At 71.5% G+C, this 55,290-nt stretch carries 55 protein-coding genes (1 of these 55 cut by a window edge); 19 read left to right on the forward strand and 36 right to left on the reverse strand.

Features of this window, described 5'->3' with window-relative positions; translation table 11 throughout:
* The first annotated feature begins 279 nt into the window (after window positions 1-279).
* Entirely contained in the window at window positions 280-603 is a 324-nt protein-coding gene (gene fdxA / locus QFW80_RS03035) for a ferredoxin FdxA (RefSeq protein ID WP_280599660.1), read from the forward strand.
* A 102-nt stretch (window positions 604-705) separates the two neighbouring features.
* Here the strand turns inward: fdxA and QFW80_RS03040 are convergent, their stop codons facing one another.
* Both QFW80_RS03040 and dapA read right to left on the reverse strand, forming a co-directional pair.
* Window positions 706-1,224: a hypothetical protein gene (locus tag QFW80_RS03040; protein ID WP_280599662.1), complete on the reverse strand. Its 519-nt coding sequence runs from the start codon at window positions 1,222-1,224 to the stop codon at window positions 706-708.
* Window positions 1,225-1,250: 26 nt separating this feature from the next.
* Window positions 1,251-2,156: a 4-hydroxy-tetrahydrodipicolinate synthase gene (dapA, locus tag QFW80_RS03045; RefSeq protein ID WP_280599663.1), complete on the reverse strand. Its 906-nt coding sequence runs from the start codon at window positions 2,154-2,156 to the stop codon at window positions 1,251-1,253.
* A gap of 63 nt (window positions 2,157-2,219) precedes the next feature.
* Here dapA and QFW80_RS03050 point away from each other — a divergent pair, with 63 nt between their 5' ends.
* The 4 genes from QFW80_RS03050 (at window position 2,220) to QFW80_RS03065 (ending at window position 6,950) form a co-directional block, all read left to right on the forward strand.
* Window positions 2,220-2,900: a glycine cleavage system transcriptional repressor gene (locus tag QFW80_RS03050; protein ID WP_425603488.1), complete on the forward strand. Its 681-nt coding sequence runs from the start codon at window positions 2,220-2,222 to the stop codon at window positions 2,898-2,900.
* 1 nt (window position 2,901) lies between these two features.
* On the forward strand, window positions 2,902-3,384 hold the full coding sequence (locus QFW80_RS03055) for a peroxiredoxin (RefSeq protein ID WP_280599666.1): 483 nt from the start codon (window positions 2,902-2,904) through the stop codon (window positions 3,382-3,384).
* A gap of 100 nt (window positions 3,385-3,484) precedes the next feature.
* Window positions 3,485-4,885 carry a PhoH family protein gene (locus QFW80_RS03060; protein ID WP_280599936.1) on the forward strand — a complete coding sequence of 467 codons (1,401 nt, stop codon included), beginning with the start codon at window positions 3,485-3,487 and terminating at the stop codon, window positions 4,883-4,885.
* Window positions 4,886-5,066: 181 nt separating this feature from the next.
* Entirely contained in the window at window positions 5,067-6,950 is a 1,884-nt protein-coding gene (locus QFW80_RS03065) for an ABC transporter ATP-binding protein (protein ID WP_425603489.1), read from the forward strand.
* 52 nt (window positions 6,951-7,002) lie between these two features.
* On the opposite strand, the gene QFW80_RS03070 is transcribed toward QFW80_RS03065, so the two are convergent.
* Window positions 7,003-7,548 (reverse strand): DUF488 domain-containing protein, encoded by a 546-nt coding sequence (locus QFW80_RS03070; RefSeq protein WP_280599668.1) that lies wholly within the window; start codon window positions 7,546-7,548, stop codon window positions 7,003-7,005.
* A 98-nt stretch (window positions 7,549-7,646) separates the two neighbouring features.
* On the opposite strand from QFW80_RS03070, the gene QFW80_RS03075 reads away from it, so the two are divergent.
* Window positions 7,647-8,441, forward strand: a complete 795-nt coding sequence (locus QFW80_RS03075) for a ferredoxin--NADP reductase (RefSeq protein ID WP_280599670.1) — start codon at window positions 7,647-7,649, stop codon at window positions 8,439-8,441.
* Between the two features lie 26 nt (window positions 8,442-8,467).
* Here the strand turns inward: QFW80_RS03075 and QFW80_RS03080 are convergent, their stop codons facing one another.
* A complete protein-coding gene (locus QFW80_RS03080) occupies window positions 8,468-9,532 on the reverse strand; it encodes a GDSL-type esterase/lipase family protein (RefSeq protein WP_280599671.1) in 1,065 nt (354 codons plus the stop codon).
* Between the two features lie 123 nt (window positions 9,533-9,655).
* On the opposite strand from QFW80_RS03080, the gene QFW80_RS03085 reads away from it, so the two are divergent.
* Window positions 9,656-10,078: a universal stress protein gene (locus QFW80_RS03085; protein WP_280599673.1), complete on the forward strand. Its 423-nt coding sequence runs from the start codon at window positions 9,656-9,658 to the stop codon at window positions 10,076-10,078.
* Window positions 10,079-10,642: 564 nt separating this feature from the next.
* On the opposite strand, the gene QFW80_RS03090 is transcribed toward QFW80_RS03085, so the two are convergent.
* Window positions 10,643-11,125, reverse strand: a complete 483-nt coding sequence (locus QFW80_RS03090) for a glutathione peroxidase (RefSeq protein WP_280599674.1) — start codon at window positions 11,123-11,125, stop codon at window positions 10,643-10,645.
* On the reverse strand, window positions 11,122-13,152 hold the full coding sequence (locus tag QFW80_RS03095) for an amidohydrolase family protein (protein WP_280599676.1): 2,031 nt from the start codon (window positions 13,150-13,152) through the stop codon (window positions 11,122-11,124). The genes QFW80_RS03090 and QFW80_RS03095 overlap by 4 nt, the downstream gene beginning before the upstream one ends.
* A gap of 181 nt (window positions 13,153-13,333) precedes the next feature.
* Between QFW80_RS03095 and QFW80_RS03100 the strand changes: the two genes are divergently transcribed.
* A complete protein-coding gene (locus QFW80_RS03100) occupies window positions 13,334-15,574 on the forward strand; it encodes a M3 family metallopeptidase (protein WP_280599677.1) in 2,241 nt (746 codons plus the stop codon).
* A 308-nt stretch (window positions 15,575-15,882) separates the two neighbouring features.
* A complete protein-coding gene (locus QFW80_RS03105) occupies window positions 15,883-16,725 on the forward strand; it encodes an NAD-dependent protein deacetylase (protein ID WP_280599679.1) in 843 nt (280 codons plus the stop codon).
* A 24-nt stretch (window positions 16,726-16,749) separates the two neighbouring features.
* Here QFW80_RS03105 and cfa read toward each other — a convergent pair whose 3' ends face one another.
* The 5 genes from cfa to QFW80_RS03130 all read right to left on the reverse strand — a co-directional run bounded on the left by cfa (window position 16,750) and on the right by QFW80_RS03130 (window position 20,614).
* Window positions 16,750-17,868, reverse strand: coding sequence for a cyclopropane fatty acyl phospholipid synthase (gene cfa, locus QFW80_RS03110; RefSeq protein WP_280599681.1), 1,119 nt, complete (start codon window positions 17,866-17,868; stop codon window positions 16,750-16,752).
* 48 nt (window positions 17,869-17,916) lie between these two features.
* Window positions 17,917-18,762: a DUF3298 and DUF4163 domain-containing protein gene (locus QFW80_RS03115; protein WP_280599683.1), complete on the reverse strand. Its 846-nt coding sequence runs from the start codon at window positions 18,760-18,762 to the stop codon at window positions 17,917-17,919.
* Between the two features lie 310 nt (window positions 18,763-19,072).
* Entirely contained in the window at window positions 19,073-19,285 is a 213-nt protein-coding gene (locus tag QFW80_RS03120) for a cold-shock protein (RefSeq protein ID WP_280576659.1), read from the reverse strand.
* A 245-nt stretch (window positions 19,286-19,530) separates the two neighbouring features.
* Window positions 19,531-20,259 (reverse strand): pseudouridine synthase, encoded by a 729-nt coding sequence (locus QFW80_RS03125; protein ID WP_280599684.1) that lies wholly within the window; start codon window positions 20,257-20,259, stop codon window positions 19,531-19,533.
* Between the two features lie 73 nt (window positions 20,260-20,332).
* Complete coding sequence (locus QFW80_RS03130; protein ID WP_280599685.1) at window positions 20,333-20,614, reverse strand: GNAT family N-acetyltransferase; 282 nt, start codon at window positions 20,612-20,614, stop codon at window positions 20,333-20,335.
* 198 nt (window positions 20,615-20,812) lie between these two features.
* Between QFW80_RS03130 and QFW80_RS03135 the strand changes: the two genes are divergently transcribed.
* A complete protein-coding gene (locus tag QFW80_RS03135) occupies window positions 20,813-20,995 on the forward strand; it encodes a hypothetical protein (protein WP_280599687.1) in 183 nt (60 codons plus the stop codon).
* 39 nt (window positions 20,996-21,034) lie between these two features.
* On the opposite strand, the gene QFW80_RS03140 is transcribed toward QFW80_RS03135, so the two are convergent.
* Complete coding sequence (locus QFW80_RS03140; RefSeq protein WP_280599938.1) at window positions 21,035-21,640, reverse strand: rhomboid family intramembrane serine protease; 606 nt, start codon at window positions 21,638-21,640, stop codon at window positions 21,035-21,037.
* Between the two features lie 27 nt (window positions 21,641-21,667).
* On the reverse strand, window positions 21,668-23,299 hold the full coding sequence (locus tag QFW80_RS03145) for a POT-type proton-dependent oligopeptide transporter (RefSeq protein WP_280599689.1): 1,632 nt from the start codon (window positions 23,297-23,299) through the stop codon (window positions 21,668-21,670).
* Window positions 23,300-23,430: 131 nt separating this feature from the next.
* On the opposite strand from QFW80_RS03145, the gene QFW80_RS03150 reads away from it, so the two are divergent.
* Window positions 23,431-25,194, forward strand: coding sequence for a M14 family zinc carboxypeptidase (locus tag QFW80_RS03150; protein WP_425603494.1), 1,764 nt, complete (start codon window positions 23,431-23,433; stop codon window positions 25,192-25,194).
* An 89-nt stretch (window positions 25,195-25,283) separates the two neighbouring features.
* The gene (locus tag QFW80_RS03155) at window positions 25,284-26,009 is read left to right on the forward strand and encodes a COG3650 family protein (RefSeq protein WP_280599692.1); all 726 of its coding nucleotides are present in this window, start codon (window positions 25,284-25,286) and stop codon (window positions 26,007-26,009) included.
* 465 nt (window positions 26,010-26,474) lie between these two features.
* On the opposite strand, the gene QFW80_RS03160 is transcribed toward QFW80_RS03155, so the two are convergent.
* The gene (locus QFW80_RS03160) at window positions 26,475-28,076 is read right to left on the reverse strand and encodes a protein adenylyltransferase SelO (RefSeq protein WP_280599694.1); all 1,602 of its coding nucleotides are present in this window, start codon (window positions 28,074-28,076) and stop codon (window positions 26,475-26,477) included.
* Window positions 28,077-28,308: 232 nt separating this feature from the next.
* On the opposite strand from QFW80_RS03160, the gene QFW80_RS03165 reads away from it, so the two are divergent.
* Entirely contained in the window at window positions 28,309-30,240 is a 1,932-nt protein-coding gene (locus QFW80_RS03165) for a DEAD/DEAH box helicase (RefSeq protein WP_280599696.1), read from the forward strand.
* 328 nt (window positions 30,241-30,568) lie between these two features.
* Window positions 30,569-31,327 carry a glutamine amidotransferase-related protein gene (locus QFW80_RS03170; protein ID WP_280599697.1) on the forward strand — a complete coding sequence of 253 codons (759 nt, stop codon included), beginning with the start codon at window positions 30,569-30,571 and terminating at the stop codon, window positions 31,325-31,327.
* 84 nt (window positions 31,328-31,411) lie between these two features.
* Here QFW80_RS03170 and QFW80_RS03175 read toward each other — a convergent pair whose 3' ends face one another.
* Complete coding sequence (locus QFW80_RS03175; RefSeq protein WP_280599698.1) at window positions 31,412-31,831, reverse strand: hypothetical protein; 420 nt, start codon at window positions 31,829-31,831, stop codon at window positions 31,412-31,414.
* Window positions 31,832-31,943: 112 nt separating this feature from the next.
* Here QFW80_RS03175 and QFW80_RS03180 point away from each other — a divergent pair, with 112 nt between their 5' ends.
* The gene (locus QFW80_RS03180; protein WP_280599699.1) at window positions 31,944-32,777 is read left to right on the forward strand and encodes a helix-turn-helix domain-containing protein; all 834 of its coding nucleotides are present in this window, start codon (window positions 31,944-31,946) and stop codon (window positions 32,775-32,777) included.
* Between the two features lie 131 nt (window positions 32,778-32,908).
* On the opposite strand, the gene QFW80_RS03185 is transcribed toward QFW80_RS03180, so the two are convergent.
* The 10 genes from QFW80_RS03185 to QFW80_RS03230 all read right to left on the reverse strand — a co-directional run bounded on the left by QFW80_RS03185 (window position 32,909) and on the right by QFW80_RS03230 (window position 43,362).
* A complete protein-coding gene (locus QFW80_RS03185) occupies window positions 32,909-33,319 on the reverse strand; it encodes a hypothetical protein (protein WP_280599701.1) in 411 nt (136 codons plus the stop codon).
* On the reverse strand, window positions 33,316-34,098 hold the full coding sequence (locus QFW80_RS03190) for a sulfurtransferase (RefSeq protein ID WP_280599703.1): 783 nt from the start codon (window positions 34,096-34,098) through the stop codon (window positions 33,316-33,318). Before QFW80_RS03190 ends, QFW80_RS03185 begins: the two co-directional genes overlap by 4 nt.
* Window positions 34,099-34,126: 28 nt before the next feature.
* Window positions 34,127-35,677, reverse strand: a complete 1,551-nt coding sequence (locus QFW80_RS03195) for a leucyl aminopeptidase (RefSeq protein WP_280599705.1) — start codon at window positions 35,675-35,677, stop codon at window positions 34,127-34,129.
* A gap of 107 nt (window positions 35,678-35,784) precedes the next feature.
* Window positions 35,785-37,044 (reverse strand): APC family permease, encoded by a 1,260-nt coding sequence (locus tag QFW80_RS03200; RefSeq protein WP_280599707.1) that lies wholly within the window; start codon window positions 37,042-37,044, stop codon window positions 35,785-35,787.
* Between the two features lie 55 nt (window positions 37,045-37,099).
* A complete protein-coding gene (locus QFW80_RS03205; protein ID WP_280599709.1) occupies window positions 37,100-37,465 on the reverse strand; it encodes a DUF6164 family protein in 366 nt (121 codons plus the stop codon).
* A gap of 155 nt (window positions 37,466-37,620) precedes the next feature.
* Complete coding sequence (locus QFW80_RS03210; RefSeq protein WP_280599940.1) at window positions 37,621-38,244, reverse strand: HD domain-containing protein; 624 nt, start codon at window positions 38,242-38,244, stop codon at window positions 37,621-37,623.
* A complete protein-coding gene (locus QFW80_RS03215; RefSeq protein WP_280599711.1) occupies window positions 38,241-38,702 on the reverse strand; it encodes a DMT family transporter in 462 nt (153 codons plus the stop codon). The genes QFW80_RS03210 and QFW80_RS03215 overlap by 4 nt, the downstream gene beginning before the upstream one ends.
* A gap of 418 nt (window positions 38,703-39,120) precedes the next feature.
* Entirely contained in the window at window positions 39,121-40,422 is a 1,302-nt protein-coding gene (locus QFW80_RS03220; protein WP_280599712.1) for an MFS transporter, read from the reverse strand.
* A gap of 34 nt (window positions 40,423-40,456) precedes the next feature.
* A complete protein-coding gene (locus tag QFW80_RS03225; protein WP_280599714.1) occupies window positions 40,457-42,487 on the reverse strand; it encodes a S9 family peptidase in 2,031 nt (676 codons plus the stop codon).
* 80 nt (window positions 42,488-42,567) lie between these two features.
* The gene (locus QFW80_RS03230; protein ID WP_280599716.1) at window positions 42,568-43,362 is read right to left on the reverse strand and encodes a fused MFS/spermidine synthase; all 795 of its coding nucleotides are present in this window, start codon (window positions 43,360-43,362) and stop codon (window positions 42,568-42,570) included.
* Window positions 43,363-43,589: 227 nt separating this feature from the next.
* Here QFW80_RS03230 and QFW80_RS03235 point away from each other — a divergent pair, with 227 nt between their 5' ends.
* Window positions 43,590-44,690, forward strand: coding sequence for a transglutaminase (locus QFW80_RS03235; RefSeq protein WP_280599717.1), 1,101 nt, complete (start codon window positions 43,590-43,592; stop codon window positions 44,688-44,690).
* A 1-nt stretch (window position 44,691) separates the two neighbouring features.
* Here the strand turns inward: QFW80_RS03235 and QFW80_RS03240 are convergent, their stop codons facing one another.
* From QFW80_RS03240 to rlmE, 4 genes are all read right to left on the reverse strand, one after another.
* The gene (locus tag QFW80_RS03240) at window positions 44,692-44,958 is read right to left on the reverse strand and encodes a DksA/TraR family C4-type zinc finger protein (RefSeq protein WP_280599718.1); all 267 of its coding nucleotides are present in this window, start codon (window positions 44,956-44,958) and stop codon (window positions 44,692-44,694) included.
* A gap of 51 nt (window positions 44,959-45,009) precedes the next feature.
* On the reverse strand, window positions 45,010-45,906 hold the full coding sequence (folP, locus tag QFW80_RS03245) for a dihydropteroate synthase (protein ID WP_280599719.1): 897 nt from the start codon (window positions 45,904-45,906) through the stop codon (window positions 45,010-45,012).
* 167 nt (window positions 45,907-46,073) lie between these two features.
* Window positions 46,074-47,987 carry an ATP-dependent zinc metalloprotease FtsH gene (gene ftsH, locus QFW80_RS03250; RefSeq protein ID WP_280599721.1) on the reverse strand — a complete coding sequence of 638 codons (1,914 nt, stop codon included), beginning with the start codon at window positions 47,985-47,987 and terminating at the stop codon, window positions 46,074-46,076.
* Between the two features lie 30 nt (window positions 47,988-48,017).
* Window positions 48,018-48,665, reverse strand: coding sequence for a 23S rRNA (uridine(2552)-2'-O)-methyltransferase RlmE (gene rlmE / locus QFW80_RS03255; RefSeq protein WP_280599942.1), 648 nt, complete (start codon window positions 48,663-48,665; stop codon window positions 48,018-48,020).
* Between the two features lie 141 nt (window positions 48,666-48,806).
* Between rlmE and yhbY the strand changes: the two genes are divergently transcribed.
* Together yhbY and QFW80_RS03265 are read left to right on the forward strand one after the other, a co-directional pair.
* The gene (gene yhbY, locus QFW80_RS03260) at window positions 48,807-49,112 is read left to right on the forward strand and encodes a ribosome assembly RNA-binding protein YhbY (protein ID WP_280599722.1); all 306 of its coding nucleotides are present in this window, start codon (window positions 48,807-48,809) and stop codon (window positions 49,110-49,112) included.
* Window positions 49,113-49,125: 13 nt separating this feature from the next.
* Window positions 49,126-49,500 (forward strand): Mth938-like domain-containing protein, encoded by a 375-nt coding sequence (locus QFW80_RS03265; RefSeq protein WP_280599723.1) that lies wholly within the window; start codon window positions 49,126-49,128, stop codon window positions 49,498-49,500.
* Window positions 49,501-49,717: 217 nt separating this feature from the next.
* Here QFW80_RS03265 and QFW80_RS03270 read toward each other — a convergent pair whose 3' ends face one another.
* Genes QFW80_RS03270 through surE form a run of 4 tightly spaced genes read right to left on the reverse strand, consistent with a single transcriptional unit; the run spans window position 49,718 to window position 52,667 of the window.
* Window positions 49,718-50,491 (reverse strand): peptidoglycan DD-metalloendopeptidase family protein, encoded by a 774-nt coding sequence (locus QFW80_RS03270; protein ID WP_280599943.1) that lies wholly within the window; start codon window positions 50,489-50,491, stop codon window positions 49,718-49,720.
* A 50-nt stretch (window positions 50,492-50,541) separates the two neighbouring features.
* Entirely contained in the window at window positions 50,542-51,195 is a 654-nt protein-coding gene (locus QFW80_RS03275) for an exopolysaccharide biosynthesis protein (RefSeq protein WP_280599725.1), read from the reverse strand.
* 3 nt (window positions 51,196-51,198) lie between these two features.
* Window positions 51,199-51,882, reverse strand: a complete 684-nt coding sequence (locus QFW80_RS03280) for a protein-L-isoaspartate(D-aspartate) O-methyltransferase (RefSeq protein ID WP_280599945.1) — start codon at window positions 51,880-51,882, stop codon at window positions 51,199-51,201.
* Window positions 51,883-51,884: 2 nt separating this feature from the next.
* Window positions 51,885-52,667, reverse strand: a complete 783-nt coding sequence (surE, locus tag QFW80_RS03285) for a 5'/3'-nucleotidase SurE (RefSeq protein ID WP_280599726.1) — start codon at window positions 52,665-52,667, stop codon at window positions 51,885-51,887.
* A gap of 104 nt (window positions 52,668-52,771) precedes the next feature.
* Between surE and QFW80_RS03290 the strand changes: the two genes are divergently transcribed.
* Complete coding sequence (locus QFW80_RS03290) at window positions 52,772-53,335, forward strand: Smr/MutS family protein (RefSeq protein WP_280599727.1); 564 nt, start codon at window positions 52,772-52,774, stop codon at window positions 53,333-53,335.
* A 4-nt stretch (window positions 53,336-53,339) separates the two neighbouring features.
* Here the strand turns inward: QFW80_RS03290 and QFW80_RS03295 are convergent, their stop codons facing one another.
* The 3 genes from QFW80_RS03295 to ispF all read right to left on the reverse strand — a co-directional run.
* Window positions 53,340-53,570 carry a hypothetical protein gene (locus QFW80_RS03295; protein ID WP_280599729.1) on the reverse strand — a complete coding sequence of 77 codons (231 nt, stop codon included), beginning with the start codon at window positions 53,568-53,570 and terminating at the stop codon, window positions 53,340-53,342.
* Between the two features lie 92 nt (window positions 53,571-53,662).
* The gene (gene truD / locus QFW80_RS03300; protein WP_280599731.1) at window positions 53,663-54,724 is read right to left on the reverse strand and encodes a tRNA pseudouridine(13) synthase TruD; all 1,062 of its coding nucleotides are present in this window, start codon (window positions 54,722-54,724) and stop codon (window positions 53,663-53,665) included.
* Window positions 54,725-54,925: 201 nt separating this feature from the next.
* Window positions 54,926-55,290: the 3' portion of a 2-C-methyl-D-erythritol 2,4-cyclodiphosphate synthase gene (gene ispF / locus QFW80_RS03305; RefSeq protein WP_280599733.1), read on the reverse strand. It continues 121 nt past the right edge of the window; only the last 365 of its 486 coding nucleotides appear in the window; the start codon falls outside the window, past its right edge — the gene reads right to left on this strand; its stop codon occupies window positions 54,926-54,928.

Below are 55,290 nucleotides of genomic sequence, written 5' to 3' on the forward strand. Positions count from 1 at the left end.
CCCGCCGCCTGCGGCCAGCCCCTTCCGGTCTCCATGCGCTCTGTGGCGCCGGTCGCGCTGCCGTCCGCAGCCCGCAGCGCAGGAACAGGCGCGACACCTTCCAGCAACCGCTCCCGGCAGGCGACTCGCCATGAGTCGAAGCGCTCACGCACCAGACAACGCGGGACCGGTCACGCACGCCGCACGGCTTCCGCCCACGGTCGATGCGCCCCCATCCCTGCGCATCCGGCGCGCGTGCTCTAGAATTCCAGGCCCGACCGTTTCCCGCACCGGACCCGCATGCCCTTCGTCGTCACCGAGAACTGCATCAAGTGCAAGTACACCGACTGCGTCGAGGTGTGCCCGGTCGACTGCTTCCACGAAGGCCCGAACTTCCTGGTGATCGACCCGGACGAGTGCATCGACTGCACCCTGTGCGAGCCCGAATGCCCGATCAACGCGATCTATCCCGAGGACGACGTTCCCGCGGGCCAGGAGCAGTACGTGGCGCTCAATGCGGAACTGTCGAAGGACTGGCCGGTGATCACCGCGCGCAAGGAGCCGCTGCCCGACGCCAAGGAGTGGGAAGGCAAGCCGGACAAGCTGAAGCTGCTCGAGCGCTGACCCGCCGGCGCCCGAGGCGTCCGCGCGCACGTCGCGGCGCGGACGCCTGTCAACAGAAGGGCGCCTTGCCGCGCCTTTCTGCGTTTCGCGCGTGCTCCCGGCTCAGCCGCCCGCGAGCGCAGCGCGGAGCGCGGCGATCAGGCGCTGCGGCGGCTCGCCGGCCGCCGGCAGGCCGCGCGGATCGACCGCGGCCACGTACGCGCCGGTGTCGGTGCGGGTCACCCGGATCAGGAACTTGGCATCGCCGTAGTCCACGTCGTAGGTGCCGAGCAGCTGGGCACGGTTGACCACGGTCAGGCCCTCGGTGGCGGCCAGCACCTCGCCCACCCGGACGAACACCGCATCCACTTCGCCGGCGACCGCGAAGCCGTTGGGCTGCGCGCTGCCGGCGGCAGGCATGGCCGAACGCGTCACCGAACCGGTGGCGAACTCGGGCAACTGCATCGCGCCGGAGGTGTCCGGGCGGTCCAGGTCCGGCGGCACTTCCAGCGGCCGCGATTCGGGGCTGGCGGTGTAGAGCTCGCTGCCCTTGCGGAACCACTTGCAGCCACTGGTACCGACCACGGCGGCGGCCACGAGGCAGATCGCGAGCACGCGGATCAGGGGACGGGAATGACGCATGGGTGGCTTCTCCTGCGAAAAAGGGGTCAGGCCGCGAGCGGATCGCGGAGGCTGCGTTCGAGAGTGTCGACCAGCGCGGCGATGCGCGCGGCATCGGCCTGGTGGCGCTCGGACAGTGGGGTCAGCGGCAGGCGCAGCCCGCGACCGATGCCCAGCCGGTCCAGTACCGCCTTGACCGGGATGGGGTTGGATTCGAGCACGACGAAATCGAACAGCGGCTGCAGTCGCGCGTTCCATGCCAGCGCGTCGTCGCGCTGGCCGGCAAGCGCGAGGTCGCACAGCCGGCGCATCGCGGACGGCACCAGGTTCGACACCACCGACACCACGCCATCGGCGCCGTCGAGCATCGCCTGCGCCGCCGTGGCATCGTCGCCGGAGAGCACCGCGAACCCGTCGCCGCGCAGCGCCTGCCACGCGCGGAGGCGCTGCGGATCGGACACCGCTTCCTTGATGCCGGCGATGCGCGGATGCGTCGCCAGCTCCGCGACCGCATCGGGCGTCAGGTCGCAGCCGGTGCGCTGCGGCACGTTGTACATCACCACCGGCAGGTCGCCCTCGTCGGCGACGGCGCGATAGTGCGCGAGCATGCCGGCTGCGGTCGGCCGCACGTAGGGCGGCACCACCACCAGCGCCGCATCGGCGCCGAGCGCGGCGGCGCGGCGCGTGGCCTCGATCGTGCGCGCGGTGCCCGAATGCCCGGTGCCCGCGAGCACCGGCACCCGGCCGCCCACGCATTCCACCGCGGTGCGCAGCAACGCATCGTGCTCGGACGCGTAGAGCGACGCGGCTTCACCGGTGGACCCGGCCACCACCAGGGCCTGCGTGCCGGCGGCGATCTGGGCCTGCAGCAGGCGCCGCCACGCGTCCAGATCGAGTTCGCCCGTCACCGTGAACGGCGTCGCCAGCGCGGTGATGCTGCCGGTAAGTCGCAAGGGGGACGGTCTCGTGCGAATGTCCCGCGCGAAGGCGCAGGACGGTGGATTCGGGGTGCCGGCATGTTACTTGCGGCCCGGAAGCAGGGGCAAGTATGCTGGCCGCGGCGTCCGACCCCGTTCGGGCCGCCGTTCAGACCGAAGCACGCAAGATCCTGCCCCGCCGCGGACGCCGCCTTGACCGAAACAGACACCGCATCCCGGCCCTCGCCGAACGAGAACTACCTGCTGATCAACGCCTACACGACGCATCCGGCATCGCCGCTGCTCGCCGTGTCCAGGCGCATCGCCGACAGCGGCTGCAACCTCGTCGACACGCGCCTGTCCACCGTCGGCCGCGATGTCTCGGTGACCGCGCTGGCGGCCGGCTCCTGGGATTCGGTGGCCAAGCTCGAGGCCATGCTGACGCGGCTCGAGCGCGAAGAGGACTTCAAGCTGGTCTGGTACCGCACCGGGCCCAAGCCGGTGCAGTCGAACCTGCTGCCCTACGTGGTCGAGGTGGTGGCCGCGGACAAGCCGGGCATCCTGTTCCAGCTGGCGGATTTCTTCGACCGCCAGGGCATCACGATCGAGAGCCTGCACTGCTCGCGCTACCGCGCGATGCAGACTGGTGCAGACATGTTCTCGGCCCAGGTGACGATCGGCGTGCCGGCGAACATGCACATCGCGGCATTGCGCGACGACTTCCTCGAGTTCTGCGACCACCTGAACCTCGACGCGATCATGGATCCGATGAAGTTCTGACATGGTGCAGGTCGGCAAGCCGCTCCCGAAATCGACGCTGCGCCTGCCGCTGGCGCTGTCCGGCGGCGGCAGCGCCACCCTCGCCGGCTACGCCGGACGCTGGCTGGTGCTGTACTTCTACCCGAAGGACTCCACGCCCGGCTGCACGACCGAGGGGCTCGAGTTCAACGCGCTGCTGCCGGAGTTCTCGCGCCTGGGCGCGGACGTGCTCGGGGTGTCGCGCGATTCGGTGAAGTCGCACGACAACTTCTGCGCGAAGCAGGGCTTCGCATTCGCGCTGGTGAGCGACGCCGACGAAGCGCTGTGCAGGGCGTTCGACGTGATCCACGAGAAGAACATGTACGGGCGCACCGTCCTGGGCGTGGTGCGCAGCACCTTCCTCATCGCGCCCGACCACCGCCTCGCCGCCGAATGGCGCAAGGTCAAGGTCGCCGGGCATGCCCGGACCGTGCTCGACACACTGAAGGCCGCGCAGGCCACGTGACCCATCCGTTCCCCACCCCGCATCGCCGCCCTGCCCCGCAGGCCGCGGCGGCGCGCCGCTGCCCGCGACCCAACGCCAACCGGAGTCGAACGTCCCGATGATGACCCAAGGCAAGCGCCTGTACGTGCTGGACACGAACGTGCTGATGCACGACCCCACCGCGCTGTTCAAGTTCGAGGAACACGACGTGTTCCTGCCCATGCAGGTGATCGAGGAACTGGACAACGGCAAGAAGGGCACGTCGGAGGCCAGCCGCAACGCGCGCCAGGTCAGCCGCTTCATCAACGAGCTGATCGAGGAACAGGGCACCGACAAGATCGCCACCGGACTGGTGCTCAACCGGCCCAACGCGCTGCAGCTGCGCGGTGCGGCCAGCATCGGCAAGCTGCGCTTCCAGACCACGGTGCCGACGGAGGACAGGACCTCGTTCGGCGCGGTCGCGCCGGACAACCGCATCCTCGGCGCGATCCTGCAGCTGCGACGCGACGAGCCGGACTTCCCGGTGGTGTTCGTGTCCAAGGACATCAACCTGCGGATCAAGGCCGCGATCGCCGGCATCGTCAGCGAGGACTACGAGAACGACCGCGCGCTGGACGACTTCAGCCTGCTCTACACCGGCGCCAATGCGCTGCCGGAGGACTTCTGGCAGCGCTACGGCAAGGACCTCAAGTCCTGGACCGACAAGGGCCGCACGTTCTACGAGGTGGCGATCGGCACCGACGACGACTGGTATCCCAACCAGTACCTGTACCTGCCCGGCGACGACGAGGCCGAGTTCCGGGTCGCGCGGGTGGACGGCGGCAAGGCGGTGCTGCAGATCGTCGACGACTACCGCGGCAGCCAGCACGCGGTGTGGGGCATCACCGCGCGCAACCGCGAGCAGAACTTCGCGCTCAACGCGCTGATGGACCCGGAGATCGACTTCGTCACCCTGCTCGGCACCGCCGGCACCGGCAAGACCCTGCTGGCGCTGGCCGCCGGCCTGGCGCAGACGATGGACCAGCAGCGCTACCGCGAGATCATCATGACCCGCGCAACCGTCAGCGTGGGCGAGGACATCGGCTTCCTCCCGGGCACGGAAGAGGAAAAGATGACGCCGTGGATGGGCGCGCTCACCGACAATCTGGAGGTGCTCACGCACAACCAGGAAGGCGGCAGCTGGGGACGGGCGGCGACCAACGACCTGCTGGCGAGCCGGATCAAGATCCGCTCGCTCAACTTCATGCGCGGGCGCACCTTCCTCAGCCGCTGGCTGATCCTGGACGAGGCGCAGAACCTCACCCCCAAGCAGATGAAGACCCTGATCACCCGCGCCGGTCCCGGCACCAAGATCGTGTGCCTGGGCAACGTGGAGCAGATTGACACGCCCTACCTCACCGAGACCACGTCGGGCCTGACCTACGCGGTGGACCGGTTCAAGAACTGGGCGCACAGCGCGCACGTGACCCTGCGCCGCGGCGAGCGCTCGCGCCTGGCGGACTACGCCTCCGAGGTGTTGTAACACCCACTCGTAGCCCGTAGAAGCGCAGCGCATCCGGGACACCGCGCCATCATCCGATGGCGTCCCCGGGCATCGGGGTGGTCGTGGCTCCCCCGGATGCGCTTCGCTTATCCGGGCTACGGGAACGTCAATCCCGCGGCGCCCTCACGACACGTCCGCGGGCGCCATGCACAATGCGGCCATGAGCCAGCGCGCCGCGGATGCCGCCCCCAAACCCAGCCGCGCCGACAGCCGGCCAAGCCTGCGCGAGCGCTTCGACGCGCTGCGCAACATCCCGCCCTTCCTGCGCCAGATCTGGGCCACCAGCCGCGCGCTGACGCTGACCAGCATCGGCCTGCGCGTGGTCCGCGCGCTGCTGCCGGTCATGATGCTCTACGTCGGCAAGCTGATCATCGACGAGGCGATCCGCCTGGTCGGGCTGGGGCTGGCGTTCGAATCGATCGGCGAGGCCTGGCGCGGCGGCCAGCTCGACCACCTGCTGTGGCTGCTGGCGATCGAATTCGCATTGGCGATCGTGTCCGACCTGCTCGGCCGGATCGTCAGCTACGCCGATTCGCTGCTGTCGGAACTGTTCACCAACGCCACCAGCATCCGCCTGATGGAGCATGCGGCCACCCTCGACCTGGAGGATTTCGAAGACCCGGACCTGCAGGACAAGCTCGACCGCGCCCGCCGCCAGACCATGGGCCGCATGAACCTGATGGGCCAGCTGTTCGGCCAGGTCCAGGATTCGATCACGGTGGTCAGCTTCGCCATCGGCTTGCTGGTGTACGCGCCGTGGCTGATCGCGCTGCTGGCGGTGGCGCTGATTCCTGCGTTCGTCGGCGAATCGCACTTCAACGCTCTGGGCTACTCGCTGAATTTCCAGTGGACGCCCGAACGCCGTCAGCTCGAGTACGTGCGCCAGACCGGCGCCAGCGTCGAGACCGCGAAGGAAGTGAAGATCTTCAACCTCCACCACTTCCTGGTGGACCGGTACCGCACGCTGGCGCAGAAGTTCTTCCTCGCCAACCGCGCGCTGGCGCGGCGACGCGCGGTCTGGGGCACGCTGCTGGCGGCGCTCGGCACCCTGGGGTACTACATCGCCTACGGCTACATCGCCTGGCGCACGGTGCGCGGCGATTTCACCATCGGCGACCTGACCTTTCTCGCCGGCAGCTTCCGCCGCCTGCGCCAGCTGCTCGAAGGACTGCTGATCGGCTTCTCGCAGGTGGCCGGCCAGGCGCTGTACCTGGACGACCTGTTCTCGTTCTTCGAGGTCGAGCCGGAGATCAGGTCGCCGCCGGATGCGCGTGCATTCCCGCGTCCGATCCGGCAGGGCTTCGTGTTCGAGGACGTGGGCTTCCGGTATCCCGGCGCGGACCGCTGGGCGATCCGGCACATGGATTTCGAACTGCGCGCCGGCGAGGTGCTGGCGCTGGTGGGCGAGAACGGGGCCGGCAAGACCACCCTGGTCAAGCTGCTGGCGCGACTGTACGACCCGGACGAGGGGCGCATCCTGCTCGACGGCCACGACCTGCGCGAGTACGACATCGACCAGCTGCGCGCCAACATCGGCGTCATCTTCCAGGATTTCGTGCGCTACCACCTCACCGCCGGGGAGAACATCGGCGTCGGGCAGATCGACCGCATGCACGACCGCGTCCGGATCGAGGACGCCGCGCGCCGGGCCATGGCCGACGAGGTGATCGCCGGTCTGCCGGACGGCTACGAGCAGCTGATCGGGCGCCGCTTCAAGACCGGCGTCGACCTGTCCGGCGGACAGTGGCAGAAGATCGCGATCGCGCGCGCCTACATGCGCGACGCCCAGGTGATGATCCTGGACGAGCCCACCGCCGCGCTGGACGCGCGCAGCGAGTTCGAGGTGTTCCAGCGCTTCAAGGAACTGTCGGACGAGCGCACCGCGGTGCTGATCTCGCACCGCTTCTCCAGCGTGCGCATGGCCGACCGGATCCTGGTGCTGGCCGACGGCCGGGTCGAGGCCAGCGGCACCCATGCCGAACTGATGGCGCAGGGCGGGCGCTACGCCGAACTGTTCGAGCTGCAGGCGGCGGGCTACCGCTGAAACGGAGGCGCGAGGCCCGGCCGGCGGTGCGCGTCGACGGATTGCACCGGGCTCACAGGTCGAGCCGTCCCTGCGCGTCGGCCGGCGCGCCGTAGTCCAGCCGGCCGTCGACCAGGCGGGCCGCCCCCGTCCACGGATGCTCGCGGGTATCGCCCGGCGCCATCAGGTGCAGCACGGTCCAGCCACGGGCCTTGGCGTCGTCGGCGATCAGGCTGCGGTGGCAGGTCCACCACGTGGCCTCGGCGCACATCACCGCCGTCGGCGTGGCGCGCGCGAGCGCGAACAGCCGCTCGCGCGCGGCCGCGTAAGGGGGCGTGTCCATGTAGTCGGCGTAGCCGCGGAAGCTGGCATTGCGCCACGCGGTATGCGGCGAGTCCGGTCGCGCCCGGCGGCGGCCGCCGAGGTCGGGCATGGGGACGAAGTCGATGCCAGCCTCCGGGAGGCTGGCGGCCAGCGCGTCCGCACCGAACTGCGGATGGCGGCGCGAGCCCGGGTGGCGGCGCACGTCGGCCACGCAGCGCACGCCACCCGCGTGCAGCATGTCGATGAAGACGTCCAGCGGGCGGGTCGAATGGCCGATGGTCCAGAGGGTGTACATGGCGGCATCGTGCCAGCGCGGACGTGGACAGAATGTCCGGGCGATGAGAATCGTTCGCAGCTGTACAATGTCGGGCTGGCTCCCACCCTCCTGATCCCATGTCTTCCGCCTTCGGCACCGAGACGGTGCTGGACGTCCGCCACTGGACCGACAGCTACTTCAGCTTCACCACCACCCGCGACGACGGCTTCCGGTTCGAGAACGGGCAGTTCGTGATGATCGGCCTGGAAGTGGATGGCCGCCCGCTGCTGCGTGCGTATTCGATCGCGAGCGCGAACTGGGAGGAACAGCTGGAGTTCTTCAGCATCAAGGTGCCCGACGGCCCGCTGACCTCGCGCCTGCAGCACATCGCGCCCGGCGACACCCTGCTGGTCGGGCGCAAGCCTACCGGCACCCTGCTGGTGCACGACCTGCATCCCGGCCGCACCCTGTACCTGCTGGGCACCGGCACGGGCCTGGCGCCGTGGCTGTCGGTGGTCAAGGACCCGGAGACCTATGAGCGCTTCGAGCGCGTGGTGATCGCCCACGGCGTGCGCGGCGCCGGCGACCTGGCCTACCGCGACTACATCCTCAACGAGCTGCCGCGCCACGAGTTCCTCGGCGAGCAGATCGCGGGCAAGCTGCTGTACTACCCCGCCGTGAGCCGCGAGCCGTTCGCATGGGACGGACGCGACCACCGCGGCCGCCTCACCGAGCTGCTCGACAGCGGACGCATGGCCGCCGACCTCGGCCTGGAGCCGCTGGACCCGGCGCGCGACCGGGCGATGATCTGCGGCAGCCCGCAGATGCTGGCGGACTTCCGCGCGATCCTCGACCGGCGCGGCTTCGTGGCCGCGCCGCGGATCGGCACGCCGGGCGACTACGTGTTCGAGCGCGCCTTCGTCGAGAAGTGACCGGGTGGCCCGTCCGCGCGCCCGCGTCAGTCCTCCGCGGGCGAGGCGCGGCGCCCGATGAGCGCCGCGAGTTCGGATTCGCTCACCGGCGCGATGCCGGCATCGAATTCCCGGTCCAGCAGCGCCACCAGCGCCTGCGCCCACAGCAGGTTCCAGGCCGCGCCCGCGTGGCCGTCGGCCAGGACCGCGTTGGTCGGCGCGTCGCCCTGCGCGTTGCGCACCCGCAGCGCCTTGCCGATGCGCACGTCGCGATACGCAGGCTGGCCGGACGCGGTGCGGGTTCCCCAGTGCGCGGCGAACCAGGCGCGGTCGTCGAAGAAGGCGATCCGCCGGTCCGCCTGCGCCATCGCGCGCAGGGCGTCGTCGTAGCGGTCGAGCGCGGCGGCGATGTTCGCCAGCTGCCGCGGCGTCCACGCCGTCTCCAGTTGCCCGGCGACGTTGCTGTTGTCGAAGATGCCGACCAGCACGATGCGCGTGGCCGGATGGCTGCGATGGATCGCGGCGACCGCCTCGCGCACCGCCGCGACGCAACCCTGGATTCCGGCCGACACCTCCGCGTCGTCGCGGTCGGCCGCCAGCCGCTGCAGGTGCTCGGCCTGGCCGAAGCTGTTGACGCCGATCCGCACCACCACGTAGCCGCCGCGCCAGCGCCCCGGCGCCTGGTCCATCAGGTCGATCAGGCCGGGCACCTGGCGTTCGCCGCCCATCAGGCTCTCGCAGCGCGCCCCGGACATGGCGAAGTTGTATTCGAAATCCTCCTTGGCCGGCCGCACCGGCAGCCCGGCCCACTCCGCCGCGCGCCCGAGCGTGCCCGGCAGCCCGTGCCGGTCCCACGCACCCAGGTCCAGGGCCTGGCCGCGCAGGCGGTGCAGCGCCTCGGTCCATTGCCAGGTGGTGGCGTGGAAGTCGCCGCCACGCTTGCCGTCGTCGCCACTGAAATGCATGCGGTCGTGGTAGGCATGGCTGTCCGAATCGCCGACCACCGCGAGGCGCGCGGGGGCGGCCTGTGCGGAGACGGCGGCCAGGCCCGACAGCAGGGTCACGAGCAGGAGAGCCGGCAGGCGGGCGGTGCGGCGGGTTCGATCATCCATGGGCTCATCAACGCAAGTCCGGGCGCGGCGGGGACACCTGCCGGCGCACGCGCACCATCCTTCGCCGGCCGACGACGCGACCGGGGGTAGAATCGCGACCGAATCCGCACGAGCACAGACAGCATGAAGATCCTGGTCCCGGTCGACGGCAGCGACATCAGCACCCGCGCGCTCAAGCACGCGATCGCGCTGTGCAAGGCCTTCGGCGCCGCCGGCCGGCTGGTGGTGGTGGCGGTGGACGATTCGCTGTTCCCGGGCGCCGAGCGCAAGATGGGCAGCGAAGCGGCCCGCGCCCACCATGCCGAGAACTACGCCCGCATGCTGGCGCCGGCGAAGAAGCTGCTCGAGCGCGGCAAGGCCGATGCCACGTTCGCCGAGGTGGAGGGCGACGTCGCCGAGGGCATCCTCGAGGCGGCGTCGAAGCACAAGGCGGACATGATCGTGATGGGATCGCGCGGCGCCGGCGCGATCAAGGGCGCCCTGCTCGGCTCGGTGTCGATGAAGGTGCTGACCGATACCCAGGTGCCGGTGACGATCGTCCATTGAGGCAGTGCGGGCGCGCCCGCGTGTCGGGCATGGCCCGCCCGGATGGGGCCGGAGAACGCATCGGGTGCTTGCCGCATCGATCGTTGCGACGTCGAGTGCGTCGATCCGGTCCCGGGTGCGCTGCGCTTACCCGGGCTACGGAGCGGGATGGGCTCTTCGCGTCGGTGTGGCCCGGAGAAGGCCGAAGGCCGCATCCGGGATGTCCGTGCCGATCGTGTTGCGGCCGGATAGGGTCGATCTGGTCCCGGGTGCGCTGCGCTTACCCGGGCTACGGAGCGAGACGCGCTCTTCGCGAAGGTGTAGCCCGGATAAGGCCGAAGGCCGCATCCGGGATGTCCGTGCCGATCGTGTTTCGGCCGGATAGGGTCGATCTGGTCCCGGGTGCACTGCGCTGACCCGGGCGACGGAGCGGGGCGCGCTCCTCGCGAAGGTGTAGCCCGGATAAGGCCGAAGGCCGCATCCGGGATGTCCGTGCCGATCGTGTTGCGGCCGGACGGAGTCGATCTGGTTCCGGGTGCGCTGCGCTGACCCGGGCGATGGAGCAAGGCCCGCCGACGTGTTCGCTCAGCCCAGCGCGGACTCGATGTCTCCGCGCAAGGCGTCGGGAGCGGCGGTCGGCGCGTGTCGCGACAGCGCGCGTCCGTCGCGGCCGACGAGGAACTTGGTGAAGTTCCACTTGATCGCGTCGATGCCGAGCAGGCCGCCCTGCTCGCGCTTGAGCCAGGCCCACAGCGGATGCGCGTTCGCGCCGTTGACCTCGACCTTGGCGAACATCGGGAAGTCCACCGCGTACTCGAGCGAGCAGAACGCCCGGATCTGCGCTTCGTCGCCCGGCTCCTGGTGGCCGAACTGGTCGCAGGGGAAGCCCATCACCACCAGGCCGCGCTCGCGATAGTCCTGCCACAGCCGCTGCAATCCGGCGTATTGCGGGGTGAAGCCGCACTGCGAGGCGACATTGACGATCAGCAGTACCTTGCCGGCGTATTCCGACAGTACCACCGGCCGGCCATCGATGCCGGTGGCCGTGAAGTCGTAGGCCGTGCTCACCGCCCCGCCCCGCCGGCCCCGGCGCGGATGGCCGCTGCGAAGGGGCGGATCCCCAGTTCGGTGAGGATCTCCTCCGGGTAATAGGCCACCCCGCCCTTGATCACCGCCGCGACCTTGCGGATGTCGGCGATATCGGTCGTCGGGTCGCCGTCCACCAGCACCAGGTCGGCGGCCTTGCCGGGCGCGATGCTGCCCAGCGATTCGAGCACGCCGGAATACTTCGCCCCGTTCCAGGTCGCCACCTGCAGCGCCTCCGCCGGCGTGAGTCCCGCGCGCACGTACAGCGCCAGTTCGTGCTGCAGGGTGAACCCGGGTACCTCGTCGGTACCGGCCACGACCGGTACCCCCGCGCGGTACGCGCGGCCGACGAAGTCCACCATCTTGTCGAACGAGGCGCGGTAGCGCGCGCCGGTGGCGTCGTCGGGAATCTCCATCTCCGCAGCGCGCCGGCCACGCTGCACGTCGGGCGGCAGGTGGTCCTCGATCCCGGCGAAGATCGGCGAGATCTCGCCGTTGCGCTGGTGCAGGAACTCGAACGTGGCCAGCGTGGGATCGATCACCACCTGCTTCGCCGCCAGCGTGGCGATGAAGTCCTGCACCGGCTTCGAATCGAGGTCGAGGCCGGCCACCTCGCGCGCCGGCAGGTAGAACCGCTCCAGGGTGCGGGTATCGGTGTCGGGCTTCACCAGGAAGTTCAGCAGCAGCTGGTTGATGTGGTTGACCTCGTCGAAGCCCGCGTCCACCACGTCCTGCGCGCGCAGGAACACCGGCACGTGGCCGCTGACCCGCAGGCCCTTCCCGTGCGCATACGCCACCGTCTCGGGCAGAAAGTCCTTCGGGAACGAGTTGTAGATCTTCAGCTGCGGATAGTCGTGGGCGGCGTACCAGTCGATCGCCTTCTTCGCTCCCGCCAGTTCGCTGACCACGAAGCCGTTGCGCGCCGACTGCTCGCTCTCGCCCTCCAGGAATCCCGCCGGCACGATCCGCGGCATCAGCAGCGTGCCCGCGCGCTCCTCGCCCATCACCTGCTGCAGGGTGGCGTTGTCGTTGCCCATGTCGCGCAGCGACGTCACGCCCGCGGCCAGCTGCAGTCCGCCGCTCCAGCGATCGACATGGGCGTGCATGTCGAACAGTCCCGGCAGCAGCACACGGCCGCCGGCGTCGATCACCTGGTCGGCCGGCGCGGTGTCCTCACCCGCGGCCACGACCGATTCGATGCGGCCCTCGCGCACGCGCACGTCGGATGCGGCGCCAAGGCGCGCATGCTCGCTGTCGAACACCCGCGCATTGCGCACCAGGGTGCTGCCCGGCAGCGGATGCGCCAGCCGCTGCTGCAGCGACACCAGGGCTTCGGCCTCGGCGGCCTTCTGCACCTGCTCCAGCGCATCGGCGTTGGACTCCCACCCAGCCTCCACCATCTGCAGGAAGCCGGGGAAGATGAAGGCGAACAGGCGCGGGCGCGCCTCGTCGGTGGCCCAGGCGAACATCGGCGTGAACCCGATGCCCGTGATCGCCATCAGCTGCACCGTGCGCTCGCCATCGGGCCCACGCACCTGGGCCTGGGTGACCTTGCGCGCCGAGAGCGTGCCGCTGGGAATGAGCGGCAGGCGACCGTCCGGTCTCGCCGACAGCGCGGCCAGCGACACCGAGGCCACCGCCGGCGTCCCGCCCAGCGGCGAGTACTGCGCCCCCGGCGATACCTCCTGCTCGCCGCGGTCGGAGGTCGACTGCCAGCGGGCCGTGGTCCCGTCCAGCTCGAAGCGCTCGTCCACCGCCGCGCCGAAGGTGGACGCGCCGGTGACCCGGTAGGTGCGGAAGGTGCCGTCGTCGTTGAGCGTGAACTCTTCCTTCAGCTCGGGTCCGCGGCCGTTGTCCTTGAACACGAACTCGACCCGGGTCACGCCGTCGTCGCCTTCGACCACGGTCTGCTGTCCGGCCTGCTTGCCGCCGTCCACCAGCACCACGTAGCGCAGCGTCTGCGCCGCCTCCGCCGCGCCCGCCGCGCCCAGCAGCAGGCCCAGGGCCAACCAAGAGGTCCGCAACATCGTTTCCCCAGTGCCGGCCGCGCGGCATGACGACCGGGGTGCCCGGCCTGCGGCCGAGTCTAGCCCGGCGCCCGGCCCGCCCGGCCATGTGCCAATCGTCATGGCGTCCGCCCTGCCCCCATGGGCTACCCTAGATTTTTCCGGTTCCACGAGGATGTCCCGAATGAAGCACCCGCTCGCCGCCGCCCTGGCCATCGCCCTGACCGCCGCGGTTTCGACCCCCGCGACCGCCCAGACCGCCAACGCAGGAGACGGCCCAGTGAACAGCGCGACCCCCGCCACGGACGCCCAGGCCGGCAACCCGCTGTTCGTCGACAGCCCGCTGCCGCTGGAGTACCCGCAGTTCGACAAGCTGAAGGACGAACACTTCGCCCCGGCCTTCGACGCCGGCATGGCGCGCAACCTGGAGGAGATCCGGAAGATCGCCAGCGAGAAGACCGCGCCGACCTTCGAGAACACGATCCTGGCGCTCGAGCAATCCGGCAAGCTGCTCGACAACGCCCGCCGCATCTTCGGCAACCTCAACGGCACCGACACCAACGACACCCGCAAGCAGATCAACAACACCTACGCGCCGAAGTTCGCCGCGCACCGCGACGCGATCATGCTCGACCCGCAGCTGTTCGCGCGGGTGGAGGCGGTCTACAACCAGCGCAACGGCCTCGGCCTCGACGCCGAGGGCGTGCGCCTGGTCGAGGAGTACTACGACGGCTTCGTCCGCTCCGGCGCCAAGCTCGGCGACGCGGACAAGGCCCGGCTGAAGGACATCAACGCCCGTCTGGCCGAACTGGGCACCGAGTTCTCCAACAACGTGCTCGACGAGGTGAACGATTCGGCGGTGCTGGTCGACGACCGCGCCGAACTCGCCGGCCTCTCCGAGTCGCAGATCGCGACCGCCGCCAAGGCCGCGGCGGACAAGGGCCACGAAGGCAAGTACCTGCTGACCCTGCTCAACACCACCGGCCAGCCGATCCTGCCGCAGCTCGACAACCGCGCCCTGCGCCAGCGCGTGCATGAAGCGTCCGTCGCCCGCGGCAGCCGCGGCAACGAGTGGGACAACACCGGCATCGTCGCCGAGGTGCTCAAGCTGCGCGGCGAACGCGCGAAGCTGCTGGGCTACGCCACCCCCGCCGAGTTCGTGCTCGCCGACGAGACCGCAGCCACCGTCGAAGCCGTCAACCAGATGCTCGGCCGCCTGGCGCCCGCGGCGGTCGCCAACGCGCGCCGCGAGGGCGAGGCGCTGCAGGCGATGATCGACCGCGAGCAGGCGGCCAAGGGCGAGCCGACGTTCCAGCTCGAGCCTTGGGACTGGGCCTACTACACCGAGAAGGTGCGCAAGGCCGAGTACGACTTCGACGACAACCAGCTCAAGCCCTACTTCGAGATGAAGAACGTGCTGGAGAACGGCGTGTTCTTCGCCGCCACCCAGCTGTACGGCATCACGTTCAAGGAACGCACCGACCTGCCGAAGTACCACCCGGACACCTGGACCTACGACGTGTTCGACAAGGACGGCGAGCAGCTGTCGATCTTCATCTTCGACCCCTACGCGCGTCCGTCCAAGCGCGGCGGCGCGTGGATGAACTCCTATGTGGGCGAGTCCGAGCTCGAAGGCACGCTGCCGGTCGTGGCCAACCACCAGAACATCCCCAAGCCGCCGGCCGGCGAGCCGACGCTGCTGACCTGGGACGAGGTCACCACCATGTTCCACGAGTTCGGGCACGCGCTGCACGGCATGTTCTCGGACGTGAAGTACCCGTACTTCTTCATGAACGTGCCGCGCGACTTCGTCGAGTTCCCGTCCCAGGTCAACGAGATGTGGGCCGACTGGCCGTCGATCCTGGCCAACTACGCCAAGCACCACGAGACCGGCGAGCCGCTGCCGCAGGCCCTGCTGGACAAGAAGATGGCCTCGGCCACCTTCAACGAGGGCTTCGCCACCACCGAGTACCTCGGCGCGGCGATGCTCGACCAGTACCTGCACCAGCTGCCGCAGGACCAGCTGCCCTCGGCCGACGAGATCATGGCGACCGAGGCCGAGGCGCTGACGTCGGTGGGCCTGGGCTACGCCCCGGTTCCGCCGCGCTACCGCACGCCGTACTTCAGCCACATCATGGGCGGCTACGCGGCGGCCTACTACGCCTACATCTGGTCGGAAGTGCTCGACGCGAACACGGTCGAGTGGATCAAGGCCAACGGCGGCCTCAAGCCCGAGAACGGCGAGCGCCTGCGCTCGACCCTGCTCTCGCGCGGCGGGGCCAAGGACGCCAAGCAGCTGTTCGTCGATTTCACCGGCCACGAGCCGCGGATCGAGCCCCTGCTGAAGAAGCGCGGGCTGGTGTCCGAAGTGAGCGACGACACGGCGCCGCCCGCGCCGGAGTCGACGACGCCTCCGACGAACTGATCTTCGCCACGTCCCGCCTGAAGCGCCTCCGGATACTGTCCGGCGGCGTTTTGCTTGACGCGTCCGGCAAGCCGTCGGTCGGTTGGCGCCCACCGGGCTGTCGGGGCTCCGGCACCGCGCCGAGCGCGGCCGGCAGGGACCGCTCTTCCCTCGGTCAGGGCATCGTGCCCTGACCGAGGGAAGAGCGATGACCGGGCGAGAGGGCGCGGCGACCGGTCGGAGGCGCTCTCCGCGCGTAACGTCCGCCGCAACACATCGTGCGATCTCCGTCTGCGCCCAGTCACCTCGCACGGGTTAGCATCCCCGGAATGTCAGCGCTCCCCCACACCGCGAGCGACCTCGAACCGGCCGGCGTGCTGCGCGACTGGCTGGCCCGGCACCGGCGCGTGTTCGTGCTCACCGGAGCGGGCTGCAGCACCGCCTCCGGCATTCCCGACTACCGCGACCGCAACGGCGAGTGGAAGCGCACGCCGCCGATCACGCTGCAGGCCCTGACCGGCAGCGACGCCGCCTACCGCCGCTACTGGGCGCGCAGCAGCGTCGGCTGGCCGCGGTTCCTCGCCGCGCGGCCGAATCCCGCGCACGCGGCGCTGGCCGAACTCGAATCACGCGGCCCCGTGCACCAGGTGCTGACCCAGAACGTCGACGGCCTGCACCAGCGCGCTGGCAGCCGCCGCGTGATCGACCTGCACGGGCGCCTGGACGCCGTCGTCTGCCTGGGCTGCGGCGCGCGCAGCGGGCGCGAGGCGATCCAGGCCGACATCGAGGCCGCCAATCCCGGATGGATCGCCGGCCCCGCCGGCACCGCCCCGGACGGCGACGCCGACCTCGACGACGCCGCGGCCGAAGGCTTCCGCCCGCCCTGGTGCGAGCAGTGCGGCGGCCTGCTCAAGCCCGACGTCGTGTTCTTCGGCGAGAACGTCCCGCGCGCGCGCGTGGCCGACGCCCGGCAGGCGCTCGAGGCCGCGGACGCGATGCTGGTGGCCGGCTCCTCGCTGATGGTCTTCTCGGGCCTGCGCTTCGTGCGCATGGCGGCCGCGGCCGGCCTGCCGGTCGCGATCCTCAACCGCGGCCGCACCCGCGGCGACGAGTTCGCCACGCTGCGCCTGGACGCCGACATCGCCACCACCCTGCGCGGCGCGCTGGCGTAGCCGCACGCCTCCGTCGCCTGCTCCTCAGCGCGGCGCCACGTAGCCGCCCGGAACCCCGCCAGGCGAGAGGACGAGCTGCCAGAGCTGGATCAGCCGCGTGCGGAAGCACGCCATCGACGCGGCCAGGTAGTAGCGCCACATGCGCCGGAAGCGCTCGTCGTAGCGCGCGTCCAGCCGCGGCCAGGCGACCTCGACGTTCGCGCGCCAGGCCTGCAGGGTGCGGTCGTAGTCGGCGCCAAAGTTGTGCCAGTCCTCGAGCACGAAGCGGCCTTCGAGGACCGTGGCCAGCTGCGCCGCGGACGGCAGCATCGAGTTGGGGAAGATGTACTTCGCGATCCACGGATCGGTGTGCCTTCGGCTGCGATTGCCGCCGATGGTGTGCAGCAGGAACAGGCCGTCCGGGTCCAGCCAGCGCCGGGCGAGGTCGAAGTAGCGGGCGTAATTGCGCACGCCCACGTGTTCGAACATCCCGATCGAGACGATCCGGTCGAAGCGGCCGTCGAACCCGCGGTAGTCCTGCACGCGGATCTCGATCGGCCAGCCGGCGCACAGCGCGGACGCGTAGGCCGCCTGTTCGCGCGAGATGGTCAGGCCAACGCCCGACACGCCGTAGCGCTCGGCCGCGAACCGGAGCATCTCGCCCCAGCCGCACCCGATGTCGAGCAGGCGCATGCCGGGCCGCAGCCCGAGCTTGCGGCAGCACAGGTCGAGCTTGGCCTCCTGCGCGGCATCCAGGTCCGGTGCGTCGCGCCAGTAGCCGCAGCTGTAGACCAGGCGCCGGCCGAGCATCGCGGCGTAGAGGTCGTTGCCGAGATCGTAATGTCGCTCGCCCACCGCGCGTCCGCGGCGTCCGCGCTGCAGGTTGAACAGGCGCGCGAGCAGCGCGATGCGCACGTCGGCCAGTCCCAGCACGCGCCGTTCGAGCCCGGCGGCGAGCACGCGCTGCAGGAAACCGTCGAGCGAGTCCGCCTCCCAGCCGCCGTCCATGTACGATTCGCCCAGCGCCAGCGAACCGCCCGACAGCAACCGCGCCGGCACCCGCGGATCATGGATGCGCAGGTCCCAGGGGCGTTCGCCGTCCAGGCGCACGTCCGCCTCGGCCAGCAGGGACTGCAGACGGTTCCGGAACCGATCCTCGCGCATGCTCCCGCCTTCGGGGCGGGACGGCGCCCGGCCCCAGCGGGAGCGAGTCTACTGCGGCGCGGAGGCCTCGGAAAACAGCGGGCGGTACGTCTCGTCGACATGCGGCAGCAGCACGGCCGCCGGCACCTCCACCGTCTGCACGCCATCGGAGTACGGCCCGACCTGGTAGGGCGGGAACACGAAGCGCAGCGCCACCAGGCGCCCGTCGGTGCCGGTGACCGGTTCGAACTCGGAGAAGCTGTCGGCCTCGGGCGTGGCGCCTTCGTCGATCATGCGCCCCGCCGAGCGCACCACCCGCTCGCGCTCGGCAGGATCGAGGTCGTCGGCATCCACCCGCTGCGACAGCGCCGCATGCAGCTGCTCGCGCACGTAGCGCGCGATCGCGCGCCAGGCCTCGGGGTCGCGGACCAGCGCGTCGGCGGTGAGCAGCCTATCCTGCTGCGGCAGCCAGACGAAACGCGCGATCAGCGGCGCGCCGTGGGCGCCGCCGGTGAAGCTGCTGCCGTCGGCGGCCACCGCGAAGATCTCCGGCGTGTCGGCGATGACCTTGTATTCGAGGGCCAGGTCGTAGAGCGTGCCCGCCGTCGCGTCGGCCTCGAGGCCGGCGACCGCCTCCATCAGATCCTCGCGCGCGGCGTCGGAATAGGCCTTCAGTTCGGCGGCCAGGCCAGGGTAGCGGTTGACCTCCGGCGGGTAGGTGATGCCGACGATGTAGCGCGGGTCGGTCTCCACCACGTCTGCGAGTTCCACAGGCTCGCGCGGCGGTTCGGCGAGCGGCACTTCGCCCTGGGGCGTGGGCGTCGCGGCGGCCGGCGCGCGTGGCGCCTCGTCGCGACAGGCCACCAGCGCGAGCGCCAGCAGCGGCAGGACAAACGGGCGAGACAGCCGGATCATTCCTCACGTCCCCTGTGAACGGTGTCGGGTGGAAGGCGCGCAAGCATACGCGCGGTCTAACGTTTTTGTAACAAGCTCCCGGTGCACGTGGAGTCAAGGCCGCGCATACGCCGCTCCCGCGTTTGCGCGCGGCGGTGGATGGGCGACGGACATGCGCCGCTTCAAGGGGCGTCGGCGGGGACGCGCCCGCCCAGCGGGCGGTTCGGCACTTCGCCGGGCGACGTCGCGATGCACGCCACGGGCCGCACAAAAGAACGAGCCCCGGGTGTCGCCACCCGGGGCTCGTCTTTGTCGCGAATGGCGGCGTCGCTTACAGCGGCTGCACTTCGTCGGCCTGCAGGCCCTTCTGGCCCTGCACGACCTTGAACGAGACCTTCTGGCCTTCCTGCAGCGACTTGAAGCCGGTGCCTTGGATCGAGCGGAAGTGGACGAACAGGTCCTGGCCGCTTTCCGGGGTGATGAAGCCGAAGCCCTTGGCGTCGTTGAACCACTTGACGGTGCCGGTCTGACGATCTCCAGTCATGGAGCTACTCCTTGGAACAAAACAGTGGATGGATACCAGGCTCCACCCGGGATGCCTGGACTGTCATCGAGCAAGGGGTAACGCGAACGATGGAGCGGATCGCCTGGAGCGGCCGCCGGGGGGGACGGCTGGTGACTCTTGTGATCTACCGCATCGGAGCCACGATGTACCGTGATCCCGGCCTTGAACAGTGCGCGAACGATAGCGCACTTTCCGGGGGCTGTGTAAACCCCCTGGGGTACGCCCTACCAGGCCTCGCGGCCCGGGACCAGGGCGGCCAGCTCGGGGTCGGTGAGGTTGCGCCACTGGCCCGGCTTGAGGTGCCCCAGCTGGACCGGGCCGATCCGCACCCGCCGCAGCTGCTTCACCCGCAGCCCGAAGTGGGCCGCCATCAGCCGGATCTGCCGGTTCAGGCCCTGCACCAGCACGATCCGGAAGCCGAAGCGCCCGACCTTGCCGGTCCGGCACGGCAGGGTCATCTGGCCGTGCACCGGCACCCCCCGGCTCATCCCGCGCAGGAATTCAGCCGTCACCGGATGGTTCACCGCCACCAGGTACTCCTTTTCCAGCTTGTTCTCGGCGCGCAGGATCGCGTTGACGATGTCCCCGTTGCTGGTCAGCAGGATCAGGCCCTCGGACTCCTTGTCCAGGCGTCCGATCGGGAAGATCCGCTGTTCGTGGCCGACGAAATCGACGATGTTGCCCTTGACCGCCGACTCGGTGGTGCAGGTCACCCCCACCGGCTTGTTGAGCGCGATGTACACGTGCCGGCGCCTGCCCTTCGCGGCGGTGCGCGTGCGCAGCGGCTGGCCGTCGAGCAGGACCGCATCGCCCTCGCCCACCTCGGCGCCGATGCGCGCGCGCACGCCATTCACGCTCACCCGGCCCTCGCCGATCATGCGGTCGGCTTCGCGCCGGGAGCAGTGGCCGGTGTCGGCGATGTAGCGGTTCAGGCGCATGCGGCTGCGGGGCATCGACGGGGCGCGCAGTCTGGCAGATCGCGCCTGCGGCGCGCATCCGCAGCCACCGCGCCACCGGGTCGGGCTCTCAGCCGGTCGCCAGCAGGTCGGCGAACTCCGGGTGGCGTTCGCTCCATTCCGCGGCATAGCTGCAGCGCGGCTCCACCCGCAGCCCTGCCGCGCGCGCATGCTCGAACGCCGCGCGGACGAGCTGGCCCGCCAGACCGCGCCCACGCAGTTCCGGCGGCACGCCGGTATGCACGATCACCAGGCGCCCTCCGGCCAGCTGGTAGTCCAGTACCGCCCGCCCTTCCGGGAACACGGCCTCGAAACGCTGGCCTTCGTGGTGGCGGATGTCGATGGGGTCCATGGGGCCTCCTGCGGTGGCGATGCGTCGGGGACCTGCATTGTGGGCGATGCGTCCGGCCGCGTCGGTCACCCCGGCGCGCAGGCGGCCCACGGGTGACGCTGGAGGGCGTCGGTTATTTGACGCCGGTCACGCTTCGCTCTGGCACGGAACATGCTTCCCAGTCCCGTGTACGACCAGCTTCATGAACAGGGGAGTCCCATGATCGACAGCGCAACCCAGCAGCAGGCCATCGTGCGCCTGTTCGACCTCGTCCGCACCGGCGACGTCGACAACCTCGAATTCTCGCAGCTCGACTCGCTCGTCTACGGCGCGCTCGAGCAGACCTACCAGGTCACCGAGCGCGAGAGCAGCCAGCGCATCGTCCGCACCACCGCGCTGTGACCGCCGCTTCGCGGTGGGGCCGCGGCCCCGCCGCACCGCTCAGCCGAACGAGGGGCTGAGCAGGCGCGAGACGAAGGTGGACGCCACCCGCGGCTCCATCAGCACCGTGAACAGCACGCCGTAGGCCGCGCCCCACAGGTGGGCGCTGTGGTTGACGTTGTCGCCGCCGCGCCGGTCCATCCAGATCGAATAGCCGATGTACAGCGCGGCATAGACGATCGCCGGCACCGGCAGGAAGAACACGAAGATCAGGCTCCACGGGGCGAACAGGATGAAGCTGAAAAGCACCGCCGAGACCGCGCCGGACGCGCCCAGGCTGCGGTAGCCGGCGTCCCTCTGGTGCCGGAAGTAGGTCGGCATGATCGCCATCACGATCGCCGACAGGTAGAACGCGGCGAAGCCCAGGTGTCCGATGCGGTCGACGAACACCGGCTCGATCGAACGCCCGAAGAAGAACAGCGTGATCATGTTGAACAGCAGGTGCTGGGCATCGGCGTGGATGAAGCCGTGGGTGACCAGCCGGTCGTACTGGCGGTGGCGGTCGATCGCCGGCGGCCACAGGATCAGCCGGTCCAGCAGGCGACGGTCGTTGAACGCGCGCCAGGACACGAACACGGTGATGGCGATCAGGGCGAAGGTGACGATGGATTGCATGCGGGCTGCCGGCTGGCCTCAGGTCGCGACGCGGTAATTGTCCTGCATCGGGTAGCGCCGCGCATACAGCGCGAATGCCAGCGCCGCGACGAACGCGAAGGCGGCGAAGAAGAACATCAGGAAGGCCGGTTCGCTCAGGCCGGTCTGCGCGATCATCGCCCGGAAGCCCTCGTTGCGCACGCCGGCGTTGGTCAGCAGCACCCACAGGCTGCCGAAGGTGCTGGTGAGGTACCAGAACGCCATGATCACGCCCTTCATGGCGTGCGGCGCCTGGCTGTAGGCGAACTCCAGCGCGGTGGCCGACACCAGCACCTCGCCGAAGGTCAGCAGCAGGTAGGGCAGCGACTGCCACGCCAGCGAGACCTCCGCGCCGCCGTCGATCCACAGCTGCAGCACGCCGGCCACGATCCACGACACGCCCGAGATGGCGATGCCCCAGCCCATCCGCCGCAGCGCGGTGACCACGAAGCCCATCCTGCGCAGCAGCGGATACAGCACGATGTTGTTGAACGGGATCAGCAGCATCACCAGCAGCGGGTTGAGGGCCTGCATCTGCGCCGGCTCCTTCACCAGCCAGCTCGGCCACCACCACTGCTCGTGCGGCACCACCATCGCGTTGCCCTGGATGATCCAGGTCGAGGCCTTCTGGTCGAACAGCGACCAGAATGGGGTCACCAGCGCGAACACGATCAGGATCCGCAGCACCGCGCGCACGCCGTCCACCGCTGCATCCGGGTGTCGCCCGCGCGCGCGCTCGAGCTGCAGCGACGCGCCCCAGCCGCCGAACGCGATCAGCACGCCCAGCGCCAGGCAGGCGGTGATGACGAAGCCGAACGAGTCCGGCCACCAGGGCCCCGCCACGCCGATGGCCTTCAGCGCCCACAGCGCCAGCATCAGTCCCGCCACCGCGATCCCGCCCCAGGCCACCAGGGTGCCGGCGTTGCCCTGCCCGGTGCGGCGCTCGCGCAGCGCGGTGCGCACCACGTTGAGGAACGAATGCGGATCGTTGCCCGACGGCGGCACGTTGACGTACTGCCTGCGACCCATCCAGAAGATCACCGTGGCGATGAACATCAGCACCCCGGGCACGCCGAACGCCACCGCCGGGCCGAAGTTGCGCAGCAGCAACGGCGCGAACAGCGAGGCGAAGAACGAGCCGAAGTTGATGATCCAGTAGAACGCGTCGAAGACCAGCTTCGCCTTGTCCTTGTTGGTCTGGTCGAACTGGTCGCCGCAGAAGCTCACCACCAGCGGCTTGATGCCGCCCGAGCCCAGCGCGATCAGGAACAGTCCGGTGTAGAAGCCGGTGCGGTGGCCCTCGAACAGCGCCAGGCAGGCGTGGCCCGCGCAGTAGATCAGCGAGAACCACAGCACCGTGTTGTACTTGCCGAAGAACCGGTCCGACAGCCAGCCGCCGAGCAGCGGGAAGAAGTACACCCCGATCACGAAGGTGTGGAAGACATCCTTCGCCATCGCCTCGCGCTCGCTGCCCTCGGGCAGGTACCCCAGCAGCACCGAGCTGATCAGGAACGGCACCAGGATGTTGCGCATCCCGTAGAAGCTGAAGCGCTCGCAGGCCTCGTTGCCGATGATGTACTTGATCTGGCGCGGCATCGGCCGCTGCGGGGCGGGCGTGGCGGGTGTGCTCATGCGGGAAGACCGTTCGGGCGCGGAGCGGGCAGGCTACCCGATCCCGGCAGGCCCGTCCTCCCGGACCATCGCCACATGCGCGGCGGCCGTCCGCTGGCATCATGCCCGCTCGCCGAATCTCCGGAATGCCGATGAAGCCCCTGCTGCTCGCCACCGCCCTCGCCACGCTGGCCACGCCGCTCGCCGCGCCGGCGCAGGCGCCTCTGACCACCGTCGCCGAGCGCAGCGGTTTCGCCCAAACCGGCCGCTACGACGAGACGATCGCCCTGTGCGCCGCCTTCGCGCGCGAGTATCCCGATGCGGTGCGCTGCATCGATTTCGGCAGCACGCCGGAGGGCCGGCCGATGAAGGCGCTGGTGGCCTCGCGCAGCGGTGCGCTGACGCCTGGCGACGCGCACGCGCGCGGGCTGCCGGTGGTGTTGATGCAGGGCGGCATCCACGCCGGCGAGATCGACGGCAAGGACGCCGGGTTCCTGGCCCTGCGCCAGACGCTCGACGGCGATGCCGCCGGCGACGCCCTGGAGCGGCTGGTGTGGGTGTTCGTGCCGGTGTTCAACGTCGACGGCCACGAGCGCTTCGGCGCCTGGAACCGCCCCAACCAGCGCGGCCCCGCGCAGATGGGCTGGCGCACCACGGCGCAGAACTACAACCTCAACCGCGACTACGCCAAGGCCGATTCGCCGGAGATGCGGGCGATGCTGCGCCTGGTCGAGGACTGGGACCCGATCGCCACCATCGACCTGCACGCCACCAACGGCGCCCAGTTCGAGCACGACATCTCGATCCAGGTCGAACCGCTGCACGGCGGCGACGAGACCCTGCGCGAGGCCGGGCTGTCGCTGCGCGAGCGCACCATCGCCGACCTCGCCGCGCAGGGCTCGCTGCCGCTGCCGTTCTATCCGTCCTTCACGGACTTCCAGGACCCCGCCTCGGGTTTCGAGGACGGCGTCTCGCCGCCGCGTTTCTCCACCGGCTACTTCCCGCTGCGCAACCGGCTGGCGATGCTGGTCGAGACCCACTCCTGGAAGCCGTACCCGGTGCGGGTGCGGATCACCCGCAACACCATCGTCTCGGTGCTCGGGCAGATCGCGCGCGACGGCCGCGACTGGATGGCGCTGGCGCGCGCGGCCGATGCGCGCGACCTGGCCGGCACCCCGGTACCGCTGGACTACCGCGCCACCGACCGCACCCGCACGATCGACTTCCGCGGCTACGCCTACACGCGCACTCCTTCGGAGATCTCCGGCGCCCCGATGACCCGCTACGACGACTCCACGCCGCAGGTGTGGAAGGTGCCGCTGCGCGACGAGATCGTGCCGCGCACGGTGGTCGACGCGCCGCGCGGCGGCTACCTGGTGCCGGCCGCGTTCGCCGCGCGGGTGGGCGAGAGCCTGCGCGCGCACGGGATCGTGCACAGCGTGCTGGCGGCACCCTGGCGCGCGAACGGCACCGAGGCCTTCCGCGCCACCGCCACCACGCTCGCCGCCGGCTCGGTGGAAGGCCACCAGCGCCTGTCCGTCGAGGGCGGTTGGTCGCGCGAGGAGCGCGAGGTGCCGGCCGGCTCGCTGTTCGTGCCCATCGCGCAGCCGAAGGCGCGGCTGGTGATGGCCCTGCTCGAGCCGCAGGCGCCCGACTCCCTGCTGCAGTGGGGCGTGTTCAACAACGCCTTCGAGCGCAAGGAATACATGGAAGCCTACGTCGCCGAAGCCGTGGCGCGCGAGATGCTGGCCGCGGACCCCGCCCTGCGCGCCGACTTCGAACGCCGGCTGCGCGAGGACGCCGGGTTCGCCGCCAGCCCCGCCGCCCGCCTCGAATTCTTCCATCGCCGGCACCCGTCCTGGGACGAGCGGCTGGACCTGTATCCGGTCCTGCGCACCGCGCACCGGCCCGACTGAGGCCGCGGCCACGACGCGGCGCGGACCCGGTTTGCGCCGCCGCCGCGCATGGCCGACAGTGGCGGCCCGGCCCCTCGCGGAGACCCGCCATGCGCCTGACTGCGTTCCGCCCCCCGTCCTCGTGCGTGCTCGCCCTGCTCCTGCTGCTGGCCGCAGGTTGCCGGCCTGCGCCCACGCCCGAGCCTCCCGCCGCGGCGCCACCCGCCACGCCATCGGCGCCGGCCGCCGTAACGACGCCGCCCCTGCCCGACACCGCCTCGGCGCGCTTCCGCTGCGGCGACACGCTGGTCTCGGCACGCTTCGACAACACCGCCGGACAGGTCACCCTGTCGACCGGACTGCGCCAGGTGCAGCTGCCGCAGGCGATGGCGGCCTCCGGCGCCCGCTACGCCGACGCCACCGGCAACGAGTTCTGGAACAAGGGCGACGAGGCGACGCTGACGCTGGACGGCGCGGCGTCCACCTGCCGGAGCACCGAGGAGGTCTCGCCGTGGGACGAGGCCCGTGAGCGCGGCGTCCGCTTCCGCGGGCTGGGCACGGAGCCGTTCTGGTCGCTCGAGGTCGATGGCGGCGAACGGCCGTCGATCAGCCTGGCGCTGGACATGGGCGAGCGCACGCTGGTGGTGGCCGAGGCCGGCCCGCTCGCGTCGGGCGAGGGTTTCGCCGGTCGGGCCGAGGACGGCAGCCAGGTGGTGCTGCGCATCGTCCGCGGCGACTGCAGCGACGGCATGAGCGACCAGGTCTATCCGGCCTCGGTCGAACTGGGTGTGGGGGACCAGGTGTATCGCGGCTGCGGCGCCTTTCTGCAGGAGTGAGCGGCGCCGGAGCGCGGCCCCGGCCGGATGCGCAGATCGGCGCGGCGGCAACGCGCGGCACCCGACGGACCGGTCCCGCCCGCCACGGGCGTGAACCGTAAGCCGGGATGCCCCTGTGCGGCCGCTACGCGGCGCAGTAAGCTTGCGCCGCCAACCACCGGGAGACCGCCATGGCCAAGAACCTGGACAAGCGCAAGGAAGACAAGAAGAAGCCGGAAAAGTCGCTGAAGGAAAAGCGAGCGGCGAAGAAGGAAAAGAAGGCCGGCAAGTAGCCGGCCTTCTTTTTGCGGGCGGTCCCGGAGTCGGAAGCGCACGCTGCCCGGCGCGCCGACAGCCGCGCGCACCGGTTCCGGCGCCGGTTTGCGGCCATGCAGTGCGGGGACGCTGCCGGCCCTGTCGCCATCCGACGCGCGGGGCGCGGGTGATCGGGGTCGGAGCGGCGCATCGCCCGCGCGCGCGGGTCGCTCAGGAACTGCAGGACAGCATCGAGCACCCCGCCCGCGTGCGCGCCCACTCCGGGCGCTTCGCGGCGAACGCTTCGCGGCCCGGCTGGTCGTCGCAGGGCCGGCGCACGACGTCCAGCAGCTCCGCGACACCCGCATCGTCGCCCGCCTCCGCGCGGTCGATCGCCTGCTGGGCGAGGTAGTTGCGCAGCACGTATCGCGGATTCGCCGCTGCCATGCGGGCACGGCGGCCGGCGGCGTCGAGCGGGTCTCGCGACAGCCGCTGCGCATAGGCCTGCAGCCAGGCCTCCAGCGCCGGCGCGTGCGCCTCGCGCAGCGCCGTATCGTAGAACGCGTCGGCCAGCACGTCGGCGGAGGGATGCGCCGGATCGACATCGGCCAGCGCGCGGAAGCCCAGCGTCATGTCGACCCGCGCGGCCTGCATCAGGGACTGCAGCCGCTGCATGAGCTCCACGTCGCTGTCCTCGCACCCCACCAGCCCCAGCTTGCGCGCGATCGTGTCGCGTTCGGCCTGCACGTAGGCGTCGGCGTAGCGGTCCAGACCCGCCTGCAGCGGCGCGGCATCGTCGAACAGCGGCGAGAGCGCCTGCGCCAGCCGCGCCAGGTTCCAGTGCGCCACCCGCGGCTGCCAGCCGAAGCGGTAGCGCCGGCCCTGCGCATCGGTGGTGTTGGGCGTCCAGTCCGGATCGTAGTCGTCGATCCACCCGTAGGGCCCGTAGTCGATGGTCAGGCCCAGGATCGACATGTTGTCGGTGTTGAGCACGCCGTGCACGAAGCCCACCCGCATCCAGCCCGCGACCAGCCGCGCGGTGCGTTCGCAGACCTCGGCGAACCACGCCGCGTAGCGCTCCGGGGTGAAGGCGCCGCGCCGCTGCAGCGCCTCCAGCGGCGCGTCGTCGCCGCCGTCGAACAGGTGCGGGAAGTCGCGCCGGATGCAGACATCCGCCAGCTGGCGCAGCAGCGCCGTGTCGCCACGCGCGGACGGCAGCTCGAAATGGCCGAAACGCAGGAACGAGGGCGCGACCCGGCACACGACCGCGCCGGGCTCGGCCTGCGGCCGGCCGTCGTAGAACATGTCGCGCACCACCGTTTCGCCGGTGGCCACCAGACAGAGCGCGCGCGTGGTCGGGATGCCCAGGTGGTGCATCGCCTCGCTGCACAGGAACTCGCGCACCGACGAGCGCAGGACGGCGCGTCCGTCGGCGGTGCGTGAATACGGCGTGAGCCCGGCCCCCTTCAGCTGCAGCTCGCGGCGCGCGCCGCCGGGCAGCACCGCTTCGCCCAGCGTGATCGCGCGGCCATCGCCCAGCTGCCCCGCCCAGTGGCCGAACTGGTGGCCGCCGTAGTTGGTCGCGAACGGGTCCATGCCGGGCAGCAGGGCGTTGCCGCCGAAGACATCGGCGAAGGCAGACGCGCGCACCTCGTCATCCGACCAGCCCAGCTCCGCCGCCATCTCGCGCGAATGCGCGACCAGCCGCGGCGCCGCCACCGGGGTGGGCTGGACCCGCGACCAGGCTGCCTGCACCTGCCGCGGACGCGGACCGGACTCCGGATCCCCCGGAAGTTCGCGCAGCAGGACGTTGTCGAAACGCGGGGCGTGCATCGTCAGCACCACGCGCCGCGCAATGCGGCGGCGCGGCCATCGGCGGAGACGCCGGGCGCGTGCGGCAGGTCCGGCAGGTCCGGCAGGTTCGACTGGAGGCGCATGCGGGGGCGGGACGGCAAAACCCGATGGTAACGGGCGCCCGGTCGCCGGCGCGCGACGGCGGCCCGGCGGCGCGGCGCGTACACTGTGTCCCCCCTTTTTTCCGAGACCGGCGCCGCCCGGACCCGCCATGAGCGCCGATGCCATGCCCACCCCGTTCGCCGATTTCGGCCTGTCCGAGCCGCTGCTGCGGGCCCTGGTCGACGTCGGCTATGAATCGCCCTCGCCGATCCAGGCCGCGACGATCCCGCCGCTGATGCAGGGCCGCGACGTGCTCGGCCAGGCCCAGACCGGGACCGGCAAGACCGCCGCCTTCGCCCTGCCGGCGCTGGCGCGGCTCGATGCGGCCGCGCGCAAGCCGCAGGTGCTGGTGCTGGCGCCCACGCGCGAACTCGCGATCCAGGTCGCCGAGGCGTTCCAGAAGTACGCCACCCACCTGCCCGGCTTCCACGTGCTGCCGGTCTACGGCGGCCAGGGCTACGGGCCGCAGCTGGCCGCGCTCAAGCGCGGCGTGCACGTGGTGGTCGGTACCCCCGGGCGCGTGATCGACCATCTCGACCGCGGCACGCTCGATCTGTCTGAACTGCGCACCCTGGTGCTCGACGAGGCCGACGAGATGCTGCGCATGGGCTTCATCGACGACGTCGAGGCGGTGCTGAAGAAGACCCCCGCCAGCCGCCAGGTGGCGCTGTTCTCGGCCACCATGCCGGCGCAGATCAAGCGCATCGCGCAGACCTACCTCAAGGATCCGGTGGAAATCGCGATCAAGTCGCAGACCACCACCGCGGCCAACATCCGCCAGCGGGTGTGGATGGTGAGCGGCACCAACAAGCTCGACGCGCTCACCCGAATCCTGGAGGCCGAGCCGTTCGACGCGATGATCGTGTTCGCGCGCACCAAGCTGGGCACCGCGGAGCTGGCCGAGAAGCTGGCGGCGCGCGGATTCGCCGCGGCCGCGATCAACGGCGACCTCGACCAGAAGCAGCGCGAGAAGACCATCCAGGCGCTCAAGGACGGCCGCATCGACATCCTGGTGGCGACCGACGTCGCCGCGCGCGGGCTGGACGTGGACCGCATCAGCCACGTACTGAACTACGACATTCCCTACGACACCGAAAGCTACGTGCACCGCATCGGCCGCACCGGGCGCGCGGGCCGCAGCGGCGAGGCGATCCTGTTCGCCGCGCCGCGCGAGCGCGGGATGCTCGGCGCGATCGAGCGCGCGACGCGGCAGAAGATCGAGCCCATGCAGCTGCCGAGCGTGGAGACGGTGAACGAGCGCCGGGTGTCGAAATTCATGGAGCGCATCACCGGCGCGCTCGACAGCCCCGACCTGGCCCTGTTCCGCGACCTGGTGGAGCGCTACGAGCGCGAGCACGACGTGCCGGCGGCCGAGATCGCCGCCGCGCTGGCGAGGGTCGTGCAGGGCGATGCGCCGCTGCTGCTGGCCGCCGCGGCCGAACGCACGCGCAAGGATCGCGACGAGGGCCGCGGTCCGCGCGAGCGGATGGAGCGCCGCGAGCGCGACGCGCCATCCCAGCCTGCGTACGCACCTGCGCCGGCGTCGGCGTTGGGGCCGGCGTCCGCACCGGTCCAGCGGCCGGCGCGCCGCGAGCGCCCGGCCACCGCGGGCGAAGCCCTGTTCGACGAGGCGCCGCCACCCGCGGACCATTCCGCGCCGCGCGCGCGCAGCGCGCCGGCGGGCGCTGCGGTCGCGGGCGAGTTCGCGATGGAGACCTTCCGCATCGAGGTGGGCCACGCCCACGGCGTGCAGCCGGGCAACATCGTCGGCGCGATCGCCAACGAGGCCGACCTGGAGAGCCGCTTCATCGGCCGGATCGACATCCGCGACGACCACAGCCTGGTCGACCTGCCCGAAGGCATGCCGCGCGAGGTGCTCGAACACCTGAAGAAGGTGTGGGTGTCGGGGCAGCAGCTGAAGATGCGGCGCGCCGAGGCCGGCGACACGCGTCCGCCGCGCGGACGGGCCCCACGTCCGGGCACCCGCCCCGGCGCGGGCAAGCCGCGGCCGCGCCCGGGCGGGAAGCGGCCGCCGCGCTAGCGCGAGGACGCCCTTGCGGCCTGGTGCAGCGCACGGGCCGTTGGACGCGTGAGCCCGCGGCTGCGCCGCCGTCGCCGTTGGGCACCTTCCACCCGTGACGGGCGCACTGCCCAGCACGCGGCGGCAGGAACGCTCAAAAGTCCCTTGGGAAGCGGCACCCAGTCGCCGACCCGGAGCCGGTGCGATGCTTCGCGCCCGGCCAGGCGATCGCGTCCTGCCTGAAGATCGACGCCCACCCTGATGCGTTCCGGACCCCGATCCGGTCCGCGTTCGTCACAGCCGCAACCGCGTGGTTCCGCTGCGCGCGATCGCTTCCTAGAATCGCGCCATGCCCCGCATCCTCGTCTTCCAGCACGTGGCGGCCGAACCGCTCGGCACCCTCGACCCGCTGATCCGCCGCCGCGGCCACCGCATCCGCTTCGTCAATTTCGAGCGCGATCCCGATGCGCAGCCCAGCGTCGACCGCTACCAGGGGCTGGTCGTGCTCGGCGGCCCGATGAACGTGCAGGACCAGGCCACGCGCCCGCACCTGCGCACCGAGCTGGCCGCGATCGAACGCATGCTCGGACAGGGCAAGCCGGTGCTCGGCATCTGCCTGGGCGCGCAGTTGCTGGCGCACGCGCTGGGCGCGCCGGTGAAACGCCACCACGTGCCCGAGATCGGCTGGTACCGGCTGCGCGCCACGGACGCCGGCCGGGCCGATCCGGTGCTCGCACCGCTGGGGGAGGAGGCGCCGGTGTTCCAGTGGCACGGCCACCACTTCGAGATCCCGCGCACCGCCACGCACCTGGCGCGCAGCGACACCTGCGAACAGCAGGCCTTCCGCTGGGGCGAGAAGGCCTACGGCTTCCAGTTCCATCTGGAGATGGACGAGCCGCTGATCGAACGCTGGCTCGCCACGCCGGGCTACCGCGCCGAGCTGGAGCGCCGCGAGGGCCTGCACGACGAGGCCGCGATCCGCGCCCATACCCGCGAGCACATCGCGGCGATGCAGGCCGGCGCCGACGCGGTGTTCAACAACTTCCTCGACCTGGTCGGGCGTCCGGACCGGCGCATCGCCCTGCCCTCGCGCGAGTTCGGCGAATAGGCGCCAGACGGTCCCGCCGCAAGGCGGACGACGGGCGCGAGCCGGCTCGGACGGGCAGATGCACGACTGCGGCAGCCGCCGTCCTCACGCAAGCCCGGCCGACGCGACGCGACGCGCACGCAGCCCGAACCAGCCCAGTTCGGCGAAGGCCAGCACCGCCAGCGCCTGCGCCAGCACGAAGGCGACACCGACCGCACTCGGCCGCCAGGCGCCGCCGAAGGCCACCCACGCGCTGGCCACGACCCACGCCAGGTTGACCGCGACCACCGCCGCGACCCAGCGACGCGGCGGCGCCTCGCGCCGCGAGAGGCCGTAGACCAGCGCCACGAACGGCAGCAGCGCGACGCCGGCACCGCGCAGCAGGCCAGCGGGCAGGGCCAGCACGGGGGCGAGCACGTCGGCCGCGGCGACCAGCAGCGCCGCCGTGGCGCCGGAGGCGACCGCGTCGAGCAGCAGCACGCGGGGCAGGAAACGGGGGTGGGCGGTCATCTGGCGCAGGCGCATGGCGATCTCCTCGGTCTGGACGGGTTGCGGACAGGCTGCGCGGCGCGGGTCGCGACCGCGATTACCTGCCAGGTAAGCGCCGTGCGGCGCGCGGGCGGCTATGGTGTCGCCCATGCAACCGCACACCCACGCGCTTCCCGACGTCGGTGCCCAGCTGCGCACGTGGCGCCAGCGCCGGCACCTGTCCCAGCTCGACCTCGCCGGCCTGGCCGACATGTCCACCCGCCACCTGAGCTTCGTCGAAACCGGACGCTCGCTGCCCAGCCGGGCGATGCTGCTGCGGCTGTCGGACCGGCTCGAGGTGCCGCTGCGCGAACGCAACGCGCTGTTCGTGGCCGCGGGCTATGCGCCGGTCTACAGCGAGCGGCGCATCGACGATCCCGCGCTCGACCAGGCGCGGGAGGCGATCGAACTGGTGTTGCGCGCCCACGAGCCGTACCCGGCGCTGGCCGTCGACCGTCACTGGCGGCTGCAGGCAGCCAACCGTGCGCTGGCGCCGCTGCTGGCCGGCGTCGCGCCGCACCTGCTCGAACCGCCCGTCAACGTGCTGCGGCTGAGCCTGCACCCGGGGGGGGTCGCGCCGCGGATCGTCAACCTTGGCCAGTGGCGCGCCCACCTGCTGCACCGCCTGCGCCAGCAGGTGGCGGCGACCGGGGACCCGGTGCTGGTGGCGCTGGAGGCCGAGCTGTCGGCCTACCCTGCCCCCGACCACGACGAGACGCCGGACGCGAACGCCGTCGTGGTGCCGATGCGCATCCACTCCGCGCTGGGCGAACTCGCCTTCCTCAGCACCACCACCGTGTTCGGGACGCCGGTGGCGGTGACCCTGTCGGAACTGGCGATCGAATCGTTCTTTCCGGCCGATGCGCACACCGCCGAGGTACTGCGCAGCGCCGCGTTCGCGGACGCGATCGCGGCGAGTCCCTTCCTGCCGCCGGGCGCCTGAACGCTTCGGCGAGGTGACGCAGGACCACGTCGCATCGCCGGCGCCAGCGCGCGCGGCCCACCGGACCGGAGCACGGTGTGCGAGCGCAGGCGCGCCGGGTGGATCGCACCGCCCGCGGGCGGTATCGCGCGCTACCGGATCGGCTGCGGATCCGTCTCGGGAGCGGACGGCAGCGGTTCTTCCAGCGGCCCGGGGCCGGATCCAGGCGCGGCCTCCGGCTCCGGCAGCGGCGCCACCTCAGGCGACGGCTCGGGCGCGACCACCCGCTCGATCACCCCGTCCACCACCTGGTCGGCGACGCGACCCGCCACCTCGCCGGCCACCGACGACGGCTGCAGTACCTCCTCGATGCGGCGACCGCCGAAGTCCGGGCCCAGCACGTAGACAAGTTCCGATACGGTCGGCCAGCCCATGTGCGGGGCCAGGAACCAGTACGCCCCCACCAGCGCCAGCACGAAGAACACGATCTTCAGCAACGCCCCGACCAGCTTGTAGGCCAGGTACGCGCCGAGCACCAGCAGTACCAGCCCCAGCCAGCTCATGCGGCCTGCACTCCTGCGGTCGCGGGCACGGTCACGGGATCCGCGCCGCCGGCCAGCGGGCGCAGGCAGGCATCGAGCGCGACCCGGTCGTCGAACACGAAGCAGCCGCCCTCGAAGCCCTCGCCGCCCACGGCCTCGAAATAGCCGAGGATCCCGCCGTCGAGCTGCAGCACGTGGTCGAGGCCGCTGGCGCGCATCCACGGCGCGGCCTTCTCGCAGCGGATGCCGCCGGTGCAGTAGCTGACCACGGTGGCGCCGGCGAGCGCGGCGCGGTGCGGTTCGAGCGCGGCGGGCAGGTCGGTGAAGTTGTCGATCGGCAGCGTGAGCGCGCCGGCGAAGCGACCATACGCGGTCTCCTCGCGGTTGCGGGTGTCGAGCAGCACCAGCCGCCGGCCGTCGTCGTCGTGGCCCTGGCGCAGCCAGCGCGCCAGCACCTGGGGCGCGACCGCGGGCGCGCGACCGGCGCGCAGCGGCGAGGCCTCGTCGCGGCGGAAACTGATGATCTCGCGCTTGAGCTTCACCTTCAGCCGCGCGAACGGGACCGCATCGCTCCAGCTGTCCTTGACCTCGATCGCGGCGAAGCGCGGATCCGCGCGCAGGCGCTGCAGGAAGGCCCCGACCGCCGTGTCGGCGCCGGCCAGGAACAGGTTCACCCCTTCCGGGGCCACCAGCACGGTCCCGCGCAGCGCGCCGGCTTCGGCCCAGGCGCGCAGGTCGGCGGCCAGGGCCGGCGGGTCGGCGACCTCGACGAAGCGGTAGGCGGCGATGTTGCGGATCATGGCGCCATTGTAGGGGCCGGGCGCGACCCTACTCGTGGTGGTCGCGCACGAAGCGGTCGAGCAGGCGCACGCCGAAGGCCGACGCGCCCTCGGGCACGGTGGGATCGGCGCTGTCGTTCCAGTCCGCGCCGGCGATGTCCAGGTGCGCCCAGGGCAGCGCGCGATCGACCCATTCGCCGATGAAGTAGGCGCCGATCCCCGCGCCGGGCGAGCCGCCGCCGTTGCGCAGGTCGGCGATCGGCGACTCCAGGCGCTTGCCGTACTCGTCGCGCAGCGGCAGGCGCCAGAGCGCTTCGCCGCTGGCCTCGCCCGCCGCCAGCAGCTGCGCGGCCAGCGCATCGTCGCGCGAGAACAGGCCGGCGTAGTCGCCGCCCAGCGCGGTGACCACCGCGCCGGTGAGCGTGGCCACGTCGACCACCAGCTTCGGCCGGTCCTGCCGCTGCACGTACCACAGCGCGTCGGTCAGCACCATGCGGCCCTCGGCGTCGGTGCTCATGATCTCGAAGGTCTTCCCGGACGCGGTGCGCACCACGTCGCCGGGTCGCGACGCGCTGCCCGAGGGCATGTTCTCGGCCAGCGCCGCCACCGCCACCGCGTTCACCGGCGCCTGGCGGCCGGCCAGCGCCAGCACCGTCGAGACCACCGTCGCCGCGCCGGTCATGTCGCCCTTCATCTGCCACATGTTGGTGTTGGGCTTGATCGAGATGCCGCCGCTGTCGAAGGTGATGCCCTTGCCGACGAACGCCAGCGGCGCCTCGCCGGCGGCGCCGCCGGCGTAGCGCACCAGCAGCAGCCGCGGCGGCCGCACGCTGCCCTGGCCGACGGCCAGGATCCCGCCCATGTCGAGCCTGCGCATGGCCGTCACGTCGAGCACCTCGAGCGTGAGCGGCAGTCCGCGCGCGGCGGTGCGCACCCGCTCGACGAACTCCTCGGGCCACAGCGCATTGCCCGGTTCGGTCGACAGGTCGCGGGCGAAGGCGACCGCCTCGGCCACCGGCTGCCACTGCGCGCGATACGCCGAACCGGCCGCGGCGCCTTCGCGGGTGCGGATCGCCAGCGTCCCCGGGGCGGCGTCGGCCGGCGCGTCCTCATCCGGCTTCGACCGGTACTTGTCGAAGCGGTACTGGCCGATCGCCGCGCCGAACGCGAGATGCGACGCGGCGCCGGCCTCGTCGCCGTCCCATACCAGGTCGACACGCGGCGTGCGGTGCTTGCCGAACGCCTGCGCCACGCGGCCGCCGATGTCTTCCAGCTGCCGCGGCGACTGCGGCCCGGCTGCCCCGGTGCCGAGCACCAGCAACCGCTCGTAGCCGCCGAAGCCGCGCAGGTCGAGGCGGCTGTCGGCCTTGCCGCGGAAGCCGTCGGCCTCCGCGGCCCGCCGCAGCGCGCCACCGGTGCGCGCATCGATGGCATCGAAGCTGCCGCCCGCGGGCAGGCCTTCGGCCACCGCGATCGCGATCGCGCCGCCTTCGGGCACCTGGTGCGCATCGAACGCCAGCGTGCGCTGGGCCCGCGCGTCGGACGGCCAGAGGGCCGCAAGGCAGACGAAAAACGCGAGCGCGAACCAGAATCTGGACATCGGGTGCCCCGTGCAGGAAAGGGAGATGGCGCGCGGCGCACGCAGGCGGCCCGGCGCAGGACCCACGACCTTACCCCGCGCCGCCATGCGCCGCGGCCTGCCGGAAGTCATGCGCCGGGCGGAGCCCGCCCCCGCATCGCCGCCGCCAGCGCCATCAGCGCAACGCCGACCGCCATCGCGATCGCGACGTTGCGCAGTTCCGACAGCGCCGCATGCGCCACCAGCCAGGCGATCACCACCATCGCCGCGCCGGCGACCCAGCCGCCGGCCGGTACCCGGAACGCGGCCGGCGCCATGCCTGCGCCTTCGCGCCGCCGCAGCACCGGCAGCGCGAGGCAGGTGGCGGCGTAGGCCAGCAGGCGCGTGATCGTGCTCAGCGCCACCGCGGTCAGGAACGAGCCCGACAGGGTCAATGCCAGCATGCACGTCGCGGTGAGCGCGATCGCCCAGTGCGGCGTGCGGTAGCGGGCGTGCGTGCGCGCCAGCGCGGCCGGCAGCTGGCCGTGTTCGGCCATCGCGTACAGCAGGCGCGGCGCGGCCAGCACCAGGCCGTTGAGCGTGCCCGAGATCGACACCACCGCGCCGAACACGATCACCGCGGCGCCGGCGCTGCCGGCGAAGCGACCGGCGGCATCGGCCAGCGGCGTGCTGGAGTCGGCCAGTTCCGGCAGGGTCCCGATCGAGACCACCTGGATCAGCAGGTACAGCGGCACGATCACCGCCATCGAGGCCAGGATCGCGAACGGCAGCGTACGCCGCGGTTCGCGCACTTCGCCCGCGGGCACGGTGGCGGTCTCGAACCCGGTGAAGGCGAACACCAGCAGCAGAATCGCGGCCGGATACTCGCCCGCGGGCGGCGCGGACGCCGGCACGAAGTTCGCGGGCGCCAGGAAGAACAGGCCGACCGCGACGAACAGCAGCAGCGGCACCAGCTTGCCCACCGTGAACACGTTGGCGACGATCGCCGCGGTGCGCACGCCGCGGATGTTGATCGCCGCGATCACCAGGGTCGCGAGCGTGGCCACCGCCACGCGCCCGGGCAGCGACGCCACCGCCGGCCAGGCATGCGCCAGGTAGTCGATCAGCAGGTTGCACAGCGCCGCGAACGCGGTCACGCGCGTCAGCCACACCAGCCAGCCCACCTGGAAGCCGACCAGCGGCCCGAACGCGGTGCGTGCGTACAGGTAGGGCCCGCCGGTGTCCTCGAAGCGGCTGCCCACTTCGGCGAAGCACAGCACCACCAGCAGCACCAGCAGCGCGCACGCGACGTAGGCCAGCAGTGCATACGGGCCGAGCAGTTCGTGCACGCGCGAGGGCAGTCCGAAGATGCCGGCGCCGATCACCGAGTTGATGAACAGCGCGACCATGCTGCCCCGTCCGATGCCGCGGACGAGGTGCCCCTGCGCGGCGGACCCCATTCGATCAGCGCCCGATCAGGATGGCGGGCAGCGCCATCAGCCCGAGCAGCAGCGCGATCGCGACCACGATCAGCGCCACCCGCAGCGGATTCGCGCGCGCGATGTCGGAGAAGGTCTCGGCGGTGCCGTCGCGCACGGCCTGCGCATGCTCGGCCCGCACGCGTTCGGCGCGCTGGCGCTGGTACTCGGCCATGCGGCGCTTGGCTTCGGGCACGTCGGCGTCGTTGCGCACCCAGATGCCGCCGGCGGAAATGCCGAACGGCCCCGGCCGGGTCTCGTAATGCTCGATCCGCGCCGCGTCGAGGAAGGCGCGGACGTCGTCGGCCTCATCGTCGGGCACGTGGCGCAGGTTGAGAAGGAGTTTCGCCATCGCGGCGATCATAGCCCGATCCGCCGCGCGATCGCCTGCTGCGCCCCCTCCGCCTGCTCGGTTCCGATGGGCACGAGATGCCGGCGCGCGGCGCGCGATGGAGCGCCGGGGCCCTCATGCGAACGGGCGCATGCGCCCGCCCACGCGGCGCGCCCTCAGCGCTTGCCGGTGACCACGCGACGCAGGTTGGCGCGCGCCTGCGCGTCGAGACGCGCATGGAAGAAATCGCTGAGATAGATCCGCGGCCTGGCGAGAAGGGCCTTGAGGAAACGGCGGCGGTTGATCCGGAACAGCCAGTCCGGCACGTGTCCGCGATATTCCGCGGCGATGGCGCGATCGTAGGCATCGAACGCCTCCGGCGCGGCGCCGAGGATCGCCATGTCGCAGTCGAGGAAGTGGCAGGTGTCGATCGCGACCGCGGTCTTGCCGAACTCGTGCGCGGACAATTGGCCGTGGCGCGCGGTGAGCTCGATGAGCTCGGCCACGCGCGCGCGGTCGAGCGGCGCGTCCGGCAGCCAGCGCGCGATTTCGGCCAGGGCGAATGCCGCCGAGCGTGCCTCGTTGTCGCGACGCCCGGCGTCGTAGATGGCGTCGTGGTACAGCACCGCCAGCCGAACCTCGTCGGGCTGCACCCAGCCAGGCCCCGCGGCCACGGCGTTGGAGTGCCGGAGCACCTCGCGCACGTGGTCGAAGCAGTGGTACGCGCGCGGCGGCATGGCATAGGCCGCCTCGAGCGCCTGCAGCTGTGCGGGCGGCAGCGCGATCACGTGGGCCGTCAGCCCGACTGCCAGGGGCGCACCACCAGCGCCGCGCCGATGATCACCAGCAGCGCGCCCGACACGCGTACCAGGTCGGCCGGACGCGCGGCGCCAAGCACGCCGAAGTGGTCGAGCACCAGCGAGGACACCACCTGGCCGAGGACCACCAGGCAGATCATCGCGCCCGCGCCGAGCGTGGGCACCAGGAAGGTGGCCGCGAACACGAACACCGCGCCGATCGCGCCGCCGACCCAGATCCACGCCGGCAGCGCCGCCACCGACACGGCGGGAAGGAACGGCGTACGCGTGCCCAGCAGCACCAGCCCCAGCAGGCAGGTGCCGACCAGGAACGACACGAACGACGCATACAGCGCGCCCTGCGTCAGCGCGCCCAGGCGTGCGTTCACCAGCGCCTGCAGCGGCAGCAGCGCGCCGATCAGGACCGCCGCCGCGATGCCCAGCAATGCCCAGCCCTTCATGCCCGTCGCGCTCCGGAGATGTTCGTCGGATGTCGCCCAGTCTAGTGGGTCGGGCGTGGGAGCGCGGCATCGGGTCGGTGCGCGCCTGGCGGTCGATCACGGTTCCGCGGGTGCGCTGCGCTTACCGGGCTACGCGTCCATATCCTCCCCCGGCGCTCGCTGCGTAGCCCGGATAAGCGCAGCGCATCCGGGGCGCGCGACTTCCGCGCAGACGAAATTCCCGGCTCGCGCGCGCGTCTCCGCGGCGTTGCGGGCCCAGGGGCGGATCGCGGTGGCCCCGGGTGCGCTGCGCTTACCCGGGCTACGTATCCGCCTGCGTTCTCCGTCGCCGTCGTGATCGTGGCATTCCCGTACCTGGTGTGGCATCGCGTCTCCCGGCGCGCCACGACATGCGGCGGGCACACCGGTCGCGATGCAACTACCTGGCCGGCGAGTCCCGCCGCACCGTCAGCAGCGCCAGCAGCGTCAGTGCCCCCATCGCCGCCAGGTACCAGCCCACCGACTGCAGGCCGAAGCGCTCTCCGAGCCGTGTGGCGATGTAGGGCGCGGGGGACGCGCCAAGGATGCCGGCAAGGTTGAAGGCCAGCGACGCGCCGGTATAGCGCACCGCGGTCGGGAACATCTCGGCCAGGATCGTGCCGCAGGGCCCGTAGGTCAGCCCCATCGCGCCCAGGCCCAGGGCGAGGAACGCCAGCACGCCCCAGTCGCTGCCCGATTCGAGCAGCGGCGCGAACGCGAACCCGAAGCCGATGATCAGCACCGTGGCCGCCAGCATCGCGTTGCGGCGCCCGAAACGATCGGCGTACAGCGCCGCCAGTGGGATCGTCAGCGCGAAGAACAGCACGCCCAGCATCTGCAGCCAGAGGAAGTGCTCGCGCGAATAGCCCAGCTTCGAGGTGCCCCAGCTCAGCGCGAACACGGTCATCAGGTAGAACAGCACGAACGTCGCCACCAGCGACAGCGTGCCCGCCAGCAGCCGGCCGGGATGCTCGCGCAGCACGCTGGCCATCGGCAGGCGCACGCGCTCGTCGCGGTCGACGGCGCGCTGGAAATCCGGCGTCTCCGCGATGCGCAGCCGCACCCACAGCCCCACCAGCACCAGCACCGCGCTGGCCAGGAACGGGATCCGCCAGCCCCAGGCCAGGAACGCCGCGTCGCTCATCCAGTGAGTCAGGGCGAGGAACACGCCGGTGGAGAGCAGGAATCCGATCGGCGCGCCCAGCTGTGGAAACATCCCGTACCAGGCGCGCTTGTCCGGGGGGGCGTTCTCGGTCGCCAGCAGCACCGCCCCGCCCCATTCGCCGCCCAGGCCCACGCCCTGCCCAAGCCGGCACAGCGCCAGCAGCAACGGCGCGGCGAGGCCGGCCTGGGCGTAGGTGGGCAGCAGGCCGATCACCACGGTCGACACGCCCATCGTCAGCAGCGCCGCGACCAGGGTCGCCTTGCGCCCGACGCGGTCGCCGAAATGGCCGAACAGCGCCGAGCCGAACGGCCGCGCGATGAAGGCCAGGGCGAAGGTCGCGAACGACTGCAGCGTGGCCGTGGCCGGATCGCCGGGCGGGAAGAACAGCTGCGGAAACACCAGCACCGCCGCGGTGGCGTAGATGTAGAAATCGAAGAATTCGATCGTGGTGCCGATCAGGCTCGCGAACAGCACCCGGCGCTTGTCGGCGCCGGATGCCGCGCGCGTGGCCGCCGCGGGCGCATTCGCGCTGGTCATCGCTCCAGTCGCCGTGACGCCGCGCGCACGCGCCTCACTTGCCCGCATCTCCCGGCAGCGCGTAATCGAGCGCGTAGGGCGGCGGCTCGCCGCCCGGGCCCTTGAGGTAGTGGTCCATCCACTGTATCAGCCGCAGCGAGTAGTCGTAGCGCGAGGCCCCGCGCGCGTTGCCGTGGCCCTCGCCCGGATACAGCACCAGCCGCACCGGCGCCTGTCCGGCCAGCTTGAGGTAGCGGTACATCATGTAGGACTGCATCACCGGCACCCGCGGATCGGCCTCACCGTGCAGGATCAGGGTCGGCGTCTTCGACTGCTGCGCGTAGGTGATCGGGCTGGTCTTGCGGAACAGTTCGGGGTCTTCCCAGGGCCAGGTGCCCATGTGCACCAGGTGCTGCTCCCAGGGGATGTCGCCGGTGGTCACCAGGCTGGCCTGGTCGGAGATGCCGACGAACATCACCGAGGCGGCGAACCGCTCGCTGTAGTAGGTCGCGCCCCAGGCGCTGGCGTAGCCGCCGTACGAGCCGCCGGTGATGCCCACCTTGTCGCGGTCCACCAGCCCGATGTCGACCAGGTGGTCGACGCCGTCGACCACGTCGTCGAACTCCTCCATGCCCGGCCGCCCGAAGCCCTTCTTCGAGAACTCCACCCCGCGGCCGGTACTGCTGCGGTAGTTGGGCAGGAACACCGCGTAGCCCTGCGCCGCGGCATGGTGCAGCGGCTGCGAGTAGCCCGTCAGCCAGCCGTTGGTGTAGTGCGATTCCGGCCCGCCGTGGACCACGACGATCAGCGGCACGCGGGCATTGCCGCGGCGCTGCAGCGGGTGCACCAGCAAGCCCTCGATCTCGAGCCCGTCGCGGGCGGCGTAGCGGATCGTTTCCTGGCGCGCGAGCGCCACGTCCGCGAGCCAGGGATTGCTGTCGGTCAGCCGCCGTGGCGCGGCGCCCTCGCCGCTCAGCAGGAACACCTCGGTCGGGTGCGCGGAGGTGCTGCCGAGCAGTGCGATGTCGCCGCCGGGCGCGCGGTCGAAACCGCTCCACACCGGCCCTTCAGGCGCGAGCAGCGTGCGCTGCGCACCGCCGTCCACGCCGACCTCGCCCAGCCGCGCCTGCACGCCCTCCCAGCTGAGGAACTGCACGGTCGCCGGATCGCGCCATTCCACGTCCACCACGTGACCGGGCAGGTCCGGCAGCAGGTCGCGCCAGGCACCGCCGTCGCGGTCGACCACGAACAGCCGGCCCTGCTGCGCATCGTGTTCGTCCTGCGCCGAGATGAAGGCCAGGTGCGCCCCGTCCGGGCTCCACGACAGGCCGCCCACCTTGCCCGGATTTTCGACCCGGCCGAGCTCGCGCCCCTCGGAAGAGACGATCCGCACGCGCGTGAACACCAGGGTGTCGTCGGTGAGCTGGCGCGGCGCGACCAGCAGCGCCAGGCGATCGCCCGCAGGACTCCACAGCACCGACTGCACGCTGCCGTCCAGCGCGATCCTGCGCGGCTCCGGAGCGTCGGCGCCGATACCGGCGATCCACAGCTCGACGGCGCGCCAGTCCTCCTCGTAGACCTTCTGGCTGAAGCCCTGCTTCTTCAGGGCTTTCACCTCGTCGCTGTCCGGCGCAGTCGCCAGCAGCGCGACCTGGCGGCCGTCGGGCGAGAGGCTGAAGGCGGTGATGTCGGACTTGAGCGTGGCGATCGCCTCGGACTCGCCGCCGTCGACCGGGATGCGGTAGAGCGTGCGCGTGTCGTCGCCCTGGCGCTTGGCCAGGTAGGCCAGCGAGCGGCTGTCCGGGAACCAGGCCACGCCGCCCACGTTGACCTTGCCGGTCACGAAGCCGCGGCTGGCGCCCTCGCGCGAGGCCACGTGCAGTTCCGCCCACGCCGGGCCATCGTCGTCCTTGCCGATCTCGCGCGGCACCGACAGCACATAGGCCAGCTGGCGCGCGTCCGGGCTGATGGCGGCCTGGCTGACGGCGCGGGTCCGGGCGATCTGTTCGAGGGTCATGCCCTCGCTGGCAGCGCTTGCCGGCAGCGCGAGCACGAGCAGCAGCCACAGGCCCGCAGCCCGCAACATCGATCGACGCATCATCCAACCCCCTTCAGACATGAGCCCGGCACTTTGGCCCGGCCCGGAGGCGATGGCAAGCCGCGGCCTCAGCGCGCGCGCCAGGCCTCCGCCACGCGTGCGAACTCGCCGGCGAGGTCCTTCGCGAGCCGCGGCGGGAGCTGGCGCGCGATCGCAGGCAGGTCGATCCGCCCCTCCGGAAACGGGTCGTCCAGCCACGCGAAGGCGACCCGGTTGCTCTGGCGCGCCTCCTCCAGCATCCACACGCGCCCGGCGCCGAAGCTGCGGCGCAGCTTGGCCAGGTGGTCGGCGAAGTCGGTGGCGTACAGGTTGCTGGCGAACACGCCGCCGGGCGCCAGCGCGTCGCGGCAGTCGTCGTAGAAGCGCTGGCTCGACAGGCCGGCCGGGATACCCGACGCGTCGTAGCCATCCACCAGCAGGATGTCGAATCGCCCACGGCGCTCCCGCACCCATTGGGCGCCATCGGCCAGCAGCACCTGCAGGCGCGCGTCGTCGTGCGGCACGCGGAAGGTGCGCCGCAGCGCGATCACGTGCGGGTTGTTCTCCGCCACTTCCACCCGCGTCTGCGGCAGGTGGCGATGGCAGAACTTGGCCTGCGACCCGCCGCCGAGCCCGACCATGCCGATCAGCGCCGGGCGCGGGCGCCACAGCAGGCTCGCCATCATGGTGCGGGTGTAGTCGACCGCCAGATGGCCGGGCCGGAAGGTCCGCATCCGGCTCTGCGACACGCCGCCTGCGAACTGCAGGTCGGTGTGGCGCCAGCCGCGCAGGATGACCGGCCGGGCCGTCGCGGCTGCCGCGGCGGCGGACGCGGGCTGGCGGACGGTCGTACCGCCCGGATCGCCCGCGGCGTCCCGGTCCATGCCCGACGGAACTGGCGACGGAGCGCCCGGAGCCGGATGGACATCGTCGCGTTTTCGCATGGGCCGGACGGAATCGAGCAAGCGTCGATGCAAGGCTACCCCAAGCCCCGCCGGACCCACACCGCTCCGTGGCGCGGGGCGTCGCCGCACGTTCCTGCAGCGCAGCATCCGCTCGTGCGGCGGCGGCGTACACTGCCGGTGGCTGGCACGCTCCGGAGGAGGCCGCCATGATCGCCTGGCTGCTCGCGGCCGCACTGGCCGCCGCCCCCGTCGCCCCCAACGCTCCCGTCGCTGCCACCGCGCCCGGGATTGACCCCGCGCCGGCGGTGCCCACGCCGGAGCAGGTCATCGCGCTGCCGCCGCCGCTGGCGCAGGCGCTGCGGACGCAGGTCGTCGACCGCACGCCACGCGGCATGGCGCGACTCGAACGCCTGGTCGCCTTCATGTACGAACCCGACGGGCTCGGCATCCAGTACCGCCACGATGCCAACCACACGGTCGCCGAGACCTGGGCCACGCGGGAGGCGAATTGCCTGTCCTTCACCCTGCTCACGATCGCCCTGGCGCGCGCCGCGGGCGTCGAGGCCTACGGCCAGGAGATCGCCAGGACGCTCTCGTGGTTCGCCGAAGGCGACACGCTCTACTTCAGCAACCACGTCAATGCCGGCATCCGCATCGGCCGGCACGAGTACACGGTCGATGTCGGCAGCGACAGCCTGATGACGCTCGACCCGCCGCAGCGCGTCGACGACCATCGCCTGATGGCGGTGTACTACAGCAATCGCGCCGCAGACCTGCTGGGCCGCGGCGCGATGCCGGGTGCGGCGCGCTTCATCGACGCGGCGCTGGCCGCCGATCCCGGCTACGCCACCGCCTGGAACAACGCCGGCGTGCTGCGGGTGCGCTCCGCGCAGCCGGAGGCCGCCGAGCAGGCTTTCGCGCATGCACTCGAGCTGGACCGGGCGCACGACGGCGCGCTGATGAACCTCGCCTCGCTGTACACCGCGCGCGGCGATACGGCCGGCGCGGCACGCTACCGGGACCGGCTCGAACGCCTGCGCCTGCGCAACCCCTACCACCATTTCATGCAGGCCGTGGACGCCGAGCGCCGGGACGACCACGCCACCGCCACGAGACAGTACCGCCGCGCGATCGCGCTCTACGACGCCGAACACCGCTTCCACTCCGGTCTGGCGCGCGCCCTGCTGCACCTGGGCGATGCGCGCGGAGCCGGGCGGGCACTGCAGCGCGCGCACGACCTCAGCAAGGGCGACATGCAGGCCCGCTACCAGGCCAAGCTCGATCTGCTCCGGCGCAAGGGCCTCTGACTCAGCGCAGCTGGCTGTCCTTGCTGCCGCGGCGGTTGTAGCCGCTGCCGGGCTGCTCCTCGCGCTCCTCGGCTTCCTGGCAGGCGATGCACAGGCGCACGCCGGGCATCGCCTTGCGCCGCGCCTCGGGGATCGGGGCGCCGCATTCCTCGCAGTGCGTGAGGCCGGGACCCTGCGGCAGCTGGCTGCGCGCACGCTTGATCGCGTCCTTCACGGTCGCGTCGATCTGGTCCTGTACCGCGCCGTCGCCGGCCCATCCGGTCGCCATCGTCGTTCTCCCGGGCTCTCGTTCCGCCTGCGCTTGTACGCCAGGCGCCGTCTACGTCTCGTCAGGCCAGCGGATCGCCGGCGCCGACGCCGGACGCGGCACCGGCACCGCCGCGACCGCATTCCAGATCTTCAGCGCGTCCACGGCGGCCGCGACATCGTGGACCCGCAGCAGGCGCGCGCCGCGCTGCGCGGCGATCAGGTGCGCGGCCACCGACCCGTGGACACGCTCGACCGGCGATTCGCGCCCGGTCAGTTCGCCGATGGTGCGCTTGCGCGACAGCCCGGCCAGCACCGGCACGCCCAGCTCCCCGAAGCGCTCGAGTCGCGCGAGCAGCTGCAGGTTGTGCGCGGTGGTCTTGCCGAAGCCGAAGCCGGGATCGACCACGATGCGCTTGCGATCGATGCCGGCCATTTCCGCGGCGAAGATGCGTTCGGCAAGGAACCGGTGCACCTCGCCCACCACGTCGTCGTACTCCGGCGCGTCCTGCATCGAGCGCGGCTCGCCGAGCATGTGCATCAGCACCACCGGCACGCCGAGCGCGGCGGCGGTGTCCAGCGCGCCCTCGCGGCGCAGGCCGTAGACGTCGTTGATCATGCCGGCGCCCGCCTCGACCGCGGCGCGCATCACCTCGGGGCGGGAGGTGTCGATGCTGACCGGCAGCGCGGTCTCGCGCGCCAGCCGCTCCACGACCGGTACCACGCGCCTGAGCTCTTCTTCCAGGGGCACCGGCTCAGCGCCCGGACGGGTCGATTCACCGCCGACATCCAGCACGTCCGCACCCTCGGCCGCCAGCTGCAGGCCGTGCGCCACCGCCGCGTCGGCATCGAAATGTGCACCGCCGTCGGAGAACGAATCGGGCGTGACGTTGACGATGCCCATCACCCGCGGAACGTCGAGGCGGAGGATGCGGCCGGCGCAGTCGAGCTGGGGCGAGGTGTCGAACATGTCGATGGGAAATCGTGCAATGGGGGTGCGGGCGTGGCGCGGTGTGACCGGGAAGCGGCGACCGGCCGCCTCAGCGGGCGCCACACGCCGGCTGGAAACGAAGACGGCGCCGGAAACACCGGCGCCGCTTCATCGAATCACCTGTCACCAGACACCGACCACGGCCGTCAAGTCTGCTCGGCGGGCCCGCCGATCGGCGGCAGCGGGCGCGAATCGCCATCGCCACCCTTGCCGCCACCCTTGCCGGACTCGATCCAGCCCATCGGCGGCGGCGGCTCGCGCCCTTCCATGATGGCGTCGATCTGCGGCACGTCGATGGTCTCGTACTCGAGCAGCAGCTTGGCCATCGCGTGCAGCTTGTCGATGTTCTGGGTGAGGATCTCGGTGGTGCGGCCATAGGCCTTGTCGAGGATCCCGCGCACCACCTCGTCGATCTTGCGCGCGGTGTCGTCGGAGACGCTCTTGTGCTGGGTGACCGAGCGGCCGAGGAACACCTCGTCCTCGTCCTCGCTGTAGGCGATCGGCCCCATCTCGTCCGACAGGCCCCACTTGGTGACCATGTTGCGCGCCATCTTGGTCGCGCGCTCGATGTCGTTGGACGCGCCAGTGGTGACCTTGTCGTTGCCGAAGATCAACTCCTCCGCGACGCGGCCGCCGTACAGCGAGCACAGCTGCGACTGGATCGCCGTACGGTTGAAGCTGTACTTGTCGCCCTCGGGCAGGTACATGGTCACGCCCAGCGCCCGGCCGCGCGGAATGATCGTGACCTTGTAGACCGGATCGTGCTCGGGCACCAGCCGGCCGACGATGGCGTGGCCCGCCTCGTGGTAGGCAGTAAGCGTCTTCTCGTCCTCGCTCATCGCCATCGAACGGCGCTCGGCGCCCATCAGGATCTTGTCGCGCGCCTTGTCGAAGTGGTCCATGCGGACGTCCTTCGCGTTCTCGCGCGCCGCGAACAGCGCCGCCTCGTTGACCAGGTTCGCCAGGTCCGCGCCGGAGAAACCCGGCGTGCCGCGCGCGATCACCAGCGGCTCGACGTTGTCGGCCAGCGGCACCTTGCGCATGTGCACACGCAGGATCTGCTCGCGCCCCTTCACGTCCGGCAGGCCGACCACCACCTGACGGTCGAAGCGGCCCGGACGCAGCAGCGCGGGGTCGAGCACGTCGGGGCGGTTGGTCGCGGCGATCACGATCACGCCCTCGCCGCCCTCGAACCCGTCCATCTCGACCAGCAGCTGGTTCAGCGTCTGCTCGCGCTCGTCGTGGCCGCCGCCCAGGCCGGCGCCGCGATGGCGGCCGACCGCGTCGATCTCGTCGATGAAGATGATGCACGGCGCGTGCTTCTTGGCCTGCTCGAACATGTCGCGCACGCGGCTGGCGCCGACGCCGACGAACATCTCGACGAAGTCCGAACCGGAGATCGAGAAGAACGGCACCTTGGCCTCGCCCGCGATGGCCTTGGCCAGCAGGGTCTTGCCGGTACCGGGCGGGCCGACCATCAGCACGCCGCGCGGGATCTTGCCACCCAGCTTCTGGAACTTGGACGGATCGCGCAGGAACTCGACCAGCTCGGACACTTCCTCCTTGGCCTCGTCGCAGCCGGCGACGTCGGCGAAGGTGACCTTGGTCTGGTCCTCGTTGAGCAGCTTCGCGCGCGACTTGCCGAACGACATCGCGCCCTTGCCGCCGCCCTGCTGCATCTGCCGCATCATGAAGAACCAGAAGCCGATGATCAGCGCCACCGGCAGCAGGTTGATCAGGATGTACACCAGCGACGGCCCGCTCGACGGCGGCGCGGCCTGGATCTCGACCTTGTGGTTGAGCAGGTCGTTCATCATGCCTTCGTCGCGGCGCGGCGCGATCACCGTGCCGGTCTCGCCGCCCTTGGTGACGAATTCGACCGTCTTCTCGTCCTCGGCGATCTTCACCGACCTGATCTGATCGCGGCGTACCTGCTCCATGAACTGGGAGTAGCGCACTTCGCTGGACGCGCCGGTGCCCGGGCTGAAGCTGTTGAACACCAGCATCAGCACCACGGCGACCATCGCCCACAGCAGGAGGTTCTTCACCAGGTCGTTCATCGGGATTTCCGGGACTCCAATGGGGGCATGCTACTTGATCGCCGCCAGCTTGCCCTGCGCCAGCGCATAGACTTCGGGCGAACGCCGGCGCGAGGCGGCCGGCTTGCGGATCGCGACCTTCGCGTAGCGCTTGCGCAGGTCGCGGACGAAACCGTCGAACCCCGTTCCCTGGAACAACTTGATCAGGAACGTGCCGCCGGGCTTGAGGTGGCGGTCGGCGAACTCCATGGCCAGCTCGGACAGGTGCATCGCCCGCGGCTGGTCGACCGCTTCCACACCGCTCTTGTTGGGGGCCATGTCCGACAACACAAGGTCCACGGACTGTCCGGCCAGCAGAGTCTCAAGGCTCGATAAGACCGCATCCTCCCTGAAATCGCCATGAAGGAACTCGACCCCGGCCAGCGGCGGCATGTCCAGGATGTCGAGCGCGAGCACCCTGCCCGGGCGCGCGGGATCGAGGCGGTCGAGTTCCTGGCGCACCCATTGCGACCACCCGCCCGGCGCGGCGCCGAGGTCGACGACGGTCATGCCGGGCTTGAGCAGGCGGTCGCGGCCGGCGAGTTCCTCCAGTTTGTAGGCCGCGCGCGAGCGCAGCCCTTCGGCCTGCGCCTTCTTCACGTAGGGATCGGAGAAATGTTCCTTCAGCCAGCGCTGGCTGCTCTTGCTGCGGGTGGCCATCGGGGTATCCCCCTCTCCGCGTCGGGGAGGGTCGGTCGGCGCGGATGCCGCGCGGGCGGGCGCGTGGACGGCCCGGAAGGAAATGGAGTCGCGGAGCGGCATGATACCCTGCCCGCACTCCTCCCCTCGCCGCCTTTCCCGATGTCGACCGTCCTGACCGCCGCCCAGAACCGCTTCCTGCGCGGGCAGGCGCACGACCTCAAGGCGATGCTGCAGGTCGGGGGCAAGGGCGTGACCGATGCGCTGGTGGCCGAGATCGACGGCGCGCTGGAACACCACGAGCTGATCAAGATCAAGGTGGCGGCGGCCGACCGGGACGAGCGCGACCAGCTGATCGCGAGGATCGCCGAGCGCGCCGGGGCGGCGCTGGTGCAGCGGATCGGCCACGTGGCGGTGCTGTACCGCCCGTCGAAGGACAAGCGCCAGATCGTGCTGCCGCGGGCATAAGGCGGCGCCTGCGATGCAGCTGGTCCACGAACGACCCGATTTCGACTATTTCCTGCGCGGCGCCGACGGCCGCTCGGCGCTGGTGAACGACCGCCGCCTGGAGCGCAGCTTCGTGGTCGCCCCCGACCGCCTGGTCGAGGACTGGCCGGTGGGCGACGTGCGTGCCCTGGAGGCGGCGGACCTGGAACCGCTGCTGGCGCTGCAGCCGGAGCTGATCGTGCTCGGCAGCGGCGCGAGCCAGGCCTTCCCGCCACCGGAGGCGATGGCGGCGTGCCTGGCGCGCGGGATTGGCCTGGAGACGATGACCAACGCGGCCGCGGCACGCACCTACAACGTGCTGGCCGGCGAAGGTCGCCGCGTGGTGGCCGGGTTCATCCTGACGGCCTGAGCCGGCAACCGCGCCGTGGTGCGCAGCGCACACCCGTCGGTCCGGCCCGCGGGGGCGCTCCGGCTCAGCGGCGCGGCAGGTACTGCAGCGGATCGACCGGCTTTCCGTTGTAGCGGGTGAGCGGGCGCCGCTGGCGATCCGCAGGATCGCGCGCCCCACGAACGCCCGGCGCGCTGCGCCGGGCCGGGGATCCGCCGGCTCCGGAGATCGCGCCGGCTCAGCGCCGCGGCAGGTACTGCAGCGGATCGACCGGCTTGCCGTTGTAGCGGATCTCGAAATGCAGCATGTCGCGCGCGGCGCCGGTGCTGCCCATCTCGGCGATCTGCTGGCCGGCCTGGACGCGCGCGCCCTCGTTCACCAGCCGGGTGCGGTTGTGGCCGTAGGCCGACAGCCACTGCTCGTCGTGCTTGACGATCACCAGTTCGCCATAGCCCACCAGGCCCGAGCCCGAATACACCACCACGCCGTCGCCGGCGGCGCGCACCGGCTGGCCGCTCTTGCCGGCGATGTCGATGCCCTGTCGGGTCGGGTCGCCGCCTGCGAAGCGGTTGAGCACCTGGCCATCCGTCGGCCAGCGCCAGCGCACCGAACTGTTCACAGGCGGCGTCGCGGCCGGCTGCGGGGGCGCCTGTGTCGGCCGCACGGGGGGTCGCTGCGCGGTGGTTGTGCCGCTGGGCGGGCGGGAGGCCTGGCCCCGGGCCGCGCCCGAGCCGGGATACAGCCGCAGCCGCTGGCCCGGATAGATCGTGTACGGTGCAGCGATCCCGTTCCAGAGCGCGAGGTCCATCGGGCTGATGCCGTTGGCGACCGCCAGGCGGTAGAGCGTGTCGCCACGCCGCACCATCACGCTGGCGCCGGGCTTGGGCGTCGAGGTGCCCGGGGCGGAGGATCCGCCCGACGTCCGCACCACCTTGCTGCTGCAGGCGGCGATGAGCGCAAGCATCAGTACCGCGACCACCACCCGTGCGGCGCCACGCGCCGCCGCCGTCATCCATGGATCGAAACCAGCCACCGCGTTCCCCGTGTCCGTGTCGCTGCGGATCATGCCGTGAACCGCTTGAACAGTTCCTGCGCCACCAGCCCGCCACCGCCGATGAGCACGGCGAAGTACACCATCGTGCCGATGTTGGCGAGGTGTCCGAGCAGCACCGCGCCGCCGTCGCGCTGGATGAAGCCGATCGCATAGGCCAGCAGGGCCAGCGCCGGCAGCGTGTTGCTGAAGGGCACGAACCCGAACGGCGCCATCAGGAGCAGCGCGGCGAGGATGAAGGCCAGGTTGTTGACCACGTCCTGCGTGCGCCCGTCCACCAGCGCCGGGAGCCGGTGCGGCCGGCTGAGGCGCTCCATCCGCTGCACCCAGCGCAGGCCCCCGGTCAGCCCCGGGCGCAAACGGTCGGACGGCAGGCGGCGGTCGCGCACGCGGCTTGGCAACCACAGCTGGCGCGACAGCAGGCGGCTGACGCCCACCAGCAGGATCGCGGCGCCGAACACCGTGCTCACGCCCGGGATCGACACCGGAATCAGGAACACCAAGGTCAGCAGGATGCACAGCAGCAGCAGGCCTTCGTCGCCGAACAGGTCCAGCAGTTCGCCCAGGGTGACGTGGTCGGGCGGCAGGCGCGCGATCATGCCCGCGATCTGCGCGCCCAGGCTCTGGCCGTCGGGATCCGGCGGCGTGGCGGTCGGTCCGGCCATGGCTCAGTCGACCGTGCCCGACAGCAGCGGCACGAACACCACCGGGCCCAGGTCGCGGCGGGTGATCGACCCGTCCGCCTCCCTGCGCAGCATGAGCAGCTGTTGCGCATTGGCGGCGCCCACCGGCGCCACCAGGATGCCGCCGGGGGCGAGCTGCGCGGACAGCGCATCGACCAGCGCGGGCGCCCCGGCGGTGACCAGGATGCCGTCGTAGGGGCCGTTCTCGGGCCATCCGATGCGGCCGTCGTCGTGCTTGCTGCGCACGTTCAGGCCGAGCGAGCGGAAGCGCTTGCGCGCCACCCGCAGCAGGTCGCCGATGCGTTCGACCGTGTGCACTTCCAGCCCAAGCGCGGCCAGCACGCTGGCCTGGTAGCCCGAACCGGTGCCGATCTCGAGCACGCGCCTGGGCGCGTGGCCGTCGGTGAACAGTGCCTCGGTCATGCGCGCGACCACCCAGGGCTGGGAAATCGTCTGGCCATGGCCGATCGGCAGCGCCGTGTCCTCGTAGGCGCGGGTGGCCAGCGCCTCGTCGACGAACAGGTGGCGCGGCACGGTGCGGATCGCGTTGAGCACGCGCTCGTCGCCGATTCCGTTCGCGCGCAGCCGCTCGATCAGGCGGTCGCGCACGCGCTGCGAAGTCATGCCGACGCCGATCGCCTCGGGCTGCAGCCGCAGCCGGGGAGTCATCATCATCGCGCCGGCTCCGCGAGTTCGGCGGCCAGGCTGCCGACCCAGCTCGAGACCTGCTCCAGCGCCTGGTAACGCGTCAGGTCGACGTGGATCGGGGTGATCGAGATGTGTCCGAAGCGCACGGCGTGGAAATCGGTGCCGGGGCCGGCATCCATCTCCGGTCCCGCCGCGCCGATCCACCACCAGGTGCGGCCGCGCGGATCCTCCTGCTTCGTGCAGGGCTCGGCGCGGTGCCGGTTTCCCAGCCGAGTGACCTCGAAGCCGGCGATCTCGCTCCAGGCGCGATCGGGCACGTTGACGTTGAGGATGGTGTCGGCGGGCAGCGGATCGGCCTTGAGCCGTTCGACGATCTCCACCGCCGCGCGCGCCGCGGTCTCGTAGTGGCGCCCGTCGTGGTTGACCGTGGCCAGCGACATCGCGATCGCCGGCAGGCCTAGGAAACGCCCTTCCATCGCCGCGGCCACGGTGCCGGAATAGATCACGTCGTCGCCGAGGTTGGCGGTGTTGTTGATGCCCGAGACCACGATGTCGGGTTCGCGCTCGAACATGCCGGTGATGGCGACGTGCACGCAGTCGGTGGGCGTTCCGTAGACGCGCCAGACCGCGTCCTCGAGCTGCTGCACGCGCAGCGGCATGTCCAGCGTCAGCGAGTTGCTGGCGCCGGAGCGATCGCGATCGGGGGCGACGATCAGGACCTCGTGGCCGGCATCGCGCAGACCCTGCGCCAGGATGCGGATGCCGGGGGCATCGACGCCGTCATCGTTGCTGACCAGTACGCGCATGAACCTCTGGGACCACCGTCGCCGCGGATGTCGTGCCGCCATGATACCGGATGCGCGCATCCACTTCCGGACGCACGGGCCGGTTCGCGTCATACTGGGCGCCGATGGCGAGACACCGTCCACCGCCCGGCGACGACATCTCCGACGACAGCGACGACGCGGCGCTGTTCCGCAGCGCGATCGGACCGGTGCGCGAGTTGCCACCGGCGGCTCTGCCGCCGTCGCGGCCCAGGCCGCGCCCGGGCACGCGCATGGCCGACCTGGACGAGGCGGAGGCGAAGGGCGAGTTCCTGCGCCTGCTGCACGAAGCGCCGGTGGAGGCCGGCGATACCCTGCGCCATCGCCGCGACGACGTGCCGGCCCGCGTGCTGAAGCGCCTGGCCCAGGGCGACTACGCCGCCCAGGACGAACTGGACCTGCACCACGCCAGCGCCGCCGCGGCCGGGTCGCTGCTGCGCCGCTTCCTGCAGGACGCACGCGATGCCGGCGCGCACTGCGTGCGCGTGATCCACGGCAAGGGGCTGAACTCCGACGGCGTGCCGGTGCTGAAGAACCTGTGCGACCGGCTCCTGCGCCAGCGCGGCGACGTGCTGGCGTTCCATTCGGCGCCCGCCGCGCAGGGCGGGACCGGCGCGGTGCTGGTACTGCTGGCGCCGCGTCGCGGCTGAGCGGCTACTGTTGCTGTTGCGGCACCCGCGTGACCGGCGGATTGACCCAGTGCACCTCGACGCCACGACGCTGCGCCTTGGCGTGGACAGCCGCCATGTAGGCGTCATCGGTAACGGGGGTGCCAGGCGCCAGTGCGCTCGCGGCGTGGGTGGCGACAACCGGTGCGGTGCTGGCGCACGACGACAGCAGGAACACCAGCGCGATCGCCGGTGTCAGACGAAGGACCCTGTTCATGAGCACGCCTCCTGGTCGAGCGCCGGCGCACGATGCGACCGGCGCTCCTGCAGGTATACGCCGACCGGGACGTGGCGCCAGCGCCGGGGATGTCATTCCGACGAGCGGTCGACCGCCTGATGGCCAGCCAGTTCACCCAGCTCGGCCAGTACGCTGGTGGCATAGGTGCCGGGCGGCAGCGCGAAGCGCAGGCGAAGGGTGGCGACATCCATCCACTCGGCTTCCAGGTCGCCGGGCCGCAACCGCGTGGCGCGCCGCTCCTGGCGCAGGCCGGCCGCCTCCAGCCCGTCGCGCAGGCGCATGGCGACCTCGTCGGACAGGACCTCGCGCTCGAATGCCTGCGCCGCGCCCTCGCAGCGCAGCGGGCCCCTGCCCCACAGCGGCGCCGTGGGGTGGATGTCGAATGCCGCCAGCCGCTCGGCGATGGTGTCGTCGGCCGCGACCGGGCCGAACACGCTGCGGCTGCCGTCGAGCACCCACACCTCGCCCTCCAGCGCCTGGTCCCAGGTGCCGGCGGCGACGCGCGCGGCCAGGACCCGGTTGAACAGCTCCGACCGCGCCGCCGAGAGCAGCATCGCGCGTTCGTCGCGCCGCACCCGCCGCCCGCCGAACATCGCCAGCGCGCGCACGAGGTTGCCGCCCTCGCGACCGAAGCGCTGCTCGCCGAAATAGTTCGGCACGCCGCGACGGGCGATCGCCTCGACGCGCGCATCGATGGCATCGCGCACGCCGTCCACCTCGCGCAGCACCAGCTCGAAGCGGTTGCCCGCCAGCGCCCCGCGCGGCAGTTTGCGTGAGTGGCGGCGCGCCTCGAGCACGCGCAGCGATTCGCCGGTCGCAGGATCGTCGAACGCCAGGGCGTCGAGCGGGGGATCCGGGCGGCCCGGGAGCTGCACCGAGAGCCGCTGGCGGGTCACCGCGTGGCGGTCCTTGAGCCCGGCATGACCGACCGCCGACTCGGGCACCTCGGCCCACTGCGCGACCAGCCGCGCCACGTGCGCGGTGTTGAGGCCGCGCTTCTCGATCGTCAGCAGCAGGTGCTCGCCCTGGCCGTCCGCGTCGAAGGCGTCGAGCTCCGTCACCGAGAAATCCTCGGGCGACTGGCGGAAGCGCGCCCGCAGGACGGCAGCGCCATGGGCGCGCGGCAGGCTCACGCGGCCGGTGTCGCTGGCGGCATCGACCGGGCGGGACGCGAAGCGGGGGCGCCGCGGCTGCCCGGGCGGCGTTCCACCGCCGTGGCGAGGACGACCGGGGACTCGGACGCAAGCGGAGCCGGTGTGCGGTCGTCGCCATTCCGCGCCGCGCCACGGAACCGCCCCCGTTCGGCCGACGCCGTGGCGTCGGGGTATGCCGCCTCAGTCCGCATCGCGCACCAGCAGGCACACGGCGAGCGCGGCGATGCCTTCGCCACGACCGGTGAAGCCCAGGCGCTCGCTGGTGGTGGCCTTGATGCTCACGTCGTCGAGTCCGACGCGGAGATCGCCCGCGACCGTCGCGCGCATCGCGTCCGCGTGCGGCCCGACCTTCGGCCGCTCGCAGACGATGGTCACGTCGGCGTTGCCGACGCGCCAGCCGCGCTCGCGCAGCAGTCCGTCGCAGTGGCGCAGGAAGGTGCGGCTGTCGGCATCCTTCCAGCGCGCGTCGGAGGGCGGGAAATGAAGACCGATGTCGCCCAGCGCCAGTGCGCCGAGCATCGCATCGCACAGCGCGTGCAGCACCA

It is taken from the genome of Luteimonas rhizosphaericola (assembly GCF_029888045.1).
Classification (GTDB): Bacteria; Pseudomonadota; Gammaproteobacteria; order Xanthomonadales; family Xanthomonadaceae; genus Luteimonas; species Luteimonas rhizosphaericola.

Bases quoted from the DNA above. Each gene is read 5' to 3' on its own strand.
- fdxA (WP_280599660.1), top strand. From the start codon at position 280: ATGCCCTTCGTCGTCACCGAGAACTGCATCAAGTGCAAGTACACCGAC.
- QFW80_RS03040 (WP_280599662.1), bottom strand. From the start codon at position 1,224: ATGCGTCATTCCCGTCCCCTGATCCGCGTGCTCGCGATCTGCCTCGTG.
- QFW80_RS03050 (WP_425603488.1), top strand. From the start codon at position 2,220: ATGTTACTTGCGGCCCGGAAGCAGGGGCAAGTATGCTGGCCGCGGCGT.
- QFW80_RS03055 (WP_280599666.1), top strand. From the start codon at position 2,902: ATGGTGCAGGTCGGCAAGCCGCTCCCGAAATCGACGCTGCGCCTGCCG.
- QFW80_RS03060 (WP_280599936.1), top strand. From the start codon at position 3,485: ATGACCCAAGGCAAGCGCCTGTACGTGCTGGACACGAACGTGCTGATG.
- QFW80_RS03065 (WP_425603489.1), top strand. From the start codon at position 5,067: ATGAGCCAGCGCGCCGCGGATGCCGCCCCCAAACCCAGCCGCGCCGAC.
- QFW80_RS03070 (WP_280599668.1), bottom strand. From the start codon at position 7,548: ATGTACACCCTCTGGACCATCGGCCATTCGACCCGCCCGCTGGACGTC.
- QFW80_RS03075 (WP_280599670.1), top strand. From the start codon at position 7,647: ATGTCTTCCGCCTTCGGCACCGAGACGGTGCTGGACGTCCGCCACTGG.
- QFW80_RS03080 (WP_280599671.1), bottom strand. From the start codon at position 9,532: ATGGATGATCGAACCCGCCGCACCGCCCGCCTGCCGGCTCTCCTGCTC.
- QFW80_RS03085 (WP_280599673.1), top strand. From the start codon at position 9,656: ATGAAGATCCTGGTCCCGGTCGACGGCAGCGACATCAGCACCCGCGCG.
- QFW80_RS03100 (WP_280599677.1), top strand. From the start codon at position 13,334: ATGAAGCACCCGCTCGCCGCCGCCCTGGCCATCGCCCTGACCGCCGCG.
- QFW80_RS03105 (WP_280599679.1), top strand. From the start codon at position 15,883: ATGTCAGCGCTCCCCCACACCGCGAGCGACCTCGAACCGGCCGGCGTG.
- cfa (WP_280599681.1), bottom strand. From the start codon at position 17,868: ATGCGCGAGGATCGGTTCCGGAACCGTCTGCAGTCCCTGCTGGCCGAG.
- QFW80_RS03115 (WP_280599683.1), bottom strand. From the start codon at position 18,762: ATGATCCGGCTGTCTCGCCCGTTTGTCCTGCCGCTGCTGGCGCTCGCG.
- QFW80_RS03120 (WP_280576659.1), bottom strand. From the start codon at position 19,285: ATGACTGGAGATCGTCAGACCGGCACCGTCAAGTGGTTCAACGACGCC.
- QFW80_RS03125 (WP_280599684.1), bottom strand. From the start codon at position 20,259: ATGCCCCGCAGCCGCATGCGCCTGAACCGCTACATCGCCGACACCGGC.
- QFW80_RS03130 (WP_280599685.1), bottom strand. From the start codon at position 20,614: ATGGACCCCATCGACATCCGCCACCACGAAGGCCAGCGTTTCGAGGCC.
- QFW80_RS03135 (WP_280599687.1), top strand. From the start codon at position 20,813: ATGATCGACAGCGCAACCCAGCAGCAGGCCATCGTGCGCCTGTTCGAC.
- QFW80_RS03145 (WP_280599689.1), bottom strand. From the start codon at position 23,299: ATGAGCACACCCGCCACGCCCGCCCCGCAGCGGCCGATGCCGCGCCAG.
- QFW80_RS03150 (WP_425603494.1), top strand. From the start codon at position 23,431: ATGAAGCCCCTGCTGCTCGCCACCGCCCTCGCCACGCTGGCCACGCCG.
- QFW80_RS03155 (WP_280599692.1), top strand. From the start codon at position 25,284: ATGCGCCTGACTGCGTTCCGCCCCCCGTCCTCGTGCGTGCTCGCCCTG.
- QFW80_RS03160 (WP_280599694.1), bottom strand. From the start codon at position 28,076: ATGCACGCCCCGCGTTTCGACAACGTCCTGCTGCGCGAACTTCCGGGG.
- QFW80_RS03165 (WP_280599696.1), top strand. From the start codon at position 28,309: ATGAGCGCCGATGCCATGCCCACCCCGTTCGCCGATTTCGGCCTGTCC.
- QFW80_RS03170 (WP_280599697.1), top strand. From the start codon at position 30,569: ATGCCCCGCATCCTCGTCTTCCAGCACGTGGCGGCCGAACCGCTCGGC.
- QFW80_RS03175 (WP_280599698.1), bottom strand. From the start codon at position 31,831: ATGCGCCTGCGCCAGATGACCGCCCACCCCCGTTTCCTGCCCCGCGTG.
- QFW80_RS03180 (WP_280599699.1), top strand. From the start codon at position 31,944: ATGCAACCGCACACCCACGCGCTTCCCGACGTCGGTGCCCAGCTGCGC.
- QFW80_RS03185 (WP_280599701.1), bottom strand. From the start codon at position 33,319: ATGAGCTGGCTGGGGCTGGTACTGCTGGTGCTCGGCGCGTACCTGGCC.
- QFW80_RS03190 (WP_280599703.1), bottom strand. From the start codon at position 34,098: ATGATCCGCAACATCGCCGCCTACCGCTTCGTCGAGGTCGCCGACCCG.
- QFW80_RS03195 (WP_280599705.1), bottom strand. From the start codon at position 35,677: ATGTCCAGATTCTGGTTCGCGCTCGCGTTTTTCGTCTGCCTTGCGGCC.
- QFW80_RS03200 (WP_280599707.1), bottom strand. From the start codon at position 37,044: ATGGTCGCGCTGTTCATCAACTCGGTGATCGGCGCCGGCATCTTCGGA.
- QFW80_RS03205 (WP_280599709.1), bottom strand. From the start codon at position 37,465: ATGGCGAAACTCCTTCTCAACCTGCGCCACGTGCCCGACGATGAGGCC.
- QFW80_RS03215 (WP_280599711.1), bottom strand. From the start codon at position 38,702: ATGAAGGGCTGGGCATTGCTGGGCATCGCGGCGGCGGTCCTGATCGGC.
- QFW80_RS03220 (WP_280599712.1), bottom strand. From the start codon at position 40,422: ATGACCAGCGCGAATGCGCCCGCGGCGGCCACGCGCGCGGCATCCGGC.
- QFW80_RS03225 (WP_280599714.1), bottom strand. From the start codon at position 42,487: ATGTTGCGGGCTGCGGGCCTGTGGCTGCTGCTCGTGCTCGCGCTGCCG.
- QFW80_RS03230 (WP_280599716.1), bottom strand. From the start codon at position 43,362: ATGGACCGGGACGCCGCGGGCGATCCGGGCGGTACGACCGTCCGCCAG.
- QFW80_RS03235 (WP_280599717.1), top strand. From the start codon at position 43,590: ATGATCGCCTGGCTGCTCGCGGCCGCACTGGCCGCCGCCCCCGTCGCC.
- QFW80_RS03240 (WP_280599718.1), bottom strand. From the start codon at position 44,958: ATGGCGACCGGATGGGCCGGCGACGGCGCGGTACAGGACCAGATCGAC.
- folP (WP_280599719.1), bottom strand. From the start codon at position 45,906: ATGTTCGACACCTCGCCCCAGCTCGACTGCGCCGGCCGCATCCTCCGC.
- ftsH (WP_280599721.1), bottom strand. From the start codon at position 47,987: ATGAACGACCTGGTGAAGAACCTCCTGCTGTGGGCGATGGTCGCCGTG.
- rlmE (WP_280599942.1), bottom strand. From the start codon at position 48,665: ATGGCCACCCGCAGCAAGAGCAGCCAGCGCTGGCTGAAGGAACATTTC.
- yhbY (WP_280599722.1), top strand. From the start codon at position 48,807: ATGTCGACCGTCCTGACCGCCGCCCAGAACCGCTTCCTGCGCGGGCAG.
- QFW80_RS03265 (WP_280599723.1), top strand. From the start codon at position 49,126: ATGCAGCTGGTCCACGAACGACCCGATTTCGACTATTTCCTGCGCGGC.
- QFW80_RS03270 (WP_280599943.1), bottom strand. From the start codon at position 50,491: ATGACGGCGGCGGCGCGTGGCGCCGCACGGGTGGTGGTCGCGGTACTG.
- QFW80_RS03275 (WP_280599725.1), bottom strand. From the start codon at position 51,195: ATGGCCGGACCGACCGCCACGCCGCCGGATCCCGACGGCCAGAGCCTG.
- QFW80_RS03280 (WP_280599945.1), bottom strand. From the start codon at position 51,882: ATGACTCCCCGGCTGCGGCTGCAGCCCGAGGCGATCGGCGTCGGCATG.
- surE (WP_280599726.1), bottom strand. From the start codon at position 52,667: ATGCGCGTACTGGTCAGCAACGATGACGGCGTCGATGCCCCCGGCATC.
- QFW80_RS03290 (WP_280599727.1), top strand. From the start codon at position 52,772: ATGGCGAGACACCGTCCACCGCCCGGCGACGACATCTCCGACGACAGC.
- QFW80_RS03295 (WP_280599729.1), bottom strand. From the start codon at position 53,570: ATGAACAGGGTCCTTCGTCTGACACCGGCGATCGCGCTGGTGTTCCTG.